The organism is Janthinobacterium sp. PSPC3-1 (assembly GCF_049896105.1).
Lineage (GTDB): Bacteria > Pseudomonadota > Gammaproteobacteria > Burkholderiales > Burkholderiaceae_D > Janthinobacterium.
The window spans coordinates 56245-111500 of record NZ_JAFCTQ010000020.1 but is presented as its reverse complement, the minus strand read 5'-3'; the positions used below and the strand labels follow the sequence as shown (position 1 = coordinate 111500).

The window sequence follows — 55256 nt, the reverse complement described above, 5'->3', positions numbered from 1 at the left end:
GATGTGCGCGGCCACCAGCGTCGCGTCGACCGTCAGGTGCGGCATGGAACCATGGCCGCCGTTGCCCAGCACCTTGATCAGCACGGTATCCGACGAGGCCATGAAACCGTTTGGCAACATGCCGAAACGGCCGGCCGGAAAGCCCGGCATATTGTGGAAGGCAAAGATGGCGTCGCAGGGAAACAGCTGGAACAGGCCTTCCTCGACCATGCGCCGCGCGCCGCCCAAGCCCTCTTCGGCCGGCTGGAAGATCAGCCGCAAGGTGCCGTCGAAATCGGCTTCGGTCGCCAGGTGGCGCGCCGCCGCCAGCAGGGTGGCGGTATGGCCATCATGGCCGCAGGCATGCATGGCGCCGGCCGTGCGGCTGGCGTAGGGCAAGCCGGTCTGCTCGAGGATGGGCAGCGCATCCATGTCGGCGCGCAGGCCGATGATGCGGGGGCTGGTGCCCTTTTTCAGGGTCGCCACGATGCCGGTGCCGGCCAGCCCGCGGTGCAGCTGGTAGCCATATTCTTCCAGTTTCCGTGCGACCAGGTCGCTGGTGGCGAATTCCTGGTAGGCCAGTTCGGGATGGGCGTGGATCTGGTGGCGCAGTTCAACGCTGTCCGCCAGGTGTTCTACAATGCCGGGCACCAGTGCCTGTTGTGTCAGGGAATCGATCATGCGCTCTGTCATGCGTGTCTCCAAAAAGTCATCGGTCTGCATCGCGGCGGTGCGCCGCGTTGTTGGAGAGAACGTTGCAGCATGCATGCCACTGGGGCCCATCCAACATGGTGCAGGGGCCGGCAGGCGGTCGCCAGCAGGCGTTGGCGGCGCCGCCGGCACGGCGCGCCACAGGAGGAAACACGACACACGGCACAAACATGGCCTTGCCAGGAGGGGGTCAAGCAAATCTTGACATGACGGCCTATGGTTTGAACCACGGCCACCGTGCACTTTTCTGGTGCAGGCCGGCCATGCTGTTCCACGCGACCCGCACTATCGATACACAACCGAGCTGACCATGACCCGTTCATCCGACTTCAAACTACAACAACTGCAGTACCTGATCGCGATTGCGGAACAGGGCAGCCTGCGCCTGGCCGGCCTGGCGCTGGGGGTATCGGCGGCGGCCGTCAGCAAGGGCTTGCAGGAACTGGAAAACACGGCCGGCATGCGGCTGTGCGAGCGCCAATCGCAGGGGCTGACGCTGACCGAAGGCGGGCGCGCGCTGCTGGTACGGGCGCGATTGATCGTCGGTGAAATGGAGCTGGCGATGCGCGAACTGAACCGCCTGCAAAGCCATACGGAAACCCGGCTGTCGGTGGGCGTCACGCCGTGGTTTGCCAATACGCTGCTGGCGCCGACCATGCGCCGCTTCGTGCAGAAGCGGCCCGACATCAGCCTGCATTTCCACGAAACCGTGGGCACCACCTATGCGGCATTGCGGGAGGGCAGCATCGACCTGGCGATCGGCCTGGCGCCGGCCGACGATGGCGCCGGCGAGCTGGCCAGCCGTCCCCTGTTTGCCTACGGCCAGGCGGTGGTGTGCCGCGCCGGCCACCCGTACCAGAGCGCCCGTTCACTGGCGGTGCTGGCCGGACAATCGTGGATACTGAGCCACGACATCGATCAGTACAAGGCGCCGCTGCGCGAGTTTTTCATCGAGCATTACCGGGCGGCGGACGGGCAACTGCCGGCCGGCCGCATTCATTACGCGCGTTCGGCCATGATGGCGCTCAGCCTGGTGGAAGACAGCGACATCCTGTCTATCCTGCCGTGGCCGCTGATCGAAGCGCTGCGCGAACGGCACGCCATCGTGCCGCTGGCCCTGCGCGAGTCGATTCCGGACAATATCACCAGCTATCTGACGCGCAAGAACACGCCGGTCAACGGCAGCATCGGCGACTTTATCGCGGCCCTGATGGCCACGGTGCAGGAAGCGTCCAGCGCGCGGCAGGGGCCGCTGCACCGCTTGTTCCGTTCGCTCGAAGTGGTGCGTAACTGAAGCGTCAGGCTTCTTCGCGATAATATTCGCAGCCGTCGAAGGTGGTGCGCAGCGCCTGCTGCAGGCGCGCATATTTCTCGGGAGACAGGTTGAAGCGTACGTCGATCTGGCCGTCGTCGTCCATCTGCATGGCGGCCTCGGCGTCCATCTGCACCGACAGGCGGTTGGCGTGCAGGATCACGGCGTGCATATGGCCGTACCAGGAAAATTCCTGGCCGCAGTATTCGATATACGGCTCGTCCATGCCGAGCGACACGTCCTGTTCATCGTACTCATCGGCGCGCTGGAACATCAGGTACACGGGTTCACCCTTGGCCGTCGGTGCGGCCAGGGTGGTGATCAGGGCGTCGTCCTGTTCAAGGACGGACAATTCGGTGGCGGTAAATCCTGCGGACATGGCGTGCTTTCATCAAGGGAATGGCGCCACCATAGCGCAATTGGCGATTGCCGAACAGGCGCATTTATAATTGCCTCTCTCTACTCATTGCCGGAGTTTGCCTTGTCCACGCCCTACACCACCCGCCTTGCGATTCCCGACGTTGCCACCTATTGCCATCTGCGCAGTGTTTCCGGCCTCAGCCCCAAGAAGGCGGAAGCGGCGGCCAGGGGACTGCCCAACTCTTTATTTGCGGTGCAAGTGCTGCACGGCGACGAGATCGTCGGCATGGGCCGCATCATCGGCGACGGCGGCTGCTTTTACCAGGTGGTCGATATCGCCGTGCTGCCGGCGCACCAGGGCCGTGGACTGGGCAAGCTGATCATGCGCGAGATCATGCAGTACATCGAACAGCAGGTGCCGGTCAGCGCCTATGTCAGCCTGATCGCCGACGGCCAGGCGCAGGACCTGTACGCGCAGTTCGGTTTCACCCACACGGCACCAAAGTCGGTGGGCATGGCGATCAAGCGCTAATATCAGGCATGGCGGCCGAGGGGACGGCTTGCTATAGTGTCGGCAACACAGTGCCACCGCCAGCACCCCCACCCTAGAATTCAGAGAGATACCATGCTTTACCTGCTCGCCATTGCGGCCGTCATCGCCCTGCTGTACTACGTCTTCAGCGACCGCACGCCCGTCAAGCCGCTGAACAAGGCGCTGCTGTCGATCCGCGAGTACGTGCCGGCAATACCGCCCGGCGCACCAAGCCACCACTGGAGCGATGGCGGCCGCTATGCGTCGGAAGTGGAAAACGATGCGATGTACCAGCCGGCGATCGCCAGGCTGGCCGGCGAGCATGGTCCCGGCAATGCCGATGAAAAATGCCTGGCGCTGCTGGTGTGCGACGACGCCAACCCGTTCCAGGACAAGGCCATCGCCGTCTTCATCGATGGCTTGCTGGTGGGCTACCTGGCGCACAACGATGCGTTGAAGTTGCACCGCAACCTGGGCCACCAGGACCTGGCCGGCCAGCTGACCTCGTGCGACGCCGTGATCCGCGGCGGCGGGCTATGGAATGGCAAGCGCCTGTCGTACGCCGTGTGGCTGGACCTGTCGCCCTTCAACTGAGCATACCGCGCCGTCATTTTTGATGCACATCAAGTCCAGCACAAACCATCGCCCGTTTTCGTCGCGATTGCTGGACTTGGCTCCCGCCCCGTCCTAGCCTGTCTGCCATCGTCCATCCACGAGGAAACCATGGCTTACCAATCCATCCTGGTCCACGCCGACCTGTCGCGCCACGCCCCGCAACGCATCGCCATTGCCGCCACGCTGGCGCACACTCACGAAGCCCACCTGATCGGTGCGGCAATGACCGGCGTATCGCGCTTCTATCTGCAACACACGCGCGGCATGCACGGCGGCGCCGTGGCGGAACAGATCGCGGCGCTGCGTGGCAAGGCCGAGCTGGCGTTGACGCGCTTTGAAACCCAGGCACGCAAGGCCGGCGTGGCCTCGCTCGAACAGCGCCTGATCGAAGACGACGAAGACGGCGGCATGGCCGTCAGCGCGCGCTACAGCGACCTGACGGTGCTGAGCCAGCACGACGACAGCGAAGCGCTGCCCGGCGCGATGAGCGACCTGGTACCCTACGTGATGCTCAATGCGGCGCGGCCGGTGCTGGTGATACCGCACAGCGGCCAATTCCCGCGGACGGGCGACACCGTGGTGGTGGCCTGGGATGGCAGCATGGAAGCGACGCGCGCCATCGGCCATGCGCTGCCGCTGCTGCGCCGCGCGCGCCTGGTGGTGCTGGCGCTGCTGCATCCGCCGGCCGGCCACGTCCAGCCGGCGCGCCATCCGGGCGCCGATATCGCCGCATACCTGAGCCGCCATGGCGTGCCGGTCGAGGTACGCCAGGCCGTCACCACCGGCGACATCGGCGGCGCGCTGCTGTCGATGGCGGCGGAAACCGGGGCCGACCTGCTGGTGATGGGCGGCTACGGCCATTCGCGCTTCCGCGAAATCCTGCTCGGTGGCGTGACCGAAACCGTGCTGCGGCAGATGACGGTGCCGGTGCTGATGGCGCATTGATCTTGCCGGCATCAAGCGCGCTACACAGAGTTGCAGAATGGATATACTTGCCCGTTTATTCATATCGAGGCGGCGCGCATGAACGAAGAACTGGCAAAATGGAGCAGCAGCCTGCTGCCGTTCGGTAGCGAACTGCTGTGGACCGCCCTGCCGTGGATGCTGCTGTATGGCGTGCTCGGCTTTGTAGTGGCCGTGATCATCTGCTACCAGCTGGCCAAAAAATGCCTGCTGGTGCGCCGTCCGCCCGCCTGGCATGTGGCAGCCAAACTCAGCTATGTGCTGATCCTGGTGGCGCTGCCGCTGCTCGGCGGCGCGTTTGGCGCCGTGCACAGCGTGCATCGCCTGGTCAACCAGGCCCTGGTGCGCGATCTGCAGCCGGTATTCGAAGCCCATGCGCCGGTGCTGCGCCTCTATCTCGAACAGCGGGTCAAGCTGATCGCCCCGGACCAGCCGGTCAGCATGCGCAGCCTGATCGAGCCCCTGGTGCAAAGCATGTACTACAAACCGGTGTCGGATGATTACTGGGAGCGCAGCAAGGCGCGCTGGATCAATGAATTCACCTTGCGCCGTGGCAGCGTGTTGCTGACCGAGGTACTGCAGGCGCAACTGGTGAGCAGGGTCGGCGTACTGGGCGAAACGTTGAAGGGTTCCGACCTGCGTGACTTAAGCAAGCTCGACAAATCCCTGCCACTGGTCTTTGTCGACGCCATCGGGCGCCAGGCCAGTGCCTATTTCAATTCGCTCAAGCTCACGATCGGCCTGTTCCTGCTGCTGGCGCTGCTGCTGGTATGGGGCGAAATCATGCTGTACCGCCACTATTACCTGCGCCGTTATCCGCCCGCCACGGCGATGCCCATGACCATGCCGCCGATGTAAAAAAGCCGCCCCTCCTTGCGGATGGAGCGGCTTTCAGGCGGCAGGACCGCTCAGGACATTACAGTCGTTGCGCTACCGCATCGACCACGCACAGCGCCGTCATGTTGACGATGCGGCGCACGGTGGCCGATGGCGTCAGGATGTGCACCGGCTTGGCGCAGCCGAGCAGGATAGGGCCGACCGCGATGCCGTTGCCGGCGGCGGTTTTCACCAGGTTGTAGGCGATGTTGGCGGACTCGATATTCGGCATCACCAGCAGGTTGGCGTCGTGCTTCAGGTCCGAGTTCGGCATCAGCTTGTGGCGCAGCTTGCTGTCCAAAGCCGTGTCGCCGTGCATTTCGCCGTCGATTTCCAGGTCCGGCGCGCGTTCCTTGATGATCGCCAGCGCGGCGCGCATCTTCTGCGCCGAGGCGCTGTCGCTGGAACCGAAGTTCGAGTGCGACAACAATGCCGCGCGCGGCGACAAGCCGAAACGGGTCATCTCTTCGGCGGCCATGATGGTGATCTCGGCCAATTGATCCGCGTCCGGGTTTTCATTGACGTGGGTGTCGACCATCACCAGCTGGCGCTCGGGCATGATCAGCACGTTCATGGCGGCGTAGACATTGCTGCCGGCGCGCTTGCCCAGCACCTGGTCGATATATTTCAGGTGCAATTGGGTGGTGCCGAAGGTGCCGCAGATCATGCCGTCGGCGTGCCCCTTGTGTATCATCATCGAGCCGATCAGGCTGTGGCGGCGGCGCATTTCCAGCTTGGCGTATTCCTCGGTGACGCCCTTGCGGCTGGTCATCTCGTAATACGTGGTCCAGTAATCGCGGTAGCGCTCGTCGAAATCCGGGTTGATGATGTCGAAGTCGACGCCTTGCTTCAGCCGCAGGCCGAACTTCTGGATCCGCGTTTCCAGCACGGCCGGACGGCCCACCAGGATCGGACGCGCCAGTTTCTCGTCGACCACCACTTGCACCGCGCGCAACACGCGCTCTTCTTCGCCTTCGGCGTAGACGATGCGTTTGAGTTCGTTCGCGGTTTTCTTGGCCACCTGGAACAGCGGCTTCATGAAGGTGCCGCTGCGATAGACGAATTGCTGCAGGCTGTCGGCGTACGCTTGCAGGTCCTTGATCGGACGCGTCGCCACGCCCGAATCTTCGGCCGCCTTGGCCACCGCCGGCGCGATCTTGATCAGCAAACGCGGATCGAACGGCATCGGGATCAGGTATTCCGGGCCGAACGACAGGCTGGTGAAACCATAGGTGGTGGCGACGATGTCGGACTGCTCGGCGTGCGCCAGTTCGGCGATCGCGTGCACCACGGCAATTTCCATTTCGCGCGTGATGGTGGTCGCGCCGCAATCGAGGGCGCCACGGAAAATGTAGGGGAAGCACAGCACGTTGTTGACCTGGTTCGGGTAATCCGAACGGCCGGTGCAGATGATGGCGTCGCCGCGCACGGCTTTCACGTCGTCGGGCAGGATTTCCGGATTCGGGTTGGCCAGCGCCAGGATCAGCGGGTTCTTGGCCATGGTCTTGACCATGTCCTGTTTCAGCACGCCGCCGGCCGACAGGCCGAGGAAGATGTCGGCGTCGGGGATCACTTCGGCCAGGGTACGGGCCGGGGTGTCGCGCGCGAAACGCTCCTTGTCCGGGTCCATCAGCTCGGTGCGGCCCTTGTAGACCACGCCGGCCAGGTCGGTGACGAAAATGTTTTCAAGCGGGAAGCCCAGGTCGACGATCAGGTCCAGGCAGGCCAATGCCGCAGCGCCGGCGCCCGAGACCACCAGTTTGCAGTGTTTGATGTCCTTGCCGACATACTGGATGCCGTTCAGGATGGCCGCGCCGACGATGATGGCGGTGCCGTGCTGGTCGTCATGGAAGACGGGAATCTTCATGCGCTCGCGCAGCTGGCGCTCGATATAGAAGCACTCGGGCGCCTTGATGTCTTCCAGGTTGATGCCGCCGAAGGTCGGTTCCAGCGACGCGATGATGTCGACCAGTTTATCCGGGTCCAGTTCGTTGATTTCGATGTCGAACACGTCGATGCCGGCGAACTTCTTGAACAGCACGCCCTTGCCTTCCATTACCGGCTTGGCGGCCAGCGGACCGATATTGCCCAGGCCCAGCACGGCCGTGCCGTTGGTGATCACGGCCACCAGATTGCCGCGCGCCGTGTATTTGTAGGCGTTGGCCGGATCGATGACGATTTCTTCGCAGGGCGCAGCCACGCCGGGCGAATAGGCCAGCGCCAGGTCGCGCTGGTTGGTCAGTGTCTTGGTAGGCGTCACGCTGATCTTGCCTGGTCGCGGGCACTCGTGATACTCGAGTGCGGCGAGGCGCAATTGTTGACGCAATTCTTCTTTTTTATCAGATGACGAATCCATGCTGTGCTGCCTTCCTGTTTGGTCGATCGGGGTGTTCGCGATTTTATCAGACCGATACTTTCAATTAGCTAGGTATTTTCCGCAAGCATAGTCTGATATCACGAAAGCGCATAACCCGCCATTGTAAAGGTCACGGTCGGCGCAAACCGGATTGGCGTCAAAAACTATCGATTTTTGAATATCGATAATTTTTGACGATGAAAAATCACCTTACTCGAAATTGTCTTCGCTCAAAAAACCATAGTCCTCATCAATCAGCAGCTGCAGGTAGTCGTCAAAACTGTCGGCGATGACCTGGTAGTTGTCGGGGTCGTGCATGAAGCGCACCACCTGCCCCACTTTGCCTGAAGCAGACGGGTTGAAATCGATATACAGCAGGGAACTGCCGCCGTTGTTCATGCAGTGCGAAAAACAGAGCCGCTGGCCCTGCTTGATGGTCACGTCGATGCGCGCGTCGACTATGCAGGGATCTTCCTCGAGGTAATGGCCATAGATATCGGCGATACTGCGCTGGCGCGATTGCTGGTCTTCGAGGATCTGCTCGACCGAGCTCAGATAGTACGGATACTCGTACGCATCCGAGCCCAGCAGATACACCGACACCGTGCCGCCAGCATATTTCTCATGATAGGTGCCGTTGTAGATACTCAGCAGCTGCAACAAGGTATCCGGGCATGGCGGGTAGGCCTGGCGCAACTGTTCGAGCTGCTGTGCGCTGGCGCCACTGGCCAGCGCCAGTTCGTCCAGGCTTTCCTGCGGCAAGGCGTCGCGCACGCCAGCCAGATAACGTTCAAGGATGGCGGATTTATTGATCGGGGTCGACAAAGACATACTCCTGTTGGATCTGCAATTGCAGGTAATCATCAAAACCGGCGGCAATCACGCGGTATTCATCGGGGTCGTGCAGGAAGCGGATGAGCTGCCCGATCACGCCACCGGCTGCAGGAGCAAAATCGAGATACAGCATCGAGGTGCCGCCATTGTTCATGCAGTGGGCAAAGCACAGCCGTTCTCTGCCGCTGGCCTGCACATCGATGCGGCTGTCGAGCACGACATCATCATCGCCCGGCGGGTCGCCATGGATCTCGACAATGCTGTCGGGATACATCTGCCGGTCTTCCAGTATCTGTTCGACCGAGCGCAGGAAATAAGGGTAACTGCCCATGGCGGCGTCGGCGCCCAGCACCAGCACGGCCGTGCCGCCATCGTCATCATCGTCCCAGTGGGTGCCGTTGATCTGGCTCAATAAGGCCAGCAAGCTGGCGGGGCAGTCCGGAAACGCCTGCAACAGGCTTTGCAGCTGCGCCGCGCTGGCACCGCGCGCCCCGGCCAGCCGCGCCAGTGGCACCGGCGGCAGCGCCTGGCGCAGCCCGGCAAGATAATGGTCGACGATATTCATGCGCGATGGACTCCCGGTATGGCCAGTTGCAAAATATAGCAGCTCGGGTGGGTTCGCCTGCGCACACTAGCGCACCTTAGCGCAGCCTGCCACCCGGCGCAAAGCGCAGCGCGATCAGCAGCAGCAACACCACGCCACCGGCCATCACCATCCACGCCTGGGCCAGGCTGGCGCTATGCTGACGGATCAGGCCGGCAATAAACGGCATGCCGCTGGCAACGATATAGCCGCCCCCCTGCACGAAGCCCAGCAGTGCGCCGGCGCCGGCCGGCTCCGTCACATGGTCCATGCTGACGATCAGGGACAACGGAAACAGCGCGCCGATGCCGCAGCCCAGCAGTATCACGGCGGGGATCGCCAGCAGCGTGGGCGCCACGATCAGGCAAGCCAGGCCCAGCAGCACGGACAGCAGCACCGCCAGCAGCAGCGGACGGCGGTCCGTAAAACGGTTGATGATGCTGGAGACCACCAGCCCGGCCAGCACTTCCACCAGGGTCAGGGCGCCCAGCAGCAGGCCGCTGTGCGACGCACTCCAGCCCAGTTCGGTATAAAACGGCGGCAGCCAGGCCAGTACCAGGGTGTAGGCGCCGGTGCCGATGCCAAAGAACAGCATCAGCAGCCAGGCGCGCCCACTGCCCACCGGCAAGCTGGCGCCTGCGCCAGCTTGCACTTCATGGCGGCGGCCCGCCGCGCGGCGCCACAGCAGCAGCGCGGCCAGCGCCGGCAGCGCCCACAGCGCCAGCAGCACTTGCCAACCCAGGGTTTGCCCCAGCGGCGAGGCCGAGGCGGCGGCCAGCGCCGCGCCGCCCATGATGCCGGTGGTATAAAACCCCATCAGCTGGCCGGCGCGTTCGGGAAAGTGGCGCTTGATAAAGGCTGGCAGCAGGGCTTGCACCAGCGCGATGCCAAGGCCGCCGAGCGCGGCGGTGGCGATCAGGCCGGCGCTGCCGTGCAAGGGCCAGCGCAGGGCGCAGGCCAGCGCAATGATGGCGATGCCCAACCCCACGCCGCGCACCACGCCCAGCCGGCGCTGCAATTGCGCGCCCGCCAGCGCGCACACGCCCATCGCAAACACGGGTACGGTGGTCAGCAGGCCGGCATCGGCACTGCTGATGCCGGTGCTGGCCTGGATGACACCGAGCAAGGGACCGATGGCGGCCAGGATGGGGCGCAGATTGAGTCCGAGCAAAATGATGGCGGCCACTAATATAGCCGTGGAAGGTGGCTGCGGCGTGTAGCGTGTCGATGACATGGATAGTCCTTGCCTCGCTGGGAGGCACATGGTTTAATATTTGAAGAAAACTAACTCGATGAAAAGTATCTTAACATGAAGATTAAAAACAGTCTCGACGTCAAGATAAAGGCGGTGGCATGACGGACACTCCGCAGGAACACCAGCGCGCCCGATTTGCGGCCGAACAATGGCAGCGCGAATTGCCGCAACTCGATACCCGCGCCATGCAAGTGGTGGGGCAACTGGGCACGGTGGCGCAGCTGATGGCGCGCGACTGGCTCAATCCCCTGTTTGCCGAACACGGCCTGCAGCCCGGCGAATTCGATGTGCTGGCGACCCTGCGACGCTCTGGCGCGCCGTATGCGTTGACGCCGACGGCGCTGTACGAAGCGGCGATGCTGTCGTCGGGCGGCATGACGAATCGCATCGACCGGCTGGAAACGGCCGGCCTGATCGAACGGCAGAAACACCCGACCGACCGGCGCGGCGTGCTGGTGGCGCTCACCAGCGAGGGCAAGGAACTGATCGACAAGCTGGTGCTGCTGCATGTGGCCAACGAGCAGCGCATGCTGGCGGCATTGACCACGCGCGAACAAACCCAGCTGGGCCAGCTGCTGGACAAGCTGCTGCAGGGAATGGTGCAGGCAAAAGCCTAGGACAGCAGGCGGATCAGCTCTTGTAGTGGCGCATGATCGCGGCGCGCCAGGCGCCGCAGTTGCTCCGGTGTACAGGTGTGGTACAGGGCGTCGAGCGGCGCCTGGCTGGCCGCACGCAGATCGGGTTCGCCGCCGGCCGGCGCTGGCACATGCCCTTCGACATGGGTCAGGAAATAATGGCGTGGCGCGCCGCGCAGATTGGCCGCGAACCGCAGCACCAGGCCGTTGTCGAACAGCAGCGCGCCACAGTGCGCGTCGCGCCGCAGCAGCACCCTGAACGCCGGCATGGCTGGCTTGCCCACGGCGCGCAGCACGCCCGCCAGCCTGACCTGATAGCCCAGTTCCAGGCCATTCGCGCACCAGCGGCCCTGCGCGAGAAACACCTTGCATGCAAGCTGCACCGCCCTGCCCGCGCGCCGGAAACGGCGCTGCTCTTCGTACAGGCAGATCTGTGCCGGATTGCCGCAGGCGTCAAAACCGCGCGCTTCGAGTTCCTCGCGCGCAAAACTGCGCAAGCCCATCACGGCGGGGTCGCGCAGCACGCCATCGCGCACATACGACAGCAACACGGCATGGATATCGGGAGTGGTCATCCTGGCGCCAGAAAAAATGGAAACGATGGGCATTGTAGGCCAGCCTATAATCGAGTCCCGGCACACTATTGCAATCGACCATGGCCCAGCCCGACAACCTTTCCGAATTCGACCTGATCAAACAGTATTTCGTGCGCCAGCGCCCTGGCCGCGCCACCTTGGGCATCGGCGACGACTGCGCCCTGCTGACGCCCTCGCCAGGCAAGCAGATCGCGATTTCCTCGGACATGCTGGTGGAAGACCGGCATTTTTTTGCTGGCGCCGACCCGCGTAAACTCGGCCATAAAAGCCTGGCGGTGAACCTGTCGGACCTGGCCGCCATGGGCGCGCGCCCGGTGGCATTTACCCTGGCGCTGGCCTTGCCGCAAGCGAGCCGCGCCTGGCTGGCCGGCTTTGCCGAAGGCCTGTTTGCGCTGGCCGACGCCCATGATTGCGAACTGATCGGCGGCGACACCACCAAGGGGCCCTTGAACATCTGCATCACCGTGTTTGGCGAACTGGCGCCCGGCCAGGCGCTGCGCCGCAGCCGCGCCGTGGCTGGCGACGATATCTGGATCAGCGGCAGCGTCGGCGACGCGCGCCTGGCGCTGGCCGGCTACCGCATGGAACAATCCTTGTCCGCCGACCAGCTGGCCAGCGCGGCGGTGCGCATGCACACGCCCACGCCGCGCGTGGCGCTGGGCCGCGCCCTGGCCGAAGGCAGCCTGGCGCACGCCGCCATCGATATCTCGGACGGCCTGGTGGGCGATCTTGGCCATATCTTGAAAGCGTCGCAGGTGGGCGCCACGCTGGATGTCGACGCCCTGCCCGCCGGCCCCATCCTGGCACTGCAGGAAACCGGTTTGCGCCGCCGGTTCGCGGCGGCCGGCGGCGACGATTACGAGCTGTGCTTCACGGCGCCCGTTGCATCGCGCGCCGCCATCGCCGCGCTGGCCATCGCCTGTGGCACGCAGGCCACGCGCGTGGGCCACATCGAGGCCGGGCCCGGCTTGCGCCTGGTGGATGCCAGCGGCGCGGCGCTGGATCTGAAGCTCAGTTCGTTTGATCATTTCAGCGATTGAATCGTCTGCGGGGGATCCCTCTATGGTGCTGCCGATGCCGCTTCCATGGCAATATGACCGGCAAAAGAGGTAATGAAATTCTTTAAACTCGTCAGTTGCGAGAGATCCACATACGCACCTGTATTGATCGCCTCTTTTGGAGTGGCAATAACTGAGGCTGCAGTGTATAGCTGCTCCTGAACCAGACGTTGGCACAGGATATCGTATCGCTTCAAATATGATGCTCCCAGAAACTCTGGAAAAACCGAAAAATGCCGAGATTTGTCACTTACTGGAGAACGTGATTTGGGCGCATCCTCAACCACCATCAGCCAACCGACAAAAGGCTTGGGATGCTTGCCAAACGCATTTTCCCGATAAGCAGTCCAGATATCATGTGCCGTCCCTATCGCTTCTTCAGTCCGATTGTTAAAATTATTGCCAAATGAAGGGCCGACTTGACTCTTTAATTCAATCGCGGCGACAAGCCGATCATGGTGGATAACCAGCAAATCCCACTTCTTGGTAGGCCGAAAATAGCCGGGGAGCGTGACCAGGGAAGATCGCTGATGAACTTGCGCATCGGACAAACCGTTGGCCGCAACCAAATCCAGGATCAATGACACGAAGTCATCAAGATTTTTGCCACCGGTAACCCCAGCCCGTTCGCCCTGATCTTTTATACCGGCCTCGATTTGCTTTTGCCTGGCCTTCTCCCGATTGCCCCAAAACGCCATAATGGATTCAGCCGCCTTTTGTTGGTAATTTGCAAGGTCAAGAGCCATGGTTCTTTCGATTAATGTGCAAGAGTGTGTCGCTCCTGTTGGGTTAAAGAGTACAGATCCGCTGTCGCTTCATTGCATTCGTCTATGTCCAAGGCAGAGGCCGCGTTGATCAGGCGCTCTCTCATGGCAGGCGAGATACTGTCCCATATTGGCAGACGTATCCTGCGCAAATACTGCGCCTGGAATCGCAGATACCCACCCCTCATTTTCGTTGAGTAAGTAGAGATGAACAGACGCGTGATGCTGGAGAGCAGCACCGCTTGCAATGCTCTCAGGTCCCAGGTATCCGACACAATAAAGTACAAATTATGATGTGGATAAAGATTGCCGCTTTCAAATGCGACCTGGGCTTCGCCACGGATATCTGGAATCAACAGTTTGGGGCGCGAAGACAGCGATGGTGTGATGCGATCAATGGTCCTGTACCAGTTTTCGGGATTCTTTTTCGCCACATGCCTGCCCATGATCTGTTGCCGATGGCCTTCAAGATAACGGCGAAGTTTGGGGTACTTGGCGAGGTCGACCAGAGGCCCTTCATCGGTAAACGGATTAATGACACCATAGCCGCGCCAGACCACATGACCGCTTGCCAAGTCCTTCGCCATTGCCAAAGGCAACTTTCTATCCTCTTCAACATCCAATTCAGAAAATTGACCGATAAATGCCTTGTCTGCGCCAGTAGCAACGCCAATTCCTACCTTGCAACCAACCTCTTCAAGTATCGGATAGTCAGCTTCCAGTCGCTTGATGAGAAGAGTTTTAGCCGACAAATCAAGTATCCAAGGCGAGCTTCCCGACACGATGCCTGTAATCTCACGGATCAGTGTGTCCGCCAGTACTGGAGAATGAAAAGCGAGCGCCAATGTTCGCAAATAATCGTGATCAAGTTGGGGCCGATCGGCGACACGAGTGGGACCGGGACGGTTCCTTGAGATGACTGTAATAGCTGGATAGGCACTCACCTCTGAATGAAATGCATCGGCATCGACCATATCGATATACGCGCCCAGGTGGAATTGCTGCGATACCAGGTCTCGCAATGGCCCGCCATACTTGTTCTTCATCCATCGATCCGAGCAGATAAAACTCAATTGCCCTCGATCTTTCAACAGGTGAAGCGAGCGTTCGATGAATGGCACATACAAGTCAGCCCTGTCGTACAGTGTCGTGTAGCGGCGGCGGTATTCTTCCAGCAAAGGGGCAGGAATAAGCTCCTGCCGTACATAGGGTGGGTTGCCAACGATAAAATCAAACTCTGATGGTATATCTGCCAGTAAATAATCTCCCTGTACCAGCCAAACCCGAGCAATACGCTGTGCTTCGTCCAATGGAAAATGGGAGCGTATCAGCAAGGCGACCACCTTGTCTCGCGTGAGCATATAGCTGTCCGCATGCAGCTCGACCGCCTGGATACAATGATCAATCGAGCCAATTTGAACGCCTGACTGTTGGGCTCGCAAACGTGCGGCCAGCAGTCGCTCAATCGCCGGCAGAAGAAAATCGCCATCGCCAAAAGATGGCTCCAGCAGCGAAGCTTCGTGCAGATCGATATCCGCGGTATAACCGACCAGATCGAGAATAAAATCGACGACCACCCGCCGCGTAAAAATAGCGCCGCGTTCATCAGCATTACGGGGTGCGGCAGCATCATGGAATACCGCCGTCGCATCACCGAAACCAGACAGGGATAGCTGTTGCTGGGCATTTCTACGTTGTTTTACAAGTGTCATATAGGCTTGGCTTACCGGGCTATGCTTCCAGATAGACTGAGGAAAGCAAACAGCAATTTTAACAGTCCGACTGCTGGGCCACACTTGGTTTATCTCAGTTGCGAACGCCCCACCCCCGGCTGGTTGACCATCCAGTAATGCTGGAACGCCAGCCGGATATTGTCGCGCAGCTCGGTGTCGTCCCACGGCTTGGTATAGAAGCGGTAGATGGCGCCGCGGTTGATAGAGTCGAGCACGGCTTCGAGTCCCGTGTAGCCGGACAGGATGATGCGTATGGTTTCCGGATACAGTTCCTTGACCTTGCTGAGGAATTCGGTGCCGCTCAGGCCCGGCATGCGCTGGTCGCAGACGATCACGTGCACGCGGTGCAGGGCCAGCAGCTCAAAGCCTTCGGCGGGCGTGCTGGCCGTCAGTATCTGGTAGCCGTCGGGGCGGAACAGGCGGTGCAGCGACGACAGCACATTGACGTCCTCGTCGACGATCAACAGGGTTTGCGCCGGCTGCGCGGCCGGGTCGTGGCCGGGCGGCAGGCCGGCGCCGGCGACGATGATCTGGCCCAGTTCCAGCGCCGGCAACGCGCGGCTGAAATAAAAACCCTGGATTTCGTCGCAGCGGTTGCGCCGCAGGTATTCCAGTTGCGGGCGCGATTCGACGCCCTCGGCCACCACGCTCAGTTTGAGGCTGTGCGCCATGCTGATGATGGCCAGCGCGATGGCCGCGTCGTTGGGGCTGCTGGTGATGTTGCGGACAAACGCGATATCGATTTTCAGCTTGTCGATCGGAAAGCGCTGCAGGTAGGCCAGGCTGGAATAACCGGTGCCGAAGTCGTCGATGGCCACCTTCACGCCGATCTTCTTGAGCTTGCCCAGCACGACGATGGTGCGTTCGGCATTCGACATCAGCGCCGTTTCCGTCAGTTCCAGTTCCAGCAGTTCGGCCGGCACCAGGTAGCGCGCCAGCGCGCGCGTCACTTCGGCTTCCAGGTCGCCTTCGGCAAACTGGCGGCTCGACACATTGACGGCCACCCGCACCGGCCCCACGCCCTCGTCGCGCCACTGCGCGATCTGGCGGCAGGCGGCCTGGATCACCCAGGCGCCCACGCGCCCGATCAGGCCCGTGTCTTCCAGCACCGGCACAAATTCGGCCGGTGCCACCAGGCCGTAGCCGGGACGGCGCCAGCGCAGCAGGGCTTCCACGCCGCTGATGCGGCCGGTGCGCAGGTCGACCTTGGGCTGGTAGTGCAGGATGAACTGCTCGTGCTCGAGCGCATGGCGCAGCGCCAGTTCCAGGTCCAGCCGCGCCAGGACCTGCACGTTCATGCCGGCCGTGAAAAAACGGTAGCCATCGCGCCCGGCCTGCTTGGCGCCGCCCATCGCCGTGTTGGCATATTTGATCAGGGTTTCCGGGTCCTGCGCGTCGTCGGGATACATGGCGATGCCGATGCTGGCCGTCAGGGTCGCCGCGTGGCCGCTCAGGTCGAACGGCGCGCGCAGGGTGTCGCGCACCTGGTTGGCCACCGCCACCGCGTCCTGCTGGTTGCGGCTCATGGTGAGAATCAGCGCGAACTCATCGTTGCCCAGGCGCCCGACCGTGTCGCGCAGGCGCACGCAGGCCACCAGGCGGTTGCTGAACTGGCGCAGCAATTCGTCGCCCAGGGCCGCGCCCAGGGTGTCGTTGATGCTTTTAAAACGGTCCAGCGCGATGAACAGCACCACGATGCGCCACGATTTTTCCTGCGCCAGCTCGACCGCCTGCGCCAGGGTCTGGTAGAACAGGCCGCGGTTCGGCAGGCCCGTCAGGCTGTCGTAATGGGCCAGGTGCTTCAGGCGCTCCTGCACCTGGCGCCGCTCGCTGATATCGCGCGCCACGGCGATCAGCAGCGGCCCGCCGCCGGCGCCGCCATCGTCGCTGGCCTGTGCATGCCAGTACCATTTCAATTCGACTGGCACCAGGCTCAGATCGCGCCGTTGCAGCTCGCATTCGCCGGCCTCCAGCGCCAGGTGGGCGGGCGCATCAGGCGAACCGGACAGCGGCAAGGGCGGCGCCGGCAGCAGCACGCCGGGCGCCAGCGCCAGCAGTTCTTCGCGCGCAAAGCCCAGCAGGCGGCAGGCGCCATCGTTGACATCGACCAGCGCCATGCTGAACACGTCGACCAGGAAGATGGCGTCGCTGGCCGCATCCATCGCGCCGCGAAAACGCCGCAGCTCGGCCGTGCGCTGGCTGGCCAGGTTTTCCAGCCGGGCGCCATGATGGCGCGCGGCGCGGTGCAGCAACCGTACTTCAAGCAGGTTGCGGATGCGCGTCAGCACTTCGAGCGCATCGAAGGGCGTGCTGATGAAGTCGCGCGCGCCCGCCTCCAGCGCCGCCAGCCTGGCGCCGGGGTCGGCCGTGATCACCAGCACCGGCAGGTAGCCTTCGCGTTCCAGCGGGCGCAGCGCCTCCATCACCGCATAGCCGCTCATGGCCGGCATCACCAGGTCGAGAATGATCAGGTCGTACTGGTGGCGCTGGTGCAAGGCGGCCACGGCATGCGCATCGGCCGTGCTGGTGAGCGAGGTGTAGCCGCCGCTTTCCAGCAGGTGTTCCAGCAGGCGCAGATTGACTTCCTGGTCGTCGACGATCAGGATGCGCGCGCCATGGATATCGGCCTGGCTGATCATGCGCCCGCTCCCGGCTGGCGTTCCCTCGCAATATGGTCCGGCGCGCCGTGGACGGCGTGATTGAATGCGTCGACATCGAGCGGCTTGTTGTCTTCCACGTACAGCAAGGTCACCTCGTTCAACGGCTGGCCGGCAACGGCCGGTGCCGGCACGGCGTCGGCGGCGCGCAGCGCGATCCAGAAAGTGCTGCCGGCGCCCGGAAGGCTGGCCACGCCGATGCCGCCGTCCATCAGTTCCACCAGGCGCTTGGTGACCACCAGGCCGATGCCGCTGCCCTCCTGCGCGCCGCCCTCCTGCCCCAGGCGGTTGAACGGCTGGAACAGCAGCGCCTGCTGGGCGTTGTCGAGGCCCATGCCCGTATCGCGCACGCTGATGCGCACCCGCCCGTCCACCTGCAGCGCGCAGTCGACGTTCACGCTACCCTGGTCGCGGTTGTACTTGATGGCGTTCGACAGCAGGTTCAGCAGGATCTGCCTCAGGCGCGTGCGGTCGGCCTGCACGCTGAGGCGGCAATCGTCGGCGAACGCCATGGCGATGCCGCGCCCGGCCGCCAGCGGCACCGTCATGTGGCGGCACTCTTCGAGCAGCGGCCGCAGGGCCACCGGTTCGAGCGACAGGCTGAGCGTGCCCGATTCCACCTTGGCCAGGTCGAGGATTTCATTGATCAGTGTCAGCAGGTGGCGGCCCGCTTTCAGGATATGGCCGGCAAACTCCTTCTTTTGCTCCAGGGTCGACGGCAGGCGGTCGGAACCGAGGATTTGCGCGAAGCCGAGGATGGCGTTGAGCGGCGTGCGCAATTCATGGCTCATCGACGACACAAACGCCGACTTGGCCTGGTTGGCGCTGCGCGCCTCGTGCATCGCCAGCGCCAGTTCGCCATTCTTCAGCTCCAGCTGCAGCGTGCGTTCATGCACGCGCGCCTCGAGTTCCTGGTTCAGGCGCATTACCTCCTGCTGTGCCTGCGCGCGCTGTTCCGCCTCGCGCGCCAGTTCGCCATTCGAGCGTTCCAGCGCCTGCGTGCGCTGCTCGACCTCGGCCAGCAGCAGCCAGGCCATCAGCAGCGCCAGCACCGTCACGCCCAGCGCGATGGCCAGGTAGTCGGCGAACAGCTTGCGCTGTGCGCTGTGCACCTCATAAGCAAGGATGGCCGCGAGGGAAATGAACAGCGCCACCAGCGTGCCGAGCAGCACCATCGACATCAGTTTGTGACGAATCGAACGCAGCCTGATCATGTTGATGACAGCCAAGAAAAAGATGGTTGCGGTAAATCGCGCGCCAGTCGCCGACCGGCATCCCTGATCATGAGTGTACGCATATCCGCTGTCAAAGGGGAAACTTTCATGGCGTGCGTACGCCTTTTTCGGCACAGTGCGCTGTGCTACAGTCGGCACCTGCCCACCTTATTTCACACCCATGAACAACGATCTTTTTGACTTGGCCCGCGACGTCGGCCAGGCCCTGCATGCCAAGGGGCAACTGCTGGCCACGGCCGAATCGTGCACCGGCGGCGGCGTGGCCCAGGCGGTCACTGACATCGCCGGCTCCAGCGCCTGGTTCGAGCGCGGCTTCGTCACCTATACCAATCTGTCCAAGACCGAGATGCTGGGCGTGCCCGCGCAGTTGATCGCCGGCCACGGCGCCGTCAGCGAGGAAGTCGCCGCCGCCATGGCGCGCGGCGCGCTGGCCCACAGCGGCGCGCACGTCGCCGTGGCCACCACCGGCATTGCCGGCCCCGGCGGCGCCGTACCGGGCAAGCCGGTGGGCACGGTGTGTTTCGGCTGGGCCAGCGCCGGCGCCGTGCAGACGGAACGCCAGGCATTTGCCGGCGACCGCCAGGCCGTGCGCGAGCAGGCGGTGGCGCATGCCTTGCGGGGCTTGCTGAAATTTACGGCGTAGTCCTGGCGATCATGGAACGGTCGCGGCCGGCCTGCTTGGCCGCGTACAGGGCGCTGTCGGCGCGCAGCAGCAACTCGTGGCGGCCGGCGCCGTGCAGCGGGTATTCGGCGATGCCGGCCGAAAAAGTGCAGCCGGACAAGCTATGCGGCGCCTGCTTGATCAGCAACTGGCGGTAGCGCGCGGCAATATCGTCGACCTTGTGCGCCGCCACCAGGCTGTCGGCCTGGCGCAGCAGCAAACAGAATTCCTCGCCGCCGTAGCGGCACACCATGTCGCTGCCGCGCAACTGGCCTTCGACCAGGCGCGCAAACTGGATCAGCACTTCGTCGCCGAAGTTGTGGCCGTAGGTATCGTTGATGCGCTTGAAGAAATCGAGGTCGATGATGATGATGGCCACCGGTTCATCGCCATTGGCCTCGTGCAAGATGGCGTTCAGGCAGCTTTCGAAATGGCGCCGGTTGTACAAGCCCGTCAGGTGGTCGCGCATGGCCTGTTCCTTCAGGCTGTCCTGCAGCGAATTGACATGCATGATCTGGTGCGCCAGTTCGCGGTTCAGGTGCTCGAGCTTGACGTTTTCCGATTCGCGCGCGGCCTGCAGTTCCAGCGCCTTGTCACGCTCGGCCTTCAGGTTGCGCATCTCTTTTTCCAGGTTGCGCATCAGCACGCGCGAGGCCCGCGCGGAACGGCTGCTCGCTTCGAAGGCGGCGTGATACTGCTGCAGGAAACCATACGCGTCCTGCCAGTTGCCAAGCCGGGCGTTGATGTCGGACAGGCCGCGCAGGATCTGCTGCTGGTGAAACGGATTGCGTGTCCAGCTGAGCAGGCTGTGTGCCTGCGTCAATGACACCAGCGCGGTGGCCGGGTCGCCCGCGTGCAAGTCGAGCTTGCCGCGCACCAGCCACACATGCATCTGCTCCTCCAGGTCCTGCGTCTGCTTCGCGTATTGCTCGGCGCGCTGCAATAATTCCAGCGCCGTTTCCGGTTGCTGCAGCGAAATGGCGGCATGGGCGGCGATGCAAAACAAAAAGGCGCGGATCGCCAGATCGTCTTCGGGCCACTCATAAAACGGTTCGACCAGGGCCAGCGCCTCGGCCGGCTTGCCGGTGGCCAGCAAACACATGGCCAGGTTGGCCGAGACGATGGTGTGCTGGTATTTGAGCTTTTGCGTGCCGATGATGTCGAGCGCCTCGTACAGCAAGGGAATCGCATCTTCGTCATTGCCCAGGTCATGCTGCGACGAGGCCAGGTTCGACAGGCTGTTGACACGGTGCGCGGGCGTGCCGAAGCGCTCGGCGATATCGAGCGCCAGCAAAAAGTTGCGCGGCCCCTCCTGCGTGTCGCCACGGTTCAGGGCGTCGACGCCCAGGCGCGCATACAGCATGAATTTATGCAGGGAATCGGGAATCTGCGCGGCGAGCTTGCGTGCCAGAAAGAAAAACTGTTCCGCTTCTGAAAATTCCCCGCGCCGGCTGGCGTAGGCGCCCTGCAGCGCGGCCACTTCCATGCTGCCTTCGAGGTCATAGCACTGGTGAAAATACTGCTGCAGCGCGGCGCTGGACGGTTCGGCTTCACTGCCGTAATAGGCCAGCCAGCACTGATTGAGTTCGGCATACGCATGGCCGCGCGGATACTGCTGGCGCTCGGCGGCGGCCAGCGCCAGTTGCGTCAGGCGCCTGGCCTGGCGGCGGTTGCCCACCACGCAAGACAGGCCCTGCAAATTGAGACGGTCAATATCGGTTTTATCGAGGCTGGATAGCGGCACGGCAACCTTTTCACACTCTGGGGTGGATTTTTCATACAAAAATTGCTTTGTATCAATGGTATTCTTCCCCTTTATCATAACCAGATTTCCTGGTGCACATGGTATCTTTGCAAAGGGTTGTGGTAAAAACGCCAGTGCGCGCTGCTTGCCGGCATGGCCGGGGGCGGTTGCCTGCGGAACAAAAAACAACTATTCTCAACAATCGCCAGCCGCCACTCCGTCCATGACCCTGTCTTCCCCGCTGTCCTGCCCGTTTACCGCCTGCCTGCCCTTGCTGCTGTTATGGGGCTGCGCCGGCGCGCCGTCCGCCCCCGCCACGGCGCCCGCCTACCTGGCCGGACCCGCCTACACCGTCTACGCGGCAGGCGATATCGCCGATTGCCGCCAGCGCGGCTGGCAATACACGGGCGCGGCGCTGACGGCTGAACTGATCGCCGGCGAACTGGCCGGCAAGCCGGAAGCAGCCGTGCTGAGCCTGGGCGACCATACCTATCCGGTGGGCCTGGCGGCGGAATTTCGCGATTGCTATGCCCCCACCTGGGGCCGCTTCAAGGAACGCACCTACCCCACGCCCGGCAACCATGAATACTACGGTTCCAAGTCGGCCAGCGGCTATGTCGACTATTTCGGCCGGCCCGACTATTACAGTTTTCAATTGGGCAGCTGGCATGTGATCTCGCTGAACAGCCATTTGCCGGCCGCGCGGCTGGACGAGCAGCTGGCCTGGCTGAAGGACGACCTGGCGCGCCACCCCACGCGCTGCACCCTGGCCTACTGGCATGCGCCTTTGTACAGCTCGGGCGGCCACCGCGCGCCCAAGACCATGCAGCCGGCCTGGCAGGCGCTGCACGAGGCGGGCGCCGAACTGGTACTGTCGGGCCACGACCACGATTACGAGCGCTTCGCGCCGCAGGACGCCAGCGGCAACGTCGACCAGGCACGCGGCCTGCGCCAGTTCGTGATCGGCACCGGCGGCGCCTTTCTGACGCCCTTCTTTTATTTCATGCCGCACAGCGAAGTGCGCGACAACAGCAGCCATGGCGTGCTCAAGCTGCGCCTGCACGAGGCCGGCTACAGCTGGCAATACCTGGCCGTGCCGGACGACGGCACAGTCGCCCGGCCGGCGCCCGACAGCGGCGCGGCGCCCTGCCATTGATCTTTTCACTTATTACAGACCCAAATCACCTGGAGTAGTCGCAATGCAAAACACGGTACATTTCATCCTGCAGGGCAAAGGCGGCATCGGCAAGACGCTGGTGTCGACCCTGCTGGCGCAATGGATGGGCGGCAAGGATGACACCCCGCTGCGCTGCTATGACACCGACCAGGAAAACGCCACCTTCTCGCGCTACAAGGCGATGAACGTCAAGCATGTGCCGGTGATGACGGAAGGACGCATGATCGATCCGAAGCGTTTTGACGCGCTGATGATCGACATCCTGGAAGCCGACGGCAACTGCGTGGTCGACAACGGCGCCAATACCTTCTCGCCGCTGATGGGCTACCTGCTGGAAAACGACTGCTTCGCGCTGCTGGAAGAATCGGGCCGCAAAGTGTATATCCACACCATCGTCGGCGGCGGCGATACCCTGCACGACACGGCCACCGGCTTTGTCGCCACGGCCCAGTCGACCAAGGTGCCGCTGGTGCTGTGGCAAAACGAACACTTCGGCCTGCTGCAATCGGCTTCCGGCAAGCAGTTCATGGAATCGCAGTCGTATGCCGACCATCGCGCGCGCGTCAAAGGCAGCATCACCTTGTCGCAACGCAATCCGGACACCTTTGGCGCCGACGTGAAAAAAATGAACACGGCCCGCCTGACGATGCAGGAAGTGCTGCAGAACGACAAGTTCAACATCATGGAAAAACAGCGCATCAAGGTGGTCTACCGCGATATTTTCGAACAACTCGACAAGGTGCAATGGTAGTGGACCAACACAAACTGCGCAGCCATGTGTTCGACAAGACCGGCATCAAGATCGATACCGACGACCCGATTTTCGCCCTGGTCGCACTGAACGAAGCGGTGCTGGCCGAGACCATCGAACGCCAGCTGGCGATACTCAATGCCGCCACCGACGCGCTGGCGGCGCAGGCCTGTGCGGCGGGCGGCCTGCCGCCGCTGGCCAAGCCGCTGATACCACCAGCGCCGGCGACCCATGCCAGCGGATGGACGCCGCGCGAATGGCGCCTGCTGGGCGCGGCCGCCATCGTCTCGCTGGCCACGTCGCTGCTGGTGCTCGGTGGCGCCGCGCTGCTGTGGCGCTGACCCGACAATTCCTTATAACCATCAACTGGAAGCACGCATGAAACCGATCAAACTGCTGGCCATCCCCGCCCTGATGCTGTCGCTGTACGGCGCCCCGCTGTCTCTCGGCCATGCGGCCGAAGCCGCCGTGGCCGCGCCCACCGGCGCCACCGCCGTGCCGAACATTGCCTACGAAAAATACACCTTGCCCAACGGCCTGGAAGTGATCCTGGTCGAAGACCATAAACTGCCCGTCACCGCCGTCAATATCTGGTACCACGTGGGACCGGCCAATGAAGCGCCGGGCCTGACCGGTTTTGCCCATTTGTTCGAACACATGATGTTCGCCGCCACCAAGCACGTGCCGCGCGGTCTGGCCGACCAGTTGCTCGAAGGCGCGGGCGCCACCGATTCGAACGGCAGCACCGATTTCGACCGCACCAATTATTTCGACACGGTACCGTCGAACCAGCTGGAACTTGCGCTGTGGACCCATTCCGACCGCATGGGCTACCTGCTCGACGTGCTGGACCAGACGGCGCTGACCAACCAGCAGGACGTGGTGCGCAACGAGCGCCGCCAGAGCGTGGAAAACGCCCCGTACGGCATCGTGCAGGAAGCGCTGTTCCACCAGCTGTTTCCGAAGAACCACCCTTATTACGCCAGCGTGATCGGCTCGCACGCCGACATCCAGAACGCCAAGCTGGACGACATCAAGGAATTCTTCACCAAATACTATGGCCCGAATAACGCCAGCCTGGTGATCGCCGGCGATATCGACAAGGCGAAAACCAGGGAGCTGGTCAACAAATACTTCGGCAGCTTCAAGAGCGGCCCGGCGGTGGAAAAACCGAACGTGGTCACGCCCGCCATCACCAGCGAGCGCCGGGTGGTGGTGCAGGACAGGGTCGAATTGCCGCGCGTCTATTTCGGCTGGCTGACGCCTTCGGCTTACACGAAAGACGATGCGGAACTCAAAATTGCCGCGCAGATCCTGGCCGGCGGCAAATCGAGCCGTTTATATAAATCGCTGGTGTATGACAAGCAGATCGCCCAGGACGTGGGCGCCGACCAGGGTTCGGCCGCGTTGACCTCGATGTTTACCATCGACGCCACCGCCCGCCCCGGCCACAAGCCGGAGGAAATCGAGCAGGCGCTGAACGCCGAGCTGGAAAAACTGCGCGCGGAAGGCCCGACCGAGAAGGAAATCGAGCGCGCCCGCAACGGCATCGAAACCATCATGCTGAGCCAGGTGGAAAAAGTGGGCGGCCGCGGCGTGGCCAACCTGCTCAACGAATACAACCAGTACACGGGCGACCCCGGCTACCTGGCGAAAGATATCGAACGCTACCGGCAAGTGACGGTGGCCGGCGTGCAGCGCGCGGTCGACACCTACCTGAAAACCCAGGCGCGGGTGGTGGTGTATGGCGTGCCCGGCAAGCCCGACCTGGGACCGGAAGTGGCGACACCCGCAGCGGGCAAGGTCAAGGCCCAGCCCGGCACGGCCATCAATGCCGACGAGCCATGGCGCAACAAGGTACCGGGCGCCGGCCCCGCACCGGCGATCAAGCTGCCGCAAGGCAAATCGTTCACGCTGGCCAATGGCCTGACCGTGATCCACAACTACAACCCGGCCGTGCCGCTGGTCGCCAGCCAGCTGGTGGTGAAAAGCGGCTCGGGCGCCAATCCGCTGGCCCAGCCCGGCCTGTCGAGCTTTACGGCGCAGTTGTTGCAGGAAGGCACGGCCTCCCGCAGCGCGCCGCAGATCGCCGATGAAGTGGCGCAGCTGGGCGCCTTCCTGGGTACCGGTTCCGGCGCCGACAGTTCGTTCGCGCAGATGACGTCCTTGAAAAGCACCTTCCCGCAGGCGCTGGACCTGCTGGCCGACGTGGTGCAGCACCCGCAGTTTCCGCAAGAGGAAGTGGAACGCCAGCGCGCCAGCCGCATCGGCAACCTGGCGCAGCAGCGCGAAAACGCCGGCTTTGTCGCCGCCCGCGTGGAAGCGGCCGCCCTGTACGGCCCGAAGCACCCGTACGGCTATATCCAGCTGGGCACGGAAGCGGCCCTGAAAGCCACCACCCGCGCCGACCTGCAGCGTTTCTGGCAGCAGCATTACGTGCCGAACAATGCGGCCCTGATCGTCTCGGGCGATATCACGGAAAGCGAACTGAAGGCGCTGGCTGAAGCCAAGTTCGGCGCCTGGAAAGCCGGCGAAGTCGCGCCATCGGTGGCGGCCACGCCTGCCACCAGCAAGGCCAGGCTGATCCTGGTCGACAAGCCCGGCGCGCCACAGACGGCGCTGCGCCTGTCGAACATCGCGGTCGACCGCAAGACGCCCGACTACGCACCGCTGCAAGTGATGAACGCGGCCCTGGGCGGCCTGTTCACCAGCCGCCTGAACACGAACTTGCGCGAAGAAAAGGGCTATACCTACGGCGTGCGCTCGCAGTTCCAGTACCGCAGCCTGCCCGGCCCGTTCGCGATCGCCGCCAGCGTGCGCACCGACGTGACGGGCGCGGCCGTGTCGGAAACGGTGAAGGAACTGCGCGCCATGATCGCCAAGCCCTTGTCCGCCAAGGAACTGTCGAACGCGCGCAATTCGCAGGTGCTGTCCTTGCCGGGCCAGTTCGACACCAACGCCAGCGTCAGCGCCAGCATGGCCAACACCTATGTCTACAACCTGGGGCTGGACTACTACACCCTGCTGCCGCAGCGCTTTGCCAGCGTGACGGACAAGCAGGTGCAGCAGGTGGCAAGGAAATACCTGCAGCCTGAAAAGCTGATCGTGATCGGCGTCGGCGACCAAACAAAAATAGCGCCGCAACTGGCCAAGCTGAAACTGGCGCCGGTGGAAGTGCGCGACGCGGAAGGGAACGTCAAATAAGGCTTAGCGTCGCTTGAACAAAGCGACGCTATCGACGATCGCCGCCACGGCCACCCCGGCCGTGTAGGCGATCAGGTCAGCCCAGCCGAAGAACGATCCCAGCACCAGGTGGCCCAGGGTGTGGCTGCGCAGCTCGACGATCCATGGCGCCTGGTAGAGCTGGCTGAACTCGACCGCAAAGCAGACCAGCAAGGCCCACAGCGCCAGCTGCCAGGTACGCATGCGGGTGGCAACGATGCCCAGCGCAAACACGATCATCATGGCCCACAGGGCGTCGCCCGGATACTTGCCGAGCGCGTCGGGCAGCGATTGGGGAAAGGCGCGCGAGGCCAGGCCCAGCGCAATGACCACCACGGTGGCAGCGAGCTGCAACAGGCGGCGGCGTTCAGGTTTTACCAGGAACATATTTCCATTCAAGACAGGTGACGGGCCGCACCAATGCGGCCTGTGCCGTATTGTACTGCGCAGCAACACGCAACTGGCGGCTATCTGGGCGACAAGCTGACATTCTCGGCCAGGAAATCAAGCACGGCGCGCACGCGCAGCGGCACATGGCCGCCTTGCCCCACATACACGGCGTGCACTTCTTCGCTGTCACCGGGATTGCACGCTTCCAGCACGGCCCGCAGGCGGCCGGCGGCCAGGTCGTCGCGCACCTGGAAGGCCGCCAGGCGCGCCAGGCCGACGCCGGCCAGCGCCAGCTGGCGCAAGGCCTCGCCATCGCTGGCCTGCACATTGCCCAGCACCGGCACGATGAATTCGCCGCCGTCGTGGCGCAGCGGCCAGCCGGTATTGGTGCGCGCGTAATTGGCGTCGAGCAGGTTATGACCGGCCAGTTCGCCCGGTGTGGCCGGCATGCCGCAGCGCGCCAGGTAGGCGGGCGAGGCGACGATCACCATCGGCGTCTGGCCCAGCTTGCGTGCCATCAGGTTCGAGCTTTTCAGGGGGCCGGCGCGCACGGCCACGTCGGTGCGTTGCTCGAGGATATCGACCACGGCATCGGTCAGCACGATGTCGAGCGTCACGCCAGGATAGCGCGCCAGAAACGCCGGCGCCAGCGGCAGCAAAAAATGGTGGCCGAACGGCACATTGGCATTGATGCGCACGCGGCCGCGCGGCGTGTCCTGCACGCCGGCGCAGCGCTCGGCCTCGTCCAGCGCCTCCAGCACCCGCACGCCCCGCTCATACAGGCCGCAGCCTTCGGCCGTCAGCTGCAGCTGGCGCGTGGAACGGTTCAGCAAGCGCGCGCCCAGGCGCTGCTCCAGGCGCGACACCAGTTTGCTGACGGCCGACGGCGTCATGCCGCAGGCGCGCGCGGCCGCCGAGAAACCGCCCAGTTCGATCACGCGCACGAATACTTCCAGCTCGCCCGAACGGTTGACATCGAGTCTTCCCATGTGAATTCAACTCATAAATGTTCTTCGTTCACATAGTCTAGTACATGAATGGAAGTGAGGCCATCATCGAGTCTTTCCATCAAGGTAGCCTTCCACCATGACACTGTATGCCGCCCTTTCCGCCCTGCTGCTGGCCAGCGCCCCCGCTGCCGGCGCCGACACCGCCTGGCTGGCCAGCTGGAGCGCCAGCCCGCAAGCCGTCTGGAGCAACGACTTCATCCTGCCCGCCAACGTGCCGGCCCGCCTGCACGACCAGACCGTGCGCCAGGTGGCGCGCGTCAGCCTGGGCGGCCAGCGCGTACGCATCGTGCTGTCGAATGCCCATGGCGCCACGCCGTTGACGATAGGCGCGGCCACCCTGGCGCTGGCGGCGGAAGGATCGGCCATCGTGCCGGGCAGCTTGCGCGCCATGACGTTTGGCGGGCACAGTGGCGCCACCATCGCACCGGGCGCACCGCTGCTCAGCGACCCGATCACGCTCGGCGTGCCCGACCTGACCCGCCTGGCGGTCAGCATCCATGTGCCGCAGGATACGGCGATCACCACGTTCCACTGGGACGGCCGCGAGACGGCCTGGATCGCGCCGGGACAGCAGACGGGCGCCGGCAGCCTTGATGAAACGCGCGCCACCAGCACCACGGCGCGCCTGTTGCTGAGCAGCATACAGGTGGAGGCCACTGCGGCCACGCAGGCGGTGGCGGTGATCGGTGACTCGATCACCGATGGCGCCGGCGCCAGCCTGGGGCGCGATACGCGCTGGCCCGACGTGCTGGCCGAACGGCTGGCGCCGCATGGCGTGGCTGTCATCAATGCCGGGATCTCCGGTGCGCGCCTGCTGGCCGACGGCATGGGCAGCAATGCGCTGGCGCGGCTTGAACGCGATGTGCTGGGCCAGCCCGGCGTGCGCACGGTGATGATTGCTTTGGGTATCAATGACATCAGCTGGCCCGGCACGGCCTTCGATCCGCATGGCCGGCGGCCGACGCTGGAAGCATTAACGGCAGGCTACCGCCAGTTGACTGCGCAGGCGCGCAGCCGGGGCATGCGCGTGATCGTCGCGACATTGACGCCATTCGAAGGCGCCCTGCCCGGCACGCCGCTGGCCGACTACTACCAACCAGAAAAGGAAGCGCTGCGCCAGCGGCTCAATGGGTGGATACGCGGCAGCGGCAGCTTTGACGCCGTGCTCGATGCCGACGCGCTGTTGCGCGACCCGGTGCATCCCTCACGGCTGCTGCCGGCGTACGACTCGGGCGACCATCTGCACCCGGGCGACGCCGGCAACCGCGCGCTGGCCGAGGCGGTCGACCTGCGCGTGTTGATAGCTGAGCCTTAGTCGCCCAGCCCCGCATACAGCGCCGTGCTCAAGTAGCGCTCGCCGAACGACGGGATAATGGTGACGATGGTCTTGCCGGCGTTTTCCGGACGCTGCGCCACCTGCAAGGCAGCCCACAGGGCGGCGCCCGACGAGATGCCGACCAGCAAGCCTTCATCGCTGGCGGCCAGGCGCGCGGTGGCGAACGCATCGTCGTTCTTGACGCAGATGACTTCGTCATAGATGGCGGTATTCAGGATCTGCGGCACGAAGCCGGCGCCGATGCCCTGGATCGGGTGCGGTCCCTTGGTGCCTTTCGACAGCATCGGCGACGCTTCCGGCTCCACCGCGATGATCTGCACGCCGGGCTTGCGTTCCTTCAGCACTTCGCCGATGCCGGTGATGGTGCCGCCGGTGCCGACGCCGGCGATGACGATGTCGACCTGGCCATCGGTATCGCGCCAGATTTCCTCGGCCGTGGTCTGGCGGTGGATGGCGGGATTGGCGGGGTTATTGAATTGCTGCAGCATCAGATAGCGCGGATCGGCGGCGACCAGTTCTTCGGCCTTGCGGATGGCGCCCAGCATGCCTTCGCTGCCTGGCGTCAAGACCAGTTCGGCGCCGTAGGCGCGCAACAGGATGCGCCGTTCGCGGCTCATGGTGTCGGGCATGACCAGGGTGCAGCGGTAGCCGCGCGCGGCGCAGACCATCGCCAGCGCGATGCCGGTATTGCCGCTGGTGGGCTCGACGATGACGGTGTCGGAATGGATCAGGCCGGCGCTTTCGGCGGCCGCGACCATGGCCAGGCCGATACGGTCCTTGACGCTATGGGCGGGATTGTAGAATTCGAGTTTGGCCAGGATGGTGGCCACACTGCCGGCGGCGATGCGGTTGATGCGCACCAGCGGTGTATTGCCGATCAGTTCAGTGACGTCGTTGGCGATATTCATGGGGGAGTCTCCACGGTTGCAGGAAGCCCCAGTCTACCGCCTTTGACAGCAACGCGCGAGGGCGTTGCTGTCAAATAATCAATTACTTAATATCAAGCAATTCGACATCGAAGATCAATGCCGAGTTCGGTGGAATGTCGCCATTGCCGGCGCCGCGCGGGCCGTAAGCCAACTCGCCAGGAATGATCAGGGTGCGCTTGCCGCCCACTTTCATGCCGGCCACGCCCTGGTCCCAGCCCTTGATGACCATGCCCTTGCCCAGCGGGAAGTCAAACGGGCCACGGCCGACCGAGCTGTCGAACTGCTTGCCGCGCGAGTTTTTCGCCAGCGGACGGTAGAGCCAGCCCGTGTAATGCACGCTGACGGTATTGCCGGCCGTTGCTTCCTTGCCGGCGCCAACCTTGTTGTCGATAATGATCAGCTTGTCGGCCGCAGGGCCTGGGCTCATCGATACGGCCGACGCCGGTACGGGAGCGGGGACTTGCGCCTGCGCCAGCGACGCGGCGACGGAGCAGATCAGGGCAAACAATACGGAGCTACGCGTCATGATGGTTACTTTCCTTGAGTTTCAATGAGATTTCAGTCAGACCCTGCCATGGCTGATGGGCAGGATGCGCGACAATAATAGCAAACCATGGGAGCGATATGAAAAACTTGTCACCACAGCCACGCCTGTTTTATGGCCTGTGGCCCGATGCGGCCACGCGTGGCGCCTTCGCCGCGCTGCAGCCGGCCGCCGGCGGCACGCCCTCGCACGCCGACAAGCTGCACCTGACCATGGCGTTCCTGGGCCAGCGCGAAGCGCACGATTTACCGGTGCTGCAAAGCATCCTCGACGAGGTACCGGCCAGCGCCATGACCTTGTGTTTCGACCATTACAGTTATTTTCCCAAAGCCGAGCTGAGCTGGGCCGCGCTGCGCGAGACGCCGCCGGCACTGCTGGCGCTGCGCGCCGCGCTGATGCAAGAGCTCGCTTGCGCCGGCCTGGCGCCCGCCTTCGAGCACGACCGTTTTACGCCGCACGTGACCCTGGCGCGCAAGGCGGGCCCGCCCCCATCGGCGCCGTTTTCTCCCATCACCTGGCAGGCCGGCGAACTGGTGCTGGTCGAGTCAATCAAGAGCAGCGGCGACTACCATATCCTGGCCAGCCGGCGGCTGGGCTAAGATGTCGGCCTGTGGCTGGCGCAGGCTTTTCAGCGCATGCGCGGCGGCCACCATGCCGAAGCTGGCCGTGACCACCACGCTGGAACCGAAGCCGGCGCAGTTCAGGCCGGTCACGCCGGCGGCCGCGCCATCGCCACTGATCTCGCAGGCGTCGCCAGTCTCGGGCGTCGTTAATGGCTCCATCGAAAACACGGCGTCGACATTGAACTTGTTTTTCACGCCGCGGGGAAAACCGTAGTCGGTGCGCAAATGCTTGCGCACGCGCTTGAGCAGCGGTTCCTGTTCCGTTTTCGCCAGGTCGCGCACGGCGATCAGGGTCGGGTCCGTCTGGCCGCCGGCGCTGCCGATGGTCAGCATCGGCAGGTTGCGGCCGCGGCAATACGCGATCAGCGCCGCCTTCGAGCGGGCATTGTCGATGGCGTCGACCAGGTAATCGAAATGCTGGCCGCCCAGCAATTGCTCCAGGTTATCGGGGGCAATGAAATCTTCGACTTGCGTGACCTGGCAAAACGGGTTGATCAGGCTGATGCGTTCGGCCAGGGCCGTGATCTTGGCCTTGCCGATGGTGTCGCTCATGGCCTGGATCTGGCGGTTGATATTCGACTCGGCCACGTTATCGAGGTCGATCAGGGTCAAATGTCCGACGGCGCTGCGGGCCAAGGCTTCGACGATCCAGGAACCGACGCCGCCCACGCCGATCACACACACATGGGCGGCGCGAAAGCGCGCCAGTGCCGGCGCGCCATACAGGCGGGCGATGCCGCCGAAGCGCCGTTCAAAATCGATCTCGGTCAAGTCCGGGGAAATAAGTTCATGGGTGGAGGTATGCATGGCGCCATTTTAACGGACACGGCGCTGACGGATATTCTAAAATGACCGACACTAGCGTCCGGCAGGCAGCGACTGTCGCCGCGCCCCAACACTGCACAACATCGATTAACAGGAAAGCACACCATGACCGTCCCGCTGTTCGACTCCGTTCCCGGCTTTGACCAGCCGATTGCCGTGCTCAAGCATTGCCACGACAAGATCCGCAAGCAACTGACGACCTTGCAAAACCTGCTGGCCTACCTGCCCCAGCAAGGCAATACGATCGCGGCGCAGCAGGCGGCCAAGGCGGTGCTGCAATACTTCAACAAGGCCGCCCATCTGCATCACGATGATGAAGAGCAGGACCTGATGCCGATGCTGCAAGCGACCGCCAGCGGCGCGGACGCCGCCCTGCTGGCCACCCTGGTGCCGGAAATCCTGGCCGACCATCAGCGCATGGACCAGGCATGGTCCACCCTGCGCCCGCAGCTCGATGCGATTGCCGCCGGCGCCAGCACCGAGCTGTCGACCGATGGCGTAAACGCCTATGTGGACGCCTATCACGCGCACATGAGCAAGGAAGAAAGCCAGCTGGCGCCGATGGCCAAGCGCCTGTTCAGCGCGCAGCAGATGGAGCAATTGGGTACGGCCATGCAGCGCCGGCGCGGGATTGCGCCGGAAGAGGCACCGGCAGCGGCCGACCCTGCCGCCGCCCTGGCCGCCATGCGCACCGATTACCTGCATTCCAGCCTGTCCGAAGCCGATGTGCTGGCCGACCCGGTGGCGCAATTCCAGAAATGGTTCGATGAAGCGCTCAAGGCACAGGTCGGTGAACCGAACGCCATGACCTTGTCCACCGTCAGCCCTGAAGGCAAGCCCAGCTCGCGCATCGTGCTGATCAAGCAATTCGACGCACGCGGTTTTACCTGGTACACGAATTACAACAGCGAAAAAGGCCAGCAACTGGAGCACAACCCGCAGGCATCGCTGCTGTTTTTCTGGCGCGAACTGGAACGGCAAGTGCGTATCGAAGGCACGGTGGTAAAGACCTCGGCCGCCGAGAGCGACGAATACTTCAATGTGCGGCCCTTGCAAAGCCGCCTGTCGGCCATCGCCTCGCGGCAAAGCGCGACTATCGGCAGCCGCGCCGAACTCGAAGCCAATTTTGACGCCGTGGCGGCCGTCGCCGGTGACACGCCGGCGCGTCCCGCGCACTGGGGCGGCTACCGCCTGCAGCCGGAACGCATCGAATTCTGGCAGGGCCGCCGCTCGCGCTTCCACGACCGCATCGTATTTACCCGTGGCACCGACGGGGCCTGGAGCATGGAGCGTCTGCAACCGTAGTGCAGGCGCAGAGCAAACCCATCAATATGGGTGTAGGCTATGAGGGGTAGGATCTGAATAATATTGTTGTTCAATTAACGGCCGCCGACGCGGCCGCTTCATTGGAGGCTATCTTGTTTGTTCAAAACCAACTCAAGTCCTGGATAGACGGCATGCGCAGCAAGGCTGCCTTGCCGCTGCGCATAGAGCTGTGGAACGGCCAGCACGTCGACCTGTCCAGCGAAGCGCCGCGCGTCACCATCCGCCTGCCCACGGTCGCCTCGGCCCGCTACCTGCTCAACCCTTCGCTGGCGAACCTGGGGTCGGCTTATGTGGAAGGCAATATCGAGGTCAAGGGCACGGCCCAGGACATGATTTCCATCTGCAATGCGCTGGCGCGCAACACCCTCAAGCCGGAGGGCAAGCTGGCCCGCATCGTGCGCAGCTTTACGCACGACAAGAGCAAGGACGCCGAAGCGATCCGCTATCACTACGATGTGTCGAACGACTTCTACCAGCAGTTCCTCGATCCGGCCCTGGTGTATTCCTGCGCCTACTTCGAACACGGCGATGAAACCCTGGCGCAGGCGCAAGTCAAGAAGATCGACCATATCCTGAAGAAAATCCAGTTGCAGCCGGGCCAGAGCCTGCTCGATATCGGCTGCGGCTGGGGTGCGCTGGTGATCCGCGCCGCGCAGCAATATGGCGCCCGCTGCGTCGGCGTGACCCTGTCGGAAAACCAGTACCAATTGGCGCGCGCGCGTGTGGCACAGGCCGGCCTGGAACACCTGGTCGAAATCCGCCTGCAGGACTACCGCGACGTCACGGGCCAGTTCGACCGCATTACCAGCGTCGGCATGTTCGAACACGTGGGCCTGAAGCACTTGCCCGATTATTTCTCCATCATTAACAAACTGCTGGCGCCGGAAGGCATGGCGATGAACCATGGCATCACTTCCACCGATCCGGACAATGGCGAAACGCCGTACGGCGGCGGCGAGTTCATCGAAAAATACGTGTTTCCGCATGGCGAACTGGCGCATATCGGCAATGTGCTGAAAACCATGCAGCAAGGCGGGCTGGAAGTGCTGGACGTGGAAAACCTGCGCCGCCACTATGCGCGCACGTGTGCGCTATGGACGGAAAACTTCGAAGCGCATGCCGAGCAGATCCGGCCGCTGGCGGGCGAGCGCCGTTTTCGCATCTGGCACGTCTACCTGGCCGGCTGCAGCTATGCTTTCGAGCAAGATTTGATCAGCCTGTACCAGATCGTCTGCGTCAAGGCGGGCCGGCGTGCCACTACCCTGCCGTGGTCGCGCAACTACATGTACGACGCGCAAGCGATCGCGCTGCCGCCACAGGCGCCCGTGCTGGCCCATTAACCTGATTTGGCCAGGCTGGCGTAGATGGCGCGAAACTGGTCGACCTTGGGCACCGCCACCAGTGCGCAATAACTGAGCAATGGGTGGCGCGCCACATAATCCTGCTGCGCGTCCTCGGCCTGATACCAGGGCGCGGCCGGCAGTACTTGCGTGACGATGGGCGCATCCCATACGCCGGCCATCTCGGCGATCACCTGGCGCGCCACCGCTTCCTGCCGTGCCGACTGGGCAAAGATCACGGAGCGGTACTGCGGTCCGACGTCATTGCCCTGCCGGTCGACGGTGGTCGGATCGTGGCTGGTGAAAAACACTTCCAGCACGTCGTGGTAGCTGACGATGGCCGGATCGAATGCCAGCCTCACCACCTGCGCGTGCCCCGTGTCGCCCGTGGCCACCTGCTCGTGCGTGGGCTGCGGCAAGTGCCCGCCGGCATAGCCGCACGCCACCGCCGTCACGCCGCGCACCTGGCGGTAGACCGCGTCCAGGCACCAGAAACACCCGCCACCGAGTACCGCCACCTCCATCTGTTCGCTCATCTCGTACTCCCGGATCGTTCATTATTCGCCATGACAATCTTGCTTGTTCCACCACTGTAGCGCAAACCCGCGCCGCCTGCCGCCAGCGTGCAACTTGCCTTTCCAGCCATGCTTGCGCCGTATCGGTGATTTTTTGGCATAATGTCGGCAAACAGACAGGTCTCCCATGAACACACTTTCTCCCCGCGCGCCGGCGCAAGCATTCGATACACCTCATTTCCGACAGGCATTGTCGCAATTTGCCACCGGCGTGACGGTGATCACCACGCGCCTGGCCGACGGCACATTTCGCGGACTGACGGCCAGTTCCTTCAATTCCGTGTCGCTGTCGCCGCCGCTGGTGCTGTGGAGCCTGGGCGAGGCGGCCAACAGCATGCCCATCTTCAGCGGCAACTCGCATTATGTGATCAATGTGCTCGGTGCCGGCCAGGCCGAACTGGCGCAACGTTTTTCGCGCCGTACGCCGAATCCCTTCGACGACGTGGAATACGAACTGTCGCGCACCGGCCAGCCCATCCTGAAAGGCGCCTCCGCCTGGTTCGAATGCCATAACCGCAGCCGCTACCCGGAAGGCGACCATGTCATCTTTGTCGGCGAAGTCGAGCAATGCGCGTATACGGCCCAGCCGCCGCTGATTTTCCATCACGGCAAGTTCAGTACCCTGCCCGAGTAAGGCGCAAAAAAAATCCGCCAGCTGGCGGATTTTTTTCGACTGCAGCTAGCTTAGAAAAACTTGTAGCCGATGCCGACGCTGACGGCGGTCGGGTCCAGCTTGATATTCTGCGTCTGGCCGGTCGAGAACTTGGCCGTGGTTTTCAGATACGTCTTGATGATGCCCACGTCGGCGAACCAGCGCTCGTTAAACGCCAGGGTGGCGCCCAGCTGGATGCTGCCGGCCAGCTTGTTTTTCAGGCGGTAGGTCGATGGAGGTCCACCCGGATCGAGCAGGGCCGTCATCGCGCCCGAACCGCGTTCCTTCTGGAAGTAGGCATACGTCAGACCGGCGCCCACGTAAGGACGGATCATGGTGTTGGCCTCGAAGAAGCGGTACTGCATCAGAAAGGTCGGTGGCAGCACCTCGGACGTGCCCAGCTTGCCGGTGCCCTTGATAGCACCATCGCCCACCAGGTCATGCTTGTACGGCACGCCCAGGTGCAGCTCGGCCGAAATATTGTCGGTGACCATATAGGCCAGGGTCAGGATCGGCTTGGTGTCGGACTCGACGTCGGCCTTGGTGTTCGGCAAGGCCGGCGCCGTCATGTCGCCGCTGGTGACATGCGGGGTGATCTTGTTGAGGCCGACCTTGGCGGTAAAAGTACCGGCGCTTTGCGCGGAGGCCGCCGACGCCAGCGTCATGGCCGCGATGGCCGCCAGCAACTGCGCCGCGCTATTGAAACGTTTGTTCATGTTGTCTCCTGATTCATCATGTGCGGATAGTGGACTATCCAGTCATTCCTTCAGGCGCCCCGGCATGGCCGGGGCGCTGCCCGATTACAGCCAGCCGCGCGTTACCATGTCTTTGGCCACATAACGCGCCAGCAACAGGTTGTTGAACGGCGAAGGATGCACATCGTCGGCATAGGAGTAATGGCTGACGTCGCCGGCGATCAGGTTGCTGCCGTTACACACCAGCGAGCTGCCCAGCGGATTTTTGGCAGCGGTCAGGTCGCAGGCAGGCTCCTTGACGTTGGTCAAACCATACGGACCAGGGTTGCTGGCCTGGTCGTGGCTGACGGCAAACACGTCGACCAGCAGGACCTTGTCATTGGCGGCCAGGCCGGTGCTGATCTGGGTATTGAAGGCGCTCACCATGGCATTGATCAAGGCGCGGGTGTTGGCATCCTTGCTCAGGCCCGATGGCGTATTGGCCACGTCCGGCAGGTTGTTGACGACCACATGGGTCGCGCCCTTGGCAATGATCTGGTCCTTGACCAGCGCCACCAGTTCGGTACCGGCCGTGCCCATGGCGGTCACCAGTGCCGGGCCGTTGGCGGCGGCGTAGTCGGCGCCGGCCTTGGCGCCGGCGGCGGTGGCGGCGGTTTGCGCCGTGGCCACCATCGGGCCATAGACGGCGGCCGAAGCGACCGCCGAATTGCCTGGCTGCACAGCAGCGGCGCCAACGGCGGCCGTCACGATGGTGGTGGTGGTGGCGCCTGGCGCCGCGCTGGCCGTGCGGACGGCCGCGGTGATGGCGGCGCCGGCGGTGGCAGGATTGGTGGCGCCGGCGGCCAGCAGCGGAATCAGGGTGCTGGCAAACGTGGCGCTGCCGGCGGCGGTGCCGGCGGCCGTGGCGGCCGCTTGCAGGGAACCCAGCTGGAACAGCAAGTCATTGCCGCCCGCCATCACGAACACCACTTCGGTGCCGCTGAACTTGCCACCCGATGCCGCCAGGTGGTTGGCGATCTGGGTGGTTACCGGCACGGTCAGGGCGCCCAGCGCGCTGCCCGTCAATTTGTTGTTCGGGCCGACCGGGTTGGTCACGCGCGAGCCGCCCATGGCATAGCCGAAGCAGCCGGCCTTCTTGACCGATGGCACGAAAAAGCCCTGGGCCACATTGCCGTCCAGGCCGGTTTGCGCGGCGCAGGGTGCCGGCAGGCCGAATTGCGCGGCCAGGTGCTCGGTCCAGTTCTTGCCGGTCAGCTCGGGATTGATGGCGGTATTGTCGCCGTTGATGGTGAATTTGCCGCCTTTCAGGGCAGCGACCGTGCCGACCGCATACGAGCCGACGTCGGACAGGCTGTCGCCGAACGAGACTTGTGCCGTGTATTTGACTTTCAGGGTCTGGTCGCCGCCGCCGGAGCCGCCGCAACCGGCCAGGACAGCCGCTGTCAGCGCGGCAAGCGCGAATTTGGTGTATTGCATTTTGTCTCCTAATGGTCTTTTTTTGGTTTACAAACGAACGGGCGTGCTATTCGCTACCCAACTAATATGCCATCGTTCCGTACGCTTGTATAGAAATTACGCTTGAAAAAACAGCCAAATTACAACACCTCTTTCCCTACCGGCAAGACAGGGCGATACGACCAATTATGGCGCAAGAGTACTGATTCGTGGCAATGATTTGTATTGCGTTGCATCAAGAAAAAGCCCCTGACGGGGCTGGTTTCAGACGCTGAGAAATTGCTGCAGGATGCCGGTCGAGCCGAATGCGGCGCGGCGCAGGCGGTCATTGACGCCCAGCCAGGCGGGGCCGGTGGGCGGTGCTTCCACCAGGATCAGCTCGGCGCCGACCTGGTCCATCGTGCGCAGCGAGGCGTACAGCGCGTGTGCGTAGGAAGCGGGGTCCGCCTTCAGGCGCACGCTGGCCGACGCCGGCGGCAAGTCCGAATAGTGGATCAGCGCCACCCGGCGCCCGGCATTGAGCAGCTGGTTCAGGGTTTCGCCCAGCAGGTCGCCGTGCTGCATCGCAACAGGAGTATGTGGCGCATAGTGCGAATCGAGCGTGCCGGAGGCGCGCGGCGCGGCCGCGTCGGGCAGGGCCGGCAGCTGGCCGATCACCGCCGCGATCTGCTCGCCGCTGATATGGCCGGGGCGCAGCAGCACCGGGCCATGCGTGGCCAGGCGCGACAAATCGACGATGGTCGACTCGATGCCGACCTCGCTCTGGCCGCCGTCGAGCACCGCACCCAGCAAGCCGCTGGCCAGTTCGGCCTCGAATTCATCGCGCACATGCTGCGCGGTGGTCGGGCTGACATTGCCGAATTTGTTGGCCGACGGCGCCGCCACGCCACCGTTGCCGCCCTTGAAAGCGGCTAGCAAGGCGATAGCCACCGGGTGCGAGGGGCAGCGCAAACCGACCGTATCCTGGCCGCCGGACACCGCATCGGGAATCTGCGCGGCGCGCTTGACGATCAGGGTCAGGGGCCCCGGCCAGAAAGCGGCCACCAGTTGCGTCGCTTCCACCGGCAAGTCGTCGCACCAGTGCGCCAGGTCGGCGCCCGGCGCCACATGCACGATCACCGGGTGGTCCGACGGGCGGCCCTTGGCCTGATAGATGCGCGCCACGGCGGCGGGGTTTTCCGCATCCGCGCCCAGGCCATACACGGTCTCGGTGGGAAAGGCCACCAGCGCGCCCGCTTCCAGCAAGGCAGCGGCGGCCATGATCGACTGCTGCTCGCTCACGGCGCAATTCCCAGGATCAGGCAAGCCTCATGCAATTGCTGCTGTGCTTGCGGCAAGGTGGCGGCGACCAGGGTCAGGTGCCCCATCTTGCGGCCACGGCGCGGATCGTCCTTGCCGTACAGATGCAGGCAGGCGCCCGGCAGCGCCAGCACCTGGTCCCAGGCAGGTTCACGAATGGCATCGCTGTCATCGCTGAACCAGGCGTCGCCCAGAATATTGAGCATCACCGCTGGCGAGTGCTGGCGCGTGTCGCCCAGCGGCAAGCGCGCCATCGCCCGCACCTGCTGCGCGAACTGGCTGGTGACGCAGGCGTCCATCGTGTAATGGCCGCTGTTGTGCGGCCGTGGCGCCATTTCGTTGACCACCAGCGAACCGTCGGCCAGCACGAAAAATTCGATGCACAGCACGCCCACATAACCGAGCTCGGCCACCATGGCCTGCGCCGCCCGCTGAGCTTTCGCGGCGCAGTCGATTGAGACGTTCGGACCCGGCACGGTGGTGGTAAACAGGATGCCGTCGCGGTGCACGTTTTCGGCGATCGGATACACCACCGAGTCACCATCGACGCCGCGCGCCGTCAGCACCGACACCTCATAGGCCAGCGGCAGCATTTTTTCCAGCAGGCAGGTGACCTGACCCATCTCGGCAAACGCGGCGCGCACCTCGTCGCGCGACTTCACGCGGACTTGCCCCTTGCCGTCATAGCCCATGCGCACGGTTTTCAAGATACCGGGCAGCAAGTCGTCAGGAATCGCGGCGATATCGTCCTCGCTGGCGATCACCTGGTGCGGCGCCGGCAGCACGCCGGATTTCCCGGCGCAATCGACAAAGAAACGTTTTTCGGCGATGCGGTCCTGCGCCACCGACACGCCATGCGCGTTCGGCGCGACAAACACGCTGCCGGCCAGGCGCGACAGGCTGTCGGCCGGCACGTTTTCAAATTCGGTGGTCACCGCCAGGCATTGCGCGGCCAAGGCATCCAGGCCGGCGGCATCGCTGTAGCCGGCGTTGACCAGGCGCTGCGCGACCTGGCCCGCAGGACAGGCGTCCGATGGCTCAAGGACTGCCACCTGGTAGCCCATGCCCTGGGCCGCCTGGGCGAACATGCGGCCCAGCTGGCCGCCGCCCATCACGCCCAGCCAGGCGGGCGGGTTGGCGGTGGGCAGGAAGGGAGAGGACTGCGGATCGAAAGAATTGCTCATTTATTCCAGCGGTAAAGTCATCGCCTTGGCGGCGTCGGTTTGCGTGACACGGAAGGCTTCCAGCTGCGCGGCCAGTGCGTCGTCATTGGCGGCGATCATCGCCACCGCCGTCAGCGCGGCATTCGCGGCGCCCGCTTCGCCGATGGCGAAGGTGGCCACCGGCACGCCCTTGGGCATCTGCAGGATCGACAGCATCGAGTCTTCGCCGCGCAGGTATTTCGAGGGCACGGGCACGCCCAGCACCGGCACGATGGTCATCGCGGCCACCATGCCAGGCAGGTGGGCCGCGCCGCCGGCGCCGGCGATAATCGCGCGCAAGCCACGCGCACGCGCGCTTTTCGCATACGCATACATTTCGTCGGGCATGCGGTGCGCGGAAATGACCTGCGCCTCGAACGGCACGCCGAACTGTTTCAGGATGGCGACGGCGTTCTGCATCACGTCCCAGTCCGAGGACGAGCCCATGATCACGCCGACCAGTGGTGTTGGTTGATCAGTCATCTCAGGCCTTCAGCTTCTCGCCGGTCAGGCGCTCGATGGCTTCGAAGTACTTGGCCTGGGTCTTGTCGATCACGTCGGCCGGGAGTGCCGGCGCCGGCGCCGTCTTGCCCCAGCTCAATGTTTCCAGATAGTCGCGCACGAACTGCTTGTCGAACGATGGCGGCGACATGCCGGGCTGGTACGAGTCGGCCGGCCAGAAGCGCGAGGAATCGGCCGTCAGCACTTCGTCCATCAGATGCATCACGCCATCGTCGTCCAGGCCGAATTCAAATTTGGTGTCGGCAATGATGATGCCGCGCGTGGCGGCGTAGTCGGCGGCCGCCTTGTACAACTGGATGCTGACGTCGCGCATTTTGGCGGCCAGTTCCGCGCCGATGCGCTGTTCCATTTCAGCAAAGCTGATGTTTTCGTCGTGCTCGCCCAGCTCGGCCTTGGCGGCCGGCGTGAACAGCGGTTCCGGCAGTTTTTCAGCCTGTTGCAGGCCGGCCGGCAGCTCGATGCCGCAGATGCTGCCCGTGTCCTGGTAATCTTTCCAGCCCGAACCGATGATATAGCCGCGCACCACCGCCTCGACCATGATCGGTTTGAGGCGCTTGGCCACCACCGCGCGGCCTTGTACCTGCTCCACTTCCTCAGGCGCCACCACCGATTCAGGCGCCACGCCCGTCAGGTGGTTCGGCACGATATGGCCCAGCTTTTCGAACCAGAAGTCGCTCATCTGATTGAGGACCTTGCCCTTGCCGGGAATCGGCTCGTTCATGACGACGTCGAAGGCCGACAGGCGGTCGGTGGTGACGATCAGGATCTTGTCGTCGCCGACGGCGTAGTTGTCGCGCACCTTGCCGTGGCCGAGCAGTGGCAGGGAATGGATGGAGGTCTGATAGAGGCTGTTCATAGCGGAGGGAGTGGTTGGATGAAACGAAACATGAAGCGAAACCGGCGCGCAGGACAGTCGCCCGCCGGTCGAGAACAACGGGCCAGGATCAGTGTCCGGGCCCGTTCCAGACAAGATTTTACTTCACAATCTGCGACAGTTCGCCGGCCTTGTAGCGCTCGGCCATTTTTTCCAGCGGAATCTGTTTGATTTTCGACGCCTGGCCTTCGCAGCCAAACTGCTGGAAGCGGGCGCGCACGATCTGCTCGGCAGCCAGGCGGGCTGGTTTCAGATAGTCGCGCGGGTCGAATTTGGACGGGTTCTGGAACATGAACTGGCGAATCGCGGCCGTCATCGCCAGACGGATATCGGTATCGATATTGATCTTGCGCACGCCGTGACGGATGCCTTCCTGGATCTCTTCGACCGGCACGCCATAGGTTTCCTTCATGTCGCCGCCGAATTCACGGATGATGGCAAGCAATTCCTGCGGCACCGACGAGGAACCGTGCATCACCAGGTGGGTGTTCGGGATGCGTGCGTGGATTTCCTTGATGCGGTCGATGGCCAGGATTTCGCCGGTCGGCTTGCGGGTAAACTTGTAGGCGCCGTGCGAGGTGCCGATGGCGATCGCCAGTGCATCGCACTGGGTGCGCTGCACGAAGTCGGCCGCTTGCGCCACGTCCGTCAGCAATTGCTCGCGGGTCATCGTGCCTTCGGCGCCGTGGCCGTCTTCCTTGTCGCCCTTCATGGTTTCCAGCGAACCCAACACGCCCAGTTCGGCTTCGACGGTGACGCCGATGGCGTGCGAGAACTTCACCACTTCGCGCGACACTTCGACGTTGTATTCGTACGAGGCGACCGACTTGCCGTCCGCTTCCAGCGAACCGTCCATCATCACCGACGAGAAGCCGGAACGGATGGCGGCCATGCAGATCGCCGGCGACTGGCCGTGATCCTGGTGCATCACGACCGGAATATGCGGATAGGCTTCGATGGCGGCGTCGATCAGGTGACGCAGGAAGGCTTCACCGGCGTACTTGCGCGCGCCAGCGGACGCCTGCATGATCACCGGCGAGTTCAGCGCGTCGGCGGCAGCCATGATGGCCTGCACTTGCTCCAGGTTGTTGACGTTGAAGGCCGGGATGCCATAACCGTTTTCGGCGGCGTGGTCCAGCAATTGACGCATGGATACGAGAGACATGGTAATACTCCAGATAACAATAGAAACTGTGGCGACGCTTCGCGGCAGGGTGAGCCGCGCCGGCGTCTGCTAATTTTCACAAACGTCTGACAGAACCGTAGCGAGCGGCAGCGAGTTGCGGCCGAGAAGCGCAGCTGTACTTTAGTACAGTGAGCATCGCAGGCTGCAAATCGCGACGCGCAGTAGGTTATGTCAGGCGTTTTCAGTCGTATTCGCCCACGCGTACGATCTTCAGAGCATTGGTACCGCCGGCCTGCCCCATCGGCGAGCCCCAGGTGACGACGATCATGTCGCCCTTTTTGACGATGCCATTGGCGACCAGCAAATCTTCGGCCTGTTTCAGCACTTGTGCGCTGCTGCCGTTCTGCAGCAGGTGGTAGGCGCGCACATTGCGGTACAGGGCGGCCTTGCGCTGCGTGGTCACGCTGGGCGTCAGGGCAAAAATCGGGGTGTCGATGCTGTGGCGGCTCATCCACAGCGGGGTCGAACCGGACTCCGTCATCGCCACGATGGCTTTCACGCGCAGGTGGTGGGCCGTGAACAGCGCGCCGTAGGCGATCGACTGGTCGATGCGGGTAAACGTGACGTTCAGGAAGTCGGCATCGAGCTTGTTGTATTCGGACTGCTCCGCTTCGACGCAGATGGCGGCCATCATTTCCACCGTCTCGATCGGGTACTTGCCCGAAGCGGTCTCGGCCGAGGTCATCACGGCGTCGGTGCCGTCCAGCACGGCATTGGCCACGTCGGATACTTCGGCGCGGGTCGGCACGGCGTTGACGATCATCGATTCCATCATCTGCGTGGCCGTGATCGCCAGCTTGTTCGAGGCGCGCGCCATCTTGATCATGCGCTTTTGCAGGGCCGGCACGGCCGCATTGCCCACCTCCACGGCCAGGTCGCCGCGCGCCACCATGATGCCGTCGGAGGCGTCGAGGATTTCCTGCAGCACCGGTATCGCTTCGGCGCGCTCGATCTTGGCGATCATCATCGGCTTGTGGTGGTAGGGCTCGCCGGCGATATTGGCCAGGGTGCGCGCCATTTCCATGTCGGTCGCGTTTTTCGGAAACGAAATGGCCAGGTAGTCGGCCTGGAAGCTCATCGCCGTCTTGATGTCTTCCATGTCCTTGGCCGTCAGCGCCGGCGCCGTCAGGCCGCCGCCCTGGCGATTGATGCCCTTGTTGTTCGACAACTCGCCACCGATCTTGACCACCGTGTGGATTTCGTTGACGACGATGCGCTCGACGATCAGCACGATCAGGCCGTCGTTCAGCAGCAAGACGTCATCCTTGTTCAGGTCGCGCGGAAGGGCCTTGTAGTCGAGGCCGACGCGTTCCTGGTTGCCCAGCTCGCCATTCTCGCCCCACTTGGCATCCAAAATGAACTTGTCGCCCGGTTCCAGCTGGATACGGCTGTTTTCAAACTTGCCAACGCGAATTTTTGGGCCCTGCATGTCGGCCATGATGGCCACTTCGCGGCCGCATTCGGCCGCCGCCTGGCGCACCAGCGCCGCGCGGTCGATATGGTCTTGTGCCTTGCCATGGGAAAAATTCAAACGCACCACGTCGACGCCCGCCCGTATCATCTTGACCAGAATGGCCAGGTCGGTGGAGGCGGGGCCGATGGTTGCTACGATTTTTGTACCGCGTGGCATAGGATTCCTTGTGCGTGAGCAAGAGGTTGGAACATATCGAGGCTAAAAAACTGCGCCTCGGCAAGGTAAAAGCGCAGCGGTCAGGCTGCGCTTGGTGCGTACTTACTTTACAGCGGCCCTGTCTTAGCCGGCGCGCTGGACCAATACTTCGACTGCTGGCAAAGTCTTGCCTTCCAGGAATTCCAGGAAGGCGCCGCCGCCGGTCGAGATATAGCTGATTTTATCGGTAATGTCATATTTTGCAATCGCCGCCAGGGTGTCGCCACCACCGGCGATCGAGAACGCTTTCGACTCGGCAATGGCCAGCGCCAGCGTTTTCGTGCCATGGCCGAACTGATCGAATTCGAATACACCGACCGGACCGTTCCAGACGATGGTGCCGGCAGCGCCAATCTGTTCGGCCAGCAGGGCCGCTGTTTTCGGGCCGATATCGAGAATCATGTCGTCGTCCGCCACATCGGCCACGTCCTTGACGGTGGCCGTCGCGGTTGGCGAGAATTCCTTGGCGCATACCACGTCGACCGGAATCGGCACTTGCGCGCCGCGCTGGGCCATGATCTCGATGATGGCCTTGGCTTCATCGACCAGTTCCGCTTCCACCAGCGACTTGCCTACATTCAAGCCGACCGCCTTCATGAAGGTGTTGGCGATGCCGCCCCCGACGATCAGGTTATCGACCTTGTCGGACAAGGCCTTGAGGATGGTCAGCTTGCTCGACACTTTGGAACCGGCAACGATGGCCAGCAGCGGCCTGGCCGGCGCATGCAGCGCCTTGCCCAGCGCGTCCAGTTCGGCGGCCAGCAGCGGGCCGGCGCAGGCGACCGGGGCGAACTTGGCGATGCCGTGGGTGGAGGCTTCGGCGCGGTGGGCGGTGCCGAAGGCGTCGTTGACATAGATATCGCACAGCTTGGCCATTTTTTGCGCCAGTTCATCGCTGTTTTTCTTTTCGCCCTTGTTGACGCGCACGTTTTCCAGCAGCACCACCTGGCCGGCGGCCAGGGATTCCAGGCCGGCGCCGTCGATCCAGTCCTGTTTCAATTCCACTGCCTGGCCCAGAAGTTCCGACAAACGGACCGCGACCGGCGCCAGGCTGTCGGCCGGCTTGAATTCGCCTTCGGTCGGACGGCCCAGGTGCGAGGTCACCATGACGGCGGCGCCAGCGGCCAGTGCGGCGCGGATCGCCGGCACCGAGGCGCGGATGCGGGTGTCTTCAGTGATCTTGCCACTGTCATCTTGCGGCACGTTCAGGTCGGCGCGGATGAATACGCGCTTGCCTTGCAGGGCGTTTTGGTCGATCAAATCTTGCAGACGGATGAAGTTGAGAACAGCTGACATGGCGATCCAGATGACGAGTGGAAGGAAGTGCGCTATTTTACCGCAAGCACCAGCGCAATTCGCTGATTTGTCCCGCTTTACTGAAAAACATGCAACAAGCGCAATCCGGTGAAAACCAGCATGCCGAACACGATGGTTTGCAGCATATTGCGCCGTATCAAATAAAAAATCGTCGCGGCAATACCGGACAGCAGTTTCAAATTGAACAGGTCGAGCTGTACCTGGGCGCCATCCATCAGCAGGCCGGGCGCGATAATCGCCGCCAGCGCGCAGGCCGGCGCAAAGCGCAGCATCTCGTTCACGCGGCGCGGAATCGTGATGTGATGGCCCACCAGCCAGAAGGTGCTGCGGGTGGCGGCCGTGGCCAGCACCAGCACCACGATGGTGGCCCATACGTCAAAACTGTCCAGGTTGATTGCGTCAGCCATGTTTTTTCGTCCATTTTTCCGTCAGTTCTTCCACCGCCATGGCGGTGACCATGCCGGCCAGCACCGCTACCAGCAAGCCCAGCTTGTACGGCAGGCGGAAGGCAGCCACCGCCACCGCGCCCGACACCAGCACGCCGCACAGGGCCGCGCGGCCCGGCACCAGCGGCACTGTCACGCAGATGATGGCCAGGGTCCCGGCAAAGCCCAGGCCCCATTCGGCCGGCACCGCGGCGCCGAGGAAAATGCCGGCCAGCGAGCCCACCTGCCAGGCCGTCCAGTTCGGGTAGATCAGGCCTTTCAAAAACGGCACCTTGCCCGGATCGGGCGTTTCCAGCGGGTAGCGCTGCAGGAACAGGCCGACCGCGATATCGCCCGAAATATAGCCGAGCGCAAGACGCTGGCGCCACGGCAGGTGGGCAAAATGGGGCGCCAGCAGGGCCGAAAAGATCACGAAACGCAGGTTGACCACCAGCGCGGTGGCAAAAATCACCCAGATCGGCGCGTGCGCGGCCAGCAGCGGCAAGGACGCCAGCTGGGCAGAACCGGCAAACACCAGCAGGGTCATCACGCTGGCCTGCGTGACCGTCAGGCCGCTTTTCACCATGGCGATGCCGACCACCATGCCCCAGGCGGCGATGCCGATCAAGGTGGGTGCGCCCAGCAGCAGGCCTTCGCGGAACGACTGGCGTTGCACGGTGGTGCTCAAACGGCGCTCCGGCCGGCAAAGTGTAGTATTCGCACAACGATGGTGCAGGCCAAGGGCATCGCGCGCGGCGATGAAAAGACGGTATCAGGGTTCATGGTGGCGGCATGCACGCGCGCTTTTCGGGTGAAAACGGCGGCTTGCCCTAGCGGATCAAGCCGCCATTCTACGGATGAATTTTACTGCCTGCGCGAATCCGTTAAAATCGTGCTTTCGCCGCAGTTGTATCGCACCTTCATTTTCACCATAACTTATACCTTAGCCTCACGGAGCATGACAAGATGACAAACACCACCCAGCCAGCGGTCGAACTCGACGGTAAAGACCTGCCAGCCCACTGCCCTAACCCGGCCATGCCGCTGTGGTCGTCGCATCCGCGCGTGTTCCTGGAGTTTGATAGCCACGGCGTGGCCAAGTGCCCCTACTGCGGCACCGCCTACACCCTGAAGCCAGGCGCCAGCGCCGGCCACCACTAATCCGCCCAGCCGCCCAGACCGGAGTCGTCATGAAAAGTGTGAAGGAATTGAATGGCAGCGCCGCCGAAGTCGAAGCGGCTTTCTATGATGCCCTCAACCGCGCCGACCTCGATGCGCTGATGGCGCTGTGGGCCGACGATGAGGAAATCGTCTGCATCCACCCGGGCGGCGCGCGCCTGATCGGCCATGCCGCCATCCGCGCCTCGTGGGAAGCCGTGCTTGCCGGGGGCGGCCTGCATATCCGGCCGACCCAGCTGCATGAAACGCATAACCTGATGAGCTCGGTCCACACGGTGGTCGAGGGCGGCACCGCCAGCGAAGGCACGCCCGCGCATTTGCTGGCCACCAATGTCTACGTGAAAACCCCGCGTGGCTGGCGCATCGTGCTGCACCATGTCTCGATCGCCCCCGGCGGCGCACCATCGGACGCGGCCGGAGCGCAGATCCTGCATTAACCGTCGATGAACTACCGCGCGCCTTTCTGGTTGCCTGGCGGCCATCTGCAAACCATCGTGCCGGCCACCTGCCTGGCCAAGCCGGCGGTGGCGTTCCGGCGTGAACGCTGGCAGGCGCCCGACGGCGATTTCGTCGATGTCGACCTGGTCGACGGCCAGCCGGGCCTGCCCTTCGTGGTGCTGTTCCACGGGCTGGAGGGTTCATCGAACAGCCATTACGCGCGCGCCCTGATGGCGCAAGTGGCGGCGCGCGGCTGGTCGGGCGCGGTGCCGCATTTTCGCGGCTGCTCGGGCGAGGCCAACCAGGCGCCCCGCTTCTATCATTCGGGCGACGCCGAGGAAGTGGACTGGGTGCTGCGCCGTTTGCATGCCCGCGCGACAGGCAAATTTTACGCGGCCGGCGTCTCGCTGGGCGGCAACGCCCTGCTGTGCTGGCTGGGGCAGTCGCAGCATGGCGCCGATTTCGTCGACGCGGCCGCCGCCGTCTCGGCGCCGCTGGACCTGGCGCAAGGCGGCAAGGCCCTGTCCTCGGGCGCCAACCGTTTGTATACCCGCATGTTCCTGAACACCCTGAAACCGAAGTGCCTGGCCAAGCTGGAGCAGTTTCCCGGCCTGTTCGAGCGCGAAGCCATGCTGGCCGCGCGCGACCTGCACGCCTTCGACAATGTGGTGACGGCCCCGCTGCACGGCTACCGCGACGCCGACGACTACTGGCACCGCGCCAGCGCCAGGCATGTGTTGCAGGACATCACCGTGCCGACTTTGGTGCTGAACGCGCAGAATGATCCGTTTTTACCGGGGCAATATCTGCCGCGCCTGGCCTCGCCGGCCGTGACCCTGGATTATCCGCGCCACGGCGGCCATGTCGGCTTCAGCAATAGCAGCCTGGACTGGCTGCCGCGACGCTTGCTGCAGTTCTTCGAACAGGGCAGCGCGGCGCCACCGTTGGCGCAAAGCTGTCAGGCTGGCGCCATCACCGCTCTCAAGGAAGTTGCTGAACATGGATGAACTCGTCAAACAGGCGCTGGCCAAATGGCCGAACGTACCGCATTGCTACGGCTGGCTGGGGCTGGACGCGCGCGGCCACTGGCGCATGCGCGACGAGCGCGCGCAGCAATTGCAGCTGCCCGGCGACAAACTGGCCCATGCGGCCCTGATCGGCTTTATCAACCGTAACTATGATCACGATGAACGCGGCTGCTGGTTTTTCCAGAACGGCCCGCAGCGCGTCTACCTGAACCTGGAAGCGACGCCGTTTATCGCGCGCAGCGACCCGCAGCACGGCTTTGTGCTGCAGACGGGCGCACCCTTGCCGGCCATCGATGCGGCGTTTCTATGCGACAACGGTACGCTGATCCTGCAACACGGCGAGATCGTCGCGCAACTCGACGACCGCGACATGGCGCAGGTGGTGGGACAGTTGCGCCTCGACGGCAAGGCAGTCAGCGACGAAGCCTTGCTGGCATGGCTGGACAGTGGCGCCGGCGCCTTGACCTTGCTGCATGGCGGCCAGGCGATCCCGGTGCGGCCGCTGGCGTACGCCGAAGTGCCACAGCACTTCGGTTACCAGAGAGTACCGCAGCCGGCCTGATCAGGACTTCTCCGCTTCCAGCTGTTCGCGCCGCTTCTTCTGCAGCTCGCGTTCGCGCGCGTCGATCACGGCCTGGTCATAAAAGGTGGCGTCGGTCGACTTGCGGGCGATCGTCAGCTGGTCCAGCGCGGCCATGGTGGCGCCCTGCAGCACATACGATTCGGCCAGCGCGATATGCTGCAAGGCCATCTTGCCCTGGGTCGAATAAGCTTTGGCCAGCAAGTCGTACAGTTCCGGCTCTTCCTTGTAGAGCTGCACCTGGTCGCGCAGGTAGATGGTCGCCTGGTCGAGCTGCTTGTCGGCGATCAGCGCTTCCGCATACTGATAGGCAATCCCGCGCGACAGCGGAAACTGGTGGCGCGCCGCATCGGCCGCCTTCACCGCCAGGGGCGCCACTTCCGGCTTTTGCGCCGGCATCAGCAGCACTTCCAGCGCCAGTGCCGCCAGCAGCGAATTGGGGCCCTGCGTGCCGCCCGACGTCAGCACGTTCGGCCCGGCCGGCTTGTGCAAGGCCGCGTTGGCCGCATCGAGTTCGGCCTGCGCCTCAAGCGTCTTGCCCTGCTTGATGGCGACAAACGCCAGGCCATAGTGGGCCGCCGTCACCTGGAAACGGCTTTGCTGTTCCAGCTGGGTCCTGAAGGTTGCTTTGGCGTTCAGCAAACCCTGCATGCTTTCATCCTGCAGCACGCGGGCACGCGCGCGCGCCAGGTGGAAGTTCAGGCTGTCGGCCCGCTGTTTGTACGGCTGCTCGCGGATGCGCGCCTGGATGTCGGCGATGCGGTCGGTGGTCAAAGGGTGGGTTTGCAGATAGGCCGGCATCAGATCGCTGTACGAACGGCTGGCCGCCTGCATGCGGCCAAAGAAGGCCACCATGCCGGTGGTGTCGAAACCGGCTTCGCCCATGATCTGGAAACCGATGCGGTCGGCCTCGCGCTCGGCGTCGCGGCCAAAATTGAGCTGGCGCTGGATCGCCAGGCCCTGGCCGGCGGCAAACACGCCCATCGCCACGTCGCCCCCGGCGCGCGACGCCAGCGCAGCCAGCAGAATCGCCGCCAGCGGCATCAAGGCGTCCTGGCGCTGCTGGCCCAGCATGCGCGCGATATGGCGCTGCGCCACATGGCCGATCTCGTGCGACAGCACGGAAGCGAGTTCCGCCTCGGTCTGCGCCGCCAGCAACAAGGCCGAATGCACGCCGATAAAGCCGCCCGGCAAGGCAAACGCATTGAGTTGCGGATCGCGCACGACAAAAAAGAAATAGTCGTAGCTGGTTTCGCCGCGCACGCTGGGCCGCGCCGCCACCAGCGCATTGCCGAAGGTATTCATGTATTCCAGCAAGGGCGCATCATCGAGATAATCGCGGTCGCCGCGGATGCTGCGAATGATCTCTTCGCCAACCTTGCGCTCCATCGCCGGCGACAAATCCTGGCGCGACGCGTCGCCCAGATTGGGCAAATTCGGCGCGGGCGCCACCGGCAGCGGCGTCCACTTGCTCTCGGGCTTGTTTGGCGTGGCGGCGGCGGCGCCATACACGCCAGGCTTGGGCTCCTGCGCCAGCGTCCATGGCGCGGCCAGCAGCAACGCCAGCGCACTGGCGCGCAAGGAGATCATGGGGGAAATAAGTTTGGATTTCACGGCTGCTATCATAACCTGTAAGCGGCGTCATTTTCCACGCGTGCGCCCCGCCCTATAATGATGGCAAGAACAACCGCCAGAAATCGACCAGACACCATGACCACACCAGAGCAAGACGCGCCCGCCGGCGCACTGACCCACTTCGACGCCACCGGCCAAGCCCATATGGTCGACGTGGGAAACAAGGGGGACACGCGCCGCAGCGCCGTGGCGGCCGGCACCATCCGCATGCAGCCAGCCACCCTGACCATCATTGTCAAAGGCAACGCCAAGAAGGGCGACGTGCTGGGCATCGCCCGCATCGCCGCCATCATGGGCGCCAAGCGCACCAGCGACCTGATTCCGCTATGCCACCCTTTGGCGATCACGCGCGTGACGGTCGACTTCGAAATTGACGAAGCCGCCAGCAGCGTCCACTGCCGCGCCCAGGTCGACACGACAGGAAAAACCGGTGTGGAAATGGAAGCCCTCACATCAGTACAGATCGGTTTGCTGACCATCTACGACATGTGCAAGGCGGTCGACCGCGGCATGGTGATGACCAATGTAAGGGTGCTGGAAAAGCATGGCGGCAAGTCAGGCGACTGGACGGCCGCTTTGTAAACGCAGCTCATTGAGCAGCCACGCACCACACCCCAGGCACAGCGCGATGACCGCCACCGACAGCGGCAAATGAAACTGTTCCCGCCCCGCCAGCGCAAAGCCGGCGTGGATCAAAAAGGTAGCCACTCCCAGCGCGCCACAGATGCCGGCGTACAGGCGCGCACGCGGCAAGGCCAGCAGCACCTGCCGGTAGCCGGCCAGCACCACGGCGATGGCCGCCAGGTTGAATGCCAGGAAGCCCTGCACGCCGCCCGGCAAATAAAACATTTCCCATTCACGCCAGTAGGCGGCGTCGATCTGATGCAGGATCAGGCATAACATGGTCCAGAAATAGCTGCGCGCCATGATGTCTTTCATGATAAACAAGATGACGCGATTGTAAAACATGAGTGCCAGGTCGCCGGCGTTTTTTGACAGCTATGCTTTTTCCGCAAGCTTCATGCATACTGCGATCACATCATCATGAGGAAAGCGCGCGCATGACAGACAAGGAGACCGCGATGGAAGCCAAGCTCGAACAATTCGAATTCGATGCGATGAACCTGCAGGTCGGTGGCCGCATCCAGTTCATCACGCATCGCGGCATCAAGCCGGTGCGGCATTTTTCCACCTTGATCGGCTATCTGCGCGATGAATACCTGATCGTCAAGACACCGCAGGAAAACGGCAAGGCCATCGTGCTCGACGAGGGTGACAAGCTGACCATCCGCGTGTTTTCGGGTGTCAGCGTGTGTTCGTTTGCCTGCAGCGTGCTGCGCGTGTTTGGCCGGCCGCTGCATTACCTGCATCTGAGCTTTCCGGACATCATCAACGGCACCAGCTTGCGCGGGGCGATGCGGGTCAAGGTCGAGTTGCTGGCGCAGCTGATGTGCCGCGACCAGCCCGAAGTACCGGTGTGTATCGTCAACCTCAGCGTCACCGGTGCGCTGATCGAGTCGCCCGGCATGCTGACGCCCGACGACAGCGGCGTGACCCTGGTATTTACCCTGCTGGCGCCGCCGCGCCAGCAGCCGCTGCGCATCGCGACGCGGGCCCGCATCCAGAATCTCAGCATGGGCAAATCCACCACCGCCATCGTCGGCGGGCAAGACGATGTCTATACCTATGGCCTGCAATTCATCGACCTGGAATCGGCCCACTATACCTTGCTGCAAAACCTGATCTATGAAGCCCTGATCACGGACCGGCAAAAAATCGTCTAGCGCCGGCGACCGTCACAGCGACGCCGCCGCCTGCGGTATATTGCTGCGCAAAATTGCTTCCCTGGCCGCCGTATTGGTGATGCTGGTCGAGTTGAACCAGGTCAGGCTGCTGCTGCCGGTACGCAATGCCATGGTGATCGTCTGGCCGCCAAGCCCCGTACCGAGGTCATTGGCCAGCGTCAGCGTGATATCGCCATTGAGAACGGCGGCGCTGGCCACTTCGCGCGTCGCGCTGAAGGCCGGAATCGCGCTGGGCGCCGCTTCGCTGGAGGTACTGCAGGCGGACGCCTCGCCACCATTTTCCTGCACGCACAAGGCGACCGCCGTCTTCAGCGGCGCGGCCGCCGCCAGCACATTGCTGACCTTGGCCCGCATCGTGTAGTCGCTGTATTGCGGAATCGCCACGGCTGCCAGGATGCCGGCAATCGCCACCACGATCATCAGTTCTATCAGGGTAAATCCGGACTGCGCGCGCATGGTGTTCTCCTGTGTTCACATGTTCATCAGGGAGAAAGTGCAAGCGCCATGCCAGCGCCGCGCACGGGCGGCGCCAGGCATCAAGGCAAGAAAAGCGACGCGGCACGTCCGTTTGCGCCCGCCGCCGTCGCCGCGTGACCAGAATGGCCGTGGCCGCCAGACAATAAAAAAAGGAGCCGAAGCTCCTTTTTTGTACTGTTTCAACCAGGCTGTATTACAGCATGGCTTTCAGCAGACGCGCCATTTCCGACGGGTTCTTGGTGACGGTGATGCCGCACGCTTCCATGATTTCCAGCTTGGCTTGTGCCGTGTCGGCGCCGCCCGAGATCAGCGCGCCGGCGTGGCCCATGCGCTTGCCTGGAGGCGCGGTGACGCCAGCGATAAAGCCGACCACCGGTTTTTTCATGTTGTCCTTGATCCAATAAGCGGCATTGGCTTCGTCAGGACCGCCAATTTCGCCGATCATGATGACCGCGTCGGTATCCGGATCGTCATTGAACATCTTCATGATGTCGATGTGCTTCAGACCGTTGATCGGGTCGCCGCCGATGCCGACTGCCGACGATTGGCCCAGGCCCAGTGCGGTCAGTTGACCGACTGCTTCATAGGTCAGGGTACCCGAACGCGAGACCACGCCGATGCGGCCCTTTTTATGGATGTGACCTGGCATGATGCCGATCTTGATTTCGTCTGGCGTGATCAGGCCTGGGCAGTTAGGGCCCAGCAGCAGCGTTTTGCTGCCCGACTTGGCCATGCGGTCTTTCAAGGCCATCATGTCACGGACAGGAATGCCTTCGGTGATGCAAATGGCCAGATCCATTTCAGCCTCGACAGCTTCCCAGATCGCGGCGGCCGCGCCTGCTGGCGGCACATAGATCACGGAAACGTTGGCGCCGGTTTCTTTTTTCGCTTCGGTCACGTTGGCGAAAATAGGAATGCCTTCGAAATCTTCGCCGGCTTTTTTCGGGTTCACGCCTGCCACGAAGGCAGCTTTGCCGTTCGCGTAGTCGCGGCAACCGCGGGTGTGGAACTGGCCGGTCTTGCCGGTGATCCCTTGGGTAACGACTTTGGTATCTTTATTGATCAGAATGGACATGTTGATTCCTTAATTAAGCTTGACCGGCAGCAGCGGCAACGACGCTCTTGGCTGCATCTTCCATGGTGTCGGCTGCGATGATAGGCAGACCGGAATCGGCCAGCATCTTTTTGCCCAGATCTTCGTTGGTGCCCTTCATGCGCACCACCAGCGGTACGTTCAGCGAGACGGCTTTCACCGCGGCGATCACGCCTTCGGCGATCACGTCGCAACGCATGATGCCGCCGAAAATGTTC

Annotated in this window: 57 protein-coding genes (2 of these 57 only partly in view); 23 read left to right on the top strand and 34 right to left on the bottom strand. The window is 63.3% G+C overall.

The window, feature by feature from the left end:
- Positions 1 to 648, bottom strand: the 5' portion of a protein-coding gene (locus ACP7B7_RS20085; RefSeq protein WP_426077843.1) for a M20 aminoacylase family protein. 528 nt of this gene lie to the left of the window's left edge; the window shows 648 of its 1176 coding nt (coding positions 1–648); the start codon lies at positions 646 to 648; its stop codon lies beyond the left edge, outside the window.
- 352 nt (positions 649 to 1000) lie between these two features.
- Here ACP7B7_RS20085 and ACP7B7_RS20080 point away from each other — a divergent pair, with 352 nt between their 5' ends.
- Positions 1001 to 1984 (top strand): LysR family transcriptional regulator, encoded by a 984-nt coding sequence (locus ACP7B7_RS20080; RefSeq protein ID WP_426077834.1) that lies wholly within the window; start codon positions 1001 to 1003, stop codon positions 1982 to 1984.
- Between the two features lie 4 nt (positions 1985 to 1988).
- Here ACP7B7_RS20080 and ACP7B7_RS20075 read toward each other — a convergent pair whose 3' ends face one another.
- The gene (locus ACP7B7_RS20075; protein WP_426077833.1) at positions 1989 to 2381 is read right to left on the bottom strand and encodes an Imm10 family immunity protein; all 393 of its coding nucleotides are present in this window, start codon (positions 2379 to 2381) and stop codon (positions 1989 to 1991) included.
- 102 nt (positions 2382 to 2483) lie between these two features.
- On the opposite strand from ACP7B7_RS20075, the gene ACP7B7_RS20070 reads away from it, so the two are divergent.
- The 4 genes from ACP7B7_RS20070 (at position 2484) to ACP7B7_RS20055 (ending at position 5330) form a co-directional block, all read left to right on the top strand.
- Positions 2484 to 2894: a GNAT family N-acetyltransferase gene (locus tag ACP7B7_RS20070; protein ID WP_426077832.1), complete on the top strand. Its 411-nt coding sequence runs from the start codon at positions 2484 to 2486 to the stop codon at positions 2892 to 2894.
- Positions 2895 to 2987: 93 nt separating this feature from the next.
- Complete coding sequence (locus ACP7B7_RS20065) at positions 2988 to 3488, top strand: hypothetical protein (protein WP_426077831.1); 501 nt, start codon at positions 2988 to 2990, stop codon at positions 3486 to 3488.
- Between the two features lie 129 nt (positions 3489 to 3617).
- Complete coding sequence (locus ACP7B7_RS20060; RefSeq protein ID WP_426077830.1) at positions 3618 to 4454, top strand: universal stress protein; 837 nt, start codon at positions 3618 to 3620, stop codon at positions 4452 to 4454.
- Positions 4455 to 4532: 78 nt separating this feature from the next.
- Positions 4533 to 5330: a hypothetical protein gene (locus tag ACP7B7_RS20055; RefSeq protein ID WP_426077829.1), complete on the top strand. Its 798-nt coding sequence runs from the start codon at positions 4533 to 4535 to the stop codon at positions 5328 to 5330.
- A gap of 58 nt (positions 5331 to 5388) precedes the next feature.
- Here ACP7B7_RS20055 and ACP7B7_RS20050 read toward each other — a convergent pair whose 3' ends face one another.
- The 4 genes from ACP7B7_RS20050 to ACP7B7_RS20035 all read right to left on the bottom strand — a co-directional run bounded on the left by ACP7B7_RS20050 (position 5389) and on the right by ACP7B7_RS20035 (position 10355).
- Entirely contained in the window at positions 5389 to 7704 is a 2316-nt protein-coding gene (locus tag ACP7B7_RS20050; RefSeq protein WP_308924251.1) for an NADP-dependent malic enzyme, read from the bottom strand.
- 210 nt (positions 7705 to 7914) lie between these two features.
- Positions 7915 to 8529 (bottom strand): SMI1/KNR4 family protein, encoded by a 615-nt coding sequence (locus ACP7B7_RS20045; RefSeq protein WP_308924250.1) that lies wholly within the window; start codon positions 8527 to 8529, stop codon positions 7915 to 7917.
- Positions 8510 to 9103, bottom strand: coding sequence for an SMI1/KNR4 family protein (locus tag ACP7B7_RS20040; RefSeq protein ID WP_426077828.1), 594 nt, complete (start codon positions 9101 to 9103; stop codon positions 8510 to 8512). The genes ACP7B7_RS20045 and ACP7B7_RS20040 overlap by 20 nt, the downstream gene beginning before the upstream one ends.
- Before the next feature lie 76 nt (positions 9104 to 9179).
- Positions 9180 to 10355: an MFS transporter gene (locus tag ACP7B7_RS20035; RefSeq protein WP_426077827.1), complete on the bottom strand. Its 1176-nt coding sequence runs from the start codon at positions 10353 to 10355 to the stop codon at positions 9180 to 9182.
- Between the two features lie 119 nt (positions 10356 to 10474).
- On the opposite strand from ACP7B7_RS20035, the gene ACP7B7_RS20030 reads away from it, so the two are divergent.
- Positions 10475 to 10993 carry a MarR family winged helix-turn-helix transcriptional regulator gene (locus tag ACP7B7_RS20030; protein WP_308924247.1) on the top strand — a complete coding sequence of 173 codons (519 nt, stop codon included), beginning with the start codon at positions 10475 to 10477 and terminating at the stop codon, positions 10991 to 10993.
- Here ACP7B7_RS20030 and ACP7B7_RS20025 read toward each other — a convergent pair.
- Positions 10990 to 11586 (bottom strand): hypothetical protein, encoded by a 597-nt coding sequence (locus ACP7B7_RS20025; RefSeq protein WP_426077826.1) that lies wholly within the window; start codon positions 11584 to 11586, stop codon positions 10990 to 10992. The genes ACP7B7_RS20030 and ACP7B7_RS20025 overlap by 4 nt on opposite strands.
- Before the next feature lie 80 nt (positions 11587 to 11666).
- Between ACP7B7_RS20025 and thiL the strand changes: the two genes are divergently transcribed.
- A complete protein-coding gene (gene thiL / locus ACP7B7_RS20020; RefSeq protein ID WP_426077825.1) occupies positions 11667 to 12647 on the top strand; it encodes a thiamine-phosphate kinase in 981 nt (326 codons plus the stop codon).
- Between the two features lie 20 nt (positions 12648 to 12667).
- On the opposite strand, the gene ACP7B7_RS20015 is transcribed toward thiL, so the two are convergent.
- The 4 genes from ACP7B7_RS20015 to ACP7B7_RS20000 all read right to left on the bottom strand — a co-directional run bounded on the left by ACP7B7_RS20015 (position 12668) and on the right by ACP7B7_RS20000 (position 19033).
- Positions 12668 to 13411, bottom strand: coding sequence for a PaeR7I family type II restriction endonuclease (locus ACP7B7_RS20015; RefSeq protein ID WP_426077824.1), 744 nt, complete (start codon positions 13409 to 13411; stop codon positions 12668 to 12670).
- Positions 13412 to 13422: 11 nt separating this feature from the next.
- Entirely contained in the window at positions 13423 to 15141 is a 1719-nt protein-coding gene (locus tag ACP7B7_RS20010; protein ID WP_426077823.1) for an Eco57I restriction-modification methylase domain-containing protein, read from the bottom strand.
- 89 nt (positions 15142 to 15230) lie between these two features.
- Entirely contained in the window at positions 15231 to 17801 is a 2571-nt protein-coding gene (locus ACP7B7_RS20005) for an EAL domain-containing protein (protein WP_426077822.1), read from the bottom strand.
- Positions 17798 to 19033: a sensor histidine kinase gene (locus tag ACP7B7_RS20000; RefSeq protein ID WP_426077821.1), complete on the bottom strand. Its 1236-nt coding sequence runs from the start codon at positions 19031 to 19033 to the stop codon at positions 17798 to 17800. Before ACP7B7_RS20000 ends, ACP7B7_RS20005 begins: the two co-directional genes overlap by 4 nt.
- 181 nt (positions 19034 to 19214) lie before the next feature.
- Here ACP7B7_RS20000 and ACP7B7_RS19995 point away from each other — a divergent pair, with 181 nt between their 5' ends.
- Positions 19215 to 19697, top strand: a complete 483-nt coding sequence (locus tag ACP7B7_RS19995) for a CinA family protein (RefSeq protein WP_308924240.1) — start codon at positions 19215 to 19217, stop codon at positions 19695 to 19697.
- On the opposite strand, the gene ACP7B7_RS19990 is transcribed toward ACP7B7_RS19995, so the two are convergent.
- Complete coding sequence (locus ACP7B7_RS19990; RefSeq protein ID WP_426077820.1) at positions 19687 to 21459, bottom strand: diguanylate cyclase; 1773 nt, start codon at positions 21457 to 21459, stop codon at positions 19687 to 19689. The two genes, ACP7B7_RS19995 and ACP7B7_RS19990, sit on opposite strands and share 11 nt — an antisense overlap.
- 223 nt (positions 21460 to 21682) lie before the next feature.
- Here ACP7B7_RS19990 and ACP7B7_RS19985 point away from each other — a divergent pair, with 223 nt between their 5' ends.
- The 4 genes from ACP7B7_RS19985 to ACP7B7_RS19970 are packed head-to-tail and all read left to right on the top strand — an operon-like array spanning position 21683 to position 26591.
- A complete protein-coding gene (locus ACP7B7_RS19985) occupies positions 21683 to 22615 on the top strand; it encodes a metallophosphoesterase family protein (protein ID WP_426077819.1) in 933 nt (310 codons plus the stop codon).
- Between the two features lie 43 nt (positions 22616 to 22658).
- The gene (locus tag ACP7B7_RS19980) at positions 22659 to 23387 is read left to right on the top strand and encodes a hypothetical protein (RefSeq protein WP_308924237.1); all 729 of its coding nucleotides are present in this window, start codon (positions 22659 to 22661) and stop codon (positions 23385 to 23387) included.
- Complete coding sequence (locus tag ACP7B7_RS19975) at positions 23387 to 23728, top strand: hypothetical protein (protein ID WP_426077818.1); 342 nt, start codon at positions 23387 to 23389, stop codon at positions 23726 to 23728. The genes ACP7B7_RS19980 and ACP7B7_RS19975 overlap by 1 nt, the downstream gene beginning before the upstream one ends.
- A gap of 37 nt (positions 23729 to 23765) precedes the next feature.
- A complete protein-coding gene (locus ACP7B7_RS19970; RefSeq protein WP_426077817.1) occupies positions 23766 to 26591 on the top strand; it encodes a M16 family metallopeptidase in 2826 nt (941 codons plus the stop codon).
- A gap of 3 nt (positions 26592 to 26594) precedes the next feature.
- On the opposite strand, the gene ACP7B7_RS19965 is transcribed toward ACP7B7_RS19970, so the two are convergent.
- Together ACP7B7_RS19965 and ACP7B7_RS19960 are read right to left on the bottom strand one after the other, a co-directional pair.
- Entirely contained in the window at positions 26595 to 26996 is a 402-nt protein-coding gene (locus ACP7B7_RS19965; protein ID WP_426077816.1) for a DUF2809 domain-containing protein, read from the bottom strand.
- 80 nt (positions 26997 to 27076) lie between these two features.
- Complete coding sequence (locus ACP7B7_RS19960; RefSeq protein ID WP_426077815.1) at positions 27077 to 27988, bottom strand: LysR family transcriptional regulator; 912 nt, start codon at positions 27986 to 27988, stop codon at positions 27077 to 27079.
- A gap of 97 nt (positions 27989 to 28085) precedes the next feature.
- On the opposite strand from ACP7B7_RS19960, the gene ACP7B7_RS19955 reads away from it, so the two are divergent.
- Entirely contained in the window at positions 28086 to 29324 is a 1239-nt protein-coding gene (locus tag ACP7B7_RS19955; RefSeq protein WP_426077814.1) for an SGNH/GDSL hydrolase family protein, read from the top strand.
- Here the strand turns inward: ACP7B7_RS19955 and cysK are convergent.
- Both cysK and ACP7B7_RS19945 read right to left on the bottom strand, forming a co-directional pair.
- Positions 29321 to 30253 carry a cysteine synthase A gene (gene cysK, locus ACP7B7_RS19950; RefSeq protein ID WP_426077813.1) on the bottom strand — a complete coding sequence of 311 codons (933 nt, stop codon included), beginning with the start codon at positions 30251 to 30253 and terminating at the stop codon, positions 29321 to 29323. The genes ACP7B7_RS19955 and cysK overlap by 4 nt on opposite strands.
- 82 nt (positions 30254 to 30335) lie before the next feature.
- Positions 30336 to 30800, bottom strand: coding sequence for an FKBP-type peptidyl-prolyl cis-trans isomerase (locus ACP7B7_RS19945; RefSeq protein ID WP_308924230.1), 465 nt, complete (start codon positions 30798 to 30800; stop codon positions 30336 to 30338).
- Between the two features lie 98 nt (positions 30801 to 30898).
- On the opposite strand from ACP7B7_RS19945, the gene ACP7B7_RS19940 reads away from it, so the two are divergent.
- The gene (locus tag ACP7B7_RS19940) at positions 30899 to 31417 is read left to right on the top strand and encodes a 2'-5' RNA ligase family protein (RefSeq protein ID WP_308924229.1); all 519 of its coding nucleotides are present in this window, start codon (positions 30899 to 30901) and stop codon (positions 31415 to 31417) included.
- Here ACP7B7_RS19940 and tcdA read toward each other — a convergent pair.
- Entirely contained in the window at positions 31364 to 32248 is an 885-nt protein-coding gene (gene tcdA, locus ACP7B7_RS19935) for a tRNA cyclic N6-threonylcarbamoyladenosine(37) synthase TcdA (protein WP_308924228.1), read from the bottom strand. The genes ACP7B7_RS19940 and tcdA overlap by 54 nt on opposite strands.
- Before the next feature lie 123 nt (positions 32249 to 32371).
- Between tcdA and pdxH the strand changes: the two genes are divergently transcribed.
- On the top strand, positions 32372 to 33571 hold the full coding sequence (pdxH, locus tag ACP7B7_RS19930; RefSeq protein WP_426077812.1) for a pyridoxamine 5'-phosphate oxidase: 1200 nt from the start codon (positions 32372 to 32374) through the stop codon (positions 33569 to 33571).
- 113 nt (positions 33572 to 33684) lie between these two features.
- Positions 33685 to 34932 carry a class I SAM-dependent methyltransferase gene (locus tag ACP7B7_RS19925; RefSeq protein WP_426077811.1) on the top strand — a complete coding sequence of 416 codons (1248 nt, stop codon included), beginning with the start codon at positions 33685 to 33687 and terminating at the stop codon, positions 34930 to 34932.
- Here the strand turns inward: ACP7B7_RS19925 and msrA are convergent.
- Complete coding sequence (gene msrA, locus ACP7B7_RS19920; protein WP_308924225.1) at positions 34929 to 35468, bottom strand: peptide-methionine (S)-S-oxide reductase MsrA; 540 nt, start codon at positions 35466 to 35468, stop codon at positions 34929 to 34931. The genes ACP7B7_RS19925 and msrA overlap by 4 nt on opposite strands.
- 166 nt (positions 35469 to 35634) lie before the next feature.
- On the opposite strand from msrA, the gene ACP7B7_RS19915 reads away from it, so the two are divergent.
- Positions 35635 to 36141, top strand: coding sequence for a flavin reductase family protein (locus ACP7B7_RS19915; RefSeq protein ID WP_308924224.1), 507 nt, complete (start codon positions 35635 to 35637; stop codon positions 36139 to 36141).
- A 50-nt stretch (positions 36142 to 36191) separates the two neighbouring features.
- Here ACP7B7_RS19915 and ACP7B7_RS19910 read toward each other — a convergent pair whose 3' ends face one another.
- The 11 genes from ACP7B7_RS19910 to ACP7B7_RS19860 form a co-directional block, all read right to left on the bottom strand.
- The gene (locus ACP7B7_RS19910) at positions 36192 to 36875 is read right to left on the bottom strand and encodes an OmpW/AlkL family protein (RefSeq protein ID WP_426077810.1); all 684 of its coding nucleotides are present in this window, start codon (positions 36873 to 36875) and stop codon (positions 36192 to 36194) included.
- Positions 36876 to 36959: 84 nt separating this feature from the next.
- Positions 36960 to 38330: an SGNH/GDSL hydrolase family protein gene (locus ACP7B7_RS19905; protein WP_426077809.1), complete on the bottom strand. Its 1371-nt coding sequence runs from the start codon at positions 38328 to 38330 to the stop codon at positions 36960 to 36962.
- A 243-nt stretch (positions 38331 to 38573) separates the two neighbouring features.
- On the bottom strand, positions 38574 to 39569 hold the full coding sequence (locus ACP7B7_RS19900) for an L-threonylcarbamoyladenylate synthase (RefSeq protein WP_426077842.1): 996 nt from the start codon (positions 39567 to 39569) through the stop codon (positions 38574 to 38576).
- A gap of 17 nt (positions 39570 to 39586) precedes the next feature.
- Positions 39587 to 40792 carry a 5-(carboxyamino)imidazole ribonucleotide synthase gene (locus tag ACP7B7_RS19895; protein ID WP_426077808.1) on the bottom strand — a complete coding sequence of 402 codons (1206 nt, stop codon included), beginning with the start codon at positions 40790 to 40792 and terminating at the stop codon, positions 39587 to 39589.
- Complete coding sequence (gene purE, locus ACP7B7_RS19890; protein ID WP_308924220.1) at positions 40793 to 41293, bottom strand: 5-(carboxyamino)imidazole ribonucleotide mutase; 501 nt, start codon at positions 41291 to 41293, stop codon at positions 40793 to 40795.
- A 1-nt stretch (position 41294) separates the two neighbouring features.
- Positions 41295 to 42188, bottom strand: a complete 894-nt coding sequence (locus ACP7B7_RS19885; RefSeq protein WP_308924219.1) for a phosphoribosylaminoimidazolesuccinocarboxamide synthase — start codon at positions 42186 to 42188, stop codon at positions 41295 to 41297.
- Positions 42189 to 42306: 118 nt separating this feature from the next.
- Positions 42307 to 43371, bottom strand: coding sequence for a class II fructose-bisphosphate aldolase (fba, locus tag ACP7B7_RS19880; protein WP_308924218.1), 1065 nt, complete (start codon positions 43369 to 43371; stop codon positions 42307 to 42309).
- A gap of 202 nt (positions 43372 to 43573) precedes the next feature.
- A complete protein-coding gene (gene pyk / locus ACP7B7_RS19875) occupies positions 43574 to 45022 on the bottom strand; it encodes a pyruvate kinase (protein ID WP_308924217.1) in 1449 nt (482 codons plus the stop codon).
- A 123-nt stretch (positions 45023 to 45145) separates the two neighbouring features.
- Complete coding sequence (locus tag ACP7B7_RS19870; RefSeq protein ID WP_308924216.1) at positions 45146 to 46357, bottom strand: phosphoglycerate kinase; 1212 nt, start codon at positions 46355 to 46357, stop codon at positions 45146 to 45148.
- Positions 46358 to 46434: 77 nt separating this feature from the next.
- On the bottom strand, positions 46435 to 46785 hold the full coding sequence (locus tag ACP7B7_RS19865; RefSeq protein WP_426077807.1) for an AzlD domain-containing protein: 351 nt from the start codon (positions 46783 to 46785) through the stop codon (positions 46435 to 46437).
- The gene (locus tag ACP7B7_RS19860) at positions 46778 to 47491 is read right to left on the bottom strand and encodes an AzlC family ABC transporter permease (RefSeq protein ID WP_308924215.1); all 714 of its coding nucleotides are present in this window, start codon (positions 47489 to 47491) and stop codon (positions 46778 to 46780) included. The genes ACP7B7_RS19865 and ACP7B7_RS19860 overlap by 8 nt, the downstream gene beginning before the upstream one ends.
- 278 nt (positions 47492 to 47769) lie before the next feature.
- On the opposite strand from ACP7B7_RS19860, the gene ACP7B7_RS19855 reads away from it, so the two are divergent.
- From ACP7B7_RS19855 to ACP7B7_RS19840, 4 genes are read left to right on the top strand one after another with little or no spacing between them, the layout of a single operon-like run.
- Entirely contained in the window at positions 47770 to 47964 is a 195-nt protein-coding gene (locus ACP7B7_RS19855) for a zinc-finger domain-containing protein (protein WP_308924214.1), read from the top strand.
- A 29-nt stretch (positions 47965 to 47993) separates the two neighbouring features.
- On the top strand, positions 47994 to 48419 hold the full coding sequence (locus tag ACP7B7_RS19850) for a YybH family protein (protein ID WP_308924213.1): 426 nt from the start codon (positions 47994 to 47996) through the stop codon (positions 48417 to 48419).
- Positions 48420 to 48425: 6 nt separating this feature from the next.
- Positions 48426 to 49427, top strand: coding sequence for a YheT family hydrolase (locus ACP7B7_RS19845; RefSeq protein WP_308924212.1), 1002 nt, complete (start codon positions 48426 to 48428; stop codon positions 49425 to 49427).
- Positions 49420 to 50010, top strand: coding sequence for a DUF2946 family protein (locus tag ACP7B7_RS19840; RefSeq protein WP_308924211.1), 591 nt, complete (start codon positions 49420 to 49422; stop codon positions 50008 to 50010). The genes ACP7B7_RS19845 and ACP7B7_RS19840 overlap by 8 nt, the downstream gene beginning before the upstream one ends.
- Here the strand turns inward: ACP7B7_RS19840 and ACP7B7_RS19835 are convergent, their stop codons facing one another.
- Positions 50011 to 51618, bottom strand: coding sequence for a M48 family metallopeptidase (locus tag ACP7B7_RS19835; RefSeq protein ID WP_308925677.1), 1608 nt, complete (start codon positions 51616 to 51618; stop codon positions 50011 to 50013).
- Positions 51619 to 51738: 120 nt separating this feature from the next.
- Here ACP7B7_RS19835 and moaC point away from each other — a divergent pair, with 120 nt between their 5' ends.
- Entirely contained in the window at positions 51739 to 52245 is a 507-nt protein-coding gene (moaC, locus tag ACP7B7_RS19830) for a cyclic pyranopterin monophosphate synthase MoaC (RefSeq protein WP_308924210.1), read from the top strand.
- Here the strand turns inward: moaC and ACP7B7_RS19825 are convergent.
- Positions 52219 to 52632: a DUF6713 family protein gene (locus ACP7B7_RS19825; protein WP_308924209.1), complete on the bottom strand. Its 414-nt coding sequence runs from the start codon at positions 52630 to 52632 to the stop codon at positions 52219 to 52221. The genes moaC and ACP7B7_RS19825 overlap by 27 nt on opposite strands.
- 92 nt (positions 52633 to 52724) lie before the next feature.
- Here ACP7B7_RS19825 and ACP7B7_RS19820 point away from each other — a divergent pair, with 92 nt between their 5' ends.
- On the top strand, positions 52725 to 53447 hold the full coding sequence (locus tag ACP7B7_RS19820; protein ID WP_426077806.1) for a flagellar brake domain-containing protein: 723 nt from the start codon (positions 52725 to 52727) through the stop codon (positions 53445 to 53447).
- 12 nt (positions 53448 to 53459) lie between these two features.
- Here the strand turns inward: ACP7B7_RS19820 and ACP7B7_RS19815 are convergent, their stop codons facing one another.
- The 3 genes from ACP7B7_RS19815 to sucC all read right to left on the bottom strand — a co-directional run.
- Entirely contained in the window at positions 53460 to 53924 is a 465-nt protein-coding gene (locus tag ACP7B7_RS19815; RefSeq protein ID WP_426077805.1) for a pilin, read from the bottom strand.
- Between the two features lie 214 nt (positions 53925 to 54138).
- Positions 54139 to 55020 carry a succinate--CoA ligase subunit alpha gene (sucD, locus tag ACP7B7_RS19810; protein ID WP_308924206.1) on the bottom strand — a complete coding sequence of 294 codons (882 nt, stop codon included), beginning with the start codon at positions 55018 to 55020 and terminating at the stop codon, positions 54139 to 54141.
- Between the two features lie 13 nt (positions 55021 to 55033).
- Positions 55034 to 55256, bottom strand: the 3' end of a protein-coding gene (sucC, locus tag ACP7B7_RS19805) for an ADP-forming succinate--CoA ligase subunit beta (RefSeq protein WP_308924205.1). The gene runs 947 nt beyond the window's last position; 223 of the gene's 1170 nt are visible here — the last part of the coding sequence; the start codon falls outside the window, past its right edge; its stop codon occupies positions 55034 to 55036.

Coding starts and splice junctions, on each gene's coding strand:
- ACP7B7_RS20080 (WP_426077834.1), top strand. CDS start 1,001: ATGACCCGTTCATCCGACTTCAAACTACAACAACTGCAGTACCTGATC.
- ACP7B7_RS20075 (WP_426077833.1), bottom strand. CDS start 2,381: ATGTCCGCAGGATTTACCGCCACCGAATTGTCCGTCCTTGAACAGGAC.
- ACP7B7_RS20065 (WP_426077831.1), top strand. CDS start 2,988: ATGCTTTACCTGCTCGCCATTGCGGCCGTCATCGCCCTGCTGTACTAC.
- ACP7B7_RS20060 (WP_426077830.1), top strand. CDS start 3,618: ATGGCTTACCAATCCATCCTGGTCCACGCCGACCTGTCGCGCCACGCC.
- ACP7B7_RS20055 (WP_426077829.1), top strand. CDS start 4,533: ATGAACGAAGAACTGGCAAAATGGAGCAGCAGCCTGCTGCCGTTCGGT.
- ACP7B7_RS20050 (WP_308924251.1), bottom strand. CDS start 7,704: ATGGATTCGTCATCTGATAAAAAAGAAGAATTGCGTCAACAATTGCGC.
- ACP7B7_RS20040 (WP_426077828.1), bottom strand. CDS start 9,103: ATGAATATCGTCGACCATTATCTTGCCGGGCTGCGCCAGGCGCTGCCG.
- ACP7B7_RS20035 (WP_426077827.1), bottom strand. CDS start 10,355: ATGTCATCGACACGCTACACGCCGCAGCCACCTTCCACGGCTATATTA.
- ACP7B7_RS20030 (WP_308924247.1), top strand. CDS start 10,475: ATGACGGACACTCCGCAGGAACACCAGCGCGCCCGATTTGCGGCCGAA.
- ACP7B7_RS20025 (WP_426077826.1), bottom strand. CDS start 11,586: ATGACCACTCCCGATATCCATGCCGTGTTGCTGTCGTATGTGCGCGAT.
- thiL (WP_426077825.1), top strand. CDS start 11,667: ATGGCCCAGCCCGACAACCTTTCCGAATTCGACCTGATCAAACAGTAT.
- ACP7B7_RS20015 (WP_426077824.1), bottom strand. CDS start 13,411: ATGGCTCTTGACCTTGCAAATTACCAACAAAAGGCGGCTGAATCCATT.
- ACP7B7_RS20010 (WP_426077823.1), bottom strand. CDS start 15,141: ATGACACTTGTAAAACAACGTAGAAATGCCCAGCAACAGCTATCCCTG.
- ACP7B7_RS20005 (WP_426077822.1), bottom strand. CDS start 17,801: ATGATCAGCCAGGCCGATATCCATGGCGCGCGCATCCTGATCGTCGAC.
- ACP7B7_RS20000 (WP_426077821.1), bottom strand. CDS start 19,033: ATGATCAGGCTGCGTTCGATTCGTCACAAACTGATGTCGATGGTGCTG.
- ACP7B7_RS19995 (WP_308924240.1), top strand. CDS start 19,215: ATGAACAACGATCTTTTTGACTTGGCCCGCGACGTCGGCCAGGCCCTG.
- ACP7B7_RS19985 (WP_426077819.1), top strand. CDS start 21,683: ATGACCCTGTCTTCCCCGCTGTCCTGCCCGTTTACCGCCTGCCTGCCC.
- ACP7B7_RS19980 (WP_308924237.1), top strand. CDS start 22,659: ATGCAAAACACGGTACATTTCATCCTGCAGGGCAAAGGCGGCATCGGC.
- ACP7B7_RS19970 (WP_426077817.1), top strand. CDS start 23,766: ATGAAACCGATCAAACTGCTGGCCATCCCCGCCCTGATGCTGTCGCTG.
- ACP7B7_RS19965 (WP_426077816.1), bottom strand. CDS start 26,996: ATGTTCCTGGTAAAACCTGAACGCCGCCGCCTGTTGCAGCTCGCTGCC.
- ACP7B7_RS19960 (WP_426077815.1), bottom strand. CDS start 27,988: ATGGGAAGACTCGATGTCAACCGTTCGGGCGAGCTGGAAGTATTCGTG.
- ACP7B7_RS19955 (WP_426077814.1), top strand. CDS start 28,086: ATGACACTGTATGCCGCCCTTTCCGCCCTGCTGCTGGCCAGCGCCCCC.
- cysK (WP_426077813.1), bottom strand. CDS start 30,253: ATGAATATCGCCAACGACGTCACTGAACTGATCGGCAATACACCGCTG.
- ACP7B7_RS19945 (WP_308924230.1), bottom strand. CDS start 30,800: ATGACGCGTAGCTCCGTATTGTTTGCCCTGATCTGCTCCGTCGCCGCG.
- ACP7B7_RS19940 (WP_308924229.1), top strand. CDS start 30,899: ATGAAAAACTTGTCACCACAGCCACGCCTGTTTTATGGCCTGTGGCCC.
- tcdA (WP_308924228.1), bottom strand. CDS start 32,248: ATGCATACCTCCACCCATGAACTTATTTCCCCGGACTTGACCGAGATC.
- pdxH (WP_426077812.1), top strand. CDS start 32,372: ATGACCGTCCCGCTGTTCGACTCCGTTCCCGGCTTTGACCAGCCGATT.
- msrA (WP_308924225.1), bottom strand. CDS start 35,468: ATGAGCGAACAGATGGAGGTGGCGGTACTCGGTGGCGGGTGTTTCTGG.
- ACP7B7_RS19915 (WP_308924224.1), top strand. CDS start 35,635: ATGAACACACTTTCTCCCCGCGCGCCGGCGCAAGCATTCGATACACCT.
- ACP7B7_RS19910 (WP_426077810.1), bottom strand. CDS start 36,875: ATGAACAAACGTTTCAATAGCGCGGCGCAGTTGCTGGCGGCCATCGCG.
- ACP7B7_RS19905 (WP_426077809.1), bottom strand. CDS start 38,330: ATGCAATACACCAAATTCGCGCTTGCCGCGCTGACAGCGGCTGTCCTG.
- ACP7B7_RS19900 (WP_426077842.1), bottom strand. CDS start 39,569: ATGGCCGCCGCTGCCTTGCTGGAAGCGGGCGCGCTGGTGGCCTTTCCC.
- ACP7B7_RS19895 (WP_426077808.1), bottom strand. CDS start 40,792: ATGAGCAATTCTTTCGATCCGCAGTCCTCTCCCTTCCTGCCCACCGCC.
- purE (WP_308924220.1), bottom strand. CDS start 41,293: ATGACTGATCAACCAACACCACTGGTCGGCGTGATCATGGGCTCGTCC.
- ACP7B7_RS19885 (WP_308924219.1), bottom strand. CDS start 42,188: ATGAACAGCCTCTATCAGACCTCCATCCATTCCCTGCCACTGCTCGGC.
- fba (WP_308924218.1), bottom strand. CDS start 43,371: ATGTCTCTCGTATCCATGCGTCAATTGCTGGACCACGCCGCCGAAAAC.
- pyk (WP_308924217.1), bottom strand. CDS start 45,022: ATGCCACGCGGTACAAAAATCGTAGCAACCATCGGCCCCGCCTCCACC.
- ACP7B7_RS19870 (WP_308924216.1), bottom strand. CDS start 46,357: ATGTCAGCTGTTCTCAACTTCATCCGTCTGCAAGATTTGATCGACCAA.
- ACP7B7_RS19865 (WP_426077807.1), bottom strand. CDS start 46,785: ATGGCTGACGCAATCAACCTGGACAGTTTTGACGTATGGGCCACCATC.
- ACP7B7_RS19855 (WP_308924214.1), top strand. CDS start 47,770: ATGACAAACACCACCCAGCCAGCGGTCGAACTCGACGGTAAAGACCTG.
- ACP7B7_RS19850 (WP_308924213.1), top strand. CDS start 47,994: ATGAAAAGTGTGAAGGAATTGAATGGCAGCGCCGCCGAAGTCGAAGCG.
- ACP7B7_RS19845 (WP_308924212.1), top strand. CDS start 48,426: ATGAACTACCGCGCGCCTTTCTGGTTGCCTGGCGGCCATCTGCAAACC.
- ACP7B7_RS19840 (WP_308924211.1), top strand. CDS start 49,420: ATGGATGAACTCGTCAAACAGGCGCTGGCCAAATGGCCGAACGTACCG.
- ACP7B7_RS19835 (WP_308925677.1), bottom strand. CDS start 51,618: ATGATCTCCTTGCGCGCCAGTGCGCTGGCGTTGCTGCTGGCCGCGCCA.
- moaC (WP_308924210.1), top strand. CDS start 51,739: ATGACCACACCAGAGCAAGACGCGCCCGCCGGCGCACTGACCCACTTC.
- ACP7B7_RS19825 (WP_308924209.1), bottom strand. CDS start 52,632: ATGTTTTACAATCGCGTCATCTTGTTTATCATGAAAGACATCATGGCG.
- ACP7B7_RS19820 (WP_426077806.1), top strand. CDS start 52,725: ATGACAGACAAGGAGACCGCGATGGAAGCCAAGCTCGAACAATTCGAA.
- ACP7B7_RS19815 (WP_426077805.1), bottom strand. CDS start 53,924: ATGCGCGCGCAGTCCGGATTTACCCTGATAGAACTGATGATCGTGGTG.
- sucD (WP_308924206.1), bottom strand. CDS start 55,020: ATGTCCATTCTGATCAATAAAGATACCAAAGTCGTTACCCAAGGGATC.